The sequence below is a fragment of the Kamptonema formosum PCC 10802 genome, from assembly GCF_000332335.1.
Taxonomy (GTDB): domain Bacteria; phylum Cyanobacteriota; class Cyanobacteriia; order Cyanobacteriales; family Oscillatoriaceae; genus Oscillatoria.
On sequence record NZ_KB235948.1, the window covers coordinates 3,346,181 to 3,403,851 of the forward strand.

49 protein-coding genes, 1 tRNA gene, 1 pseudogene and 1 CRISPR repeat array are annotated in these 57,671 nt (G+C 54.4%); of the genes and pseudogenes, 20 read left to right on the forward strand and 31 right to left on the reverse strand.

Translation table 11 applies throughout. The annotated features are described in order from the left end of the window. Positions 1–69 precede the first annotated feature (69 nt). Positions 70–8,177: a CRISPR direct-repeat array (repeat unit 36 nt; unit sequence GTGCTCAACGCCTTACGGCATCAGAGGTGTGTCCAG). Positions 8,178–8,300: 123 nt separating this feature from the next. The 11 genes from OSC10802_RS49830 to OSC10802_RS0114345 all read right to left on the reverse strand — a co-directional run bounded on the left by OSC10802_RS49830 (position 8,301) and on the right by OSC10802_RS0114345 (position 18,945). Next, positions 8,301–8,444, reverse strand: coding sequence for a hypothetical protein (locus OSC10802_RS49830; RefSeq protein ID WP_155967749.1), 144 nt, complete (start codon positions 8,442–8,444; stop codon positions 8,301–8,303). Further along, the gene (cas2, locus tag OSC10802_RS0114300) at positions 8,437–8,730 is read right to left on the reverse strand and encodes a CRISPR-associated endonuclease Cas2 (protein WP_017717449.1); all 294 of its coding nucleotides are present in this window, start codon (positions 8,728–8,730) and stop codon (positions 8,437–8,439) included. Before cas2 ends, OSC10802_RS49830 begins: the two co-directional genes overlap by 8 nt. 9 nt (positions 8,731–8,739) lie before the next feature. Beyond that, positions 8,740–10,404, reverse strand: coding sequence for a type I-MYXAN CRISPR-associated endonuclease Cas4/Cas1 (locus OSC10802_RS0114305; protein WP_017717450.1), 1,665 nt, complete (start codon positions 10,402–10,404; stop codon positions 8,740–8,742). A 95-nt stretch (positions 10,405–10,499) separates the two neighbouring features. Continuing rightward, a complete protein-coding gene (locus OSC10802_RS0114310; RefSeq protein WP_017717451.1) occupies positions 10,500–11,057 on the reverse strand; it encodes a Uma2 family endonuclease in 558 nt (185 codons plus the stop codon). 241 nt (positions 11,058–11,298) lie between these two features. Next, positions 11,299–12,015, reverse strand: a complete 717-nt coding sequence (gene cas5 / locus OSC10802_RS0114315; protein ID WP_017717452.1) for a CRISPR-associated protein Cas5 — start codon at positions 12,013–12,015, stop codon at positions 11,299–11,301. Beyond that, the gene (locus OSC10802_RS0114320) at positions 12,015–12,920 is read right to left on the reverse strand and encodes a hypothetical protein (RefSeq protein ID WP_017717453.1); all 906 of its coding nucleotides are present in this window, start codon (positions 12,918–12,920) and stop codon (positions 12,015–12,017) included. Before OSC10802_RS0114320 ends, cas5 begins: the two co-directional genes overlap by 1 nt. A 30-nt stretch (positions 12,921–12,950) precedes the next feature. After that, positions 12,951–14,507 (reverse strand): type I-MYXAN CRISPR-associated protein Cmx8, encoded by a 1,557-nt coding sequence (gene cmx8, locus OSC10802_RS0114325; RefSeq protein WP_017717454.1) that lies wholly within the window; start codon positions 14,505–14,507, stop codon positions 12,951–12,953. Continuing rightward, complete coding sequence (locus tag OSC10802_RS0114330) at positions 14,500–16,860, reverse strand: CRISPR-associated helicase/endonuclease Cas3 (RefSeq protein ID WP_017717455.1); 2,361 nt, start codon at positions 16,858–16,860, stop codon at positions 14,500–14,502. Before OSC10802_RS0114330 ends, cmx8 begins: the two co-directional genes overlap by 8 nt. Further along, a complete protein-coding gene (gene cas6, locus OSC10802_RS0114335; protein ID WP_155967752.1) occupies positions 16,844–17,488 on the reverse strand; it encodes a type I-MYXAN CRISPR-associated protein Cas6/Cmx6 in 645 nt (214 codons plus the stop codon). Before cas6 ends, OSC10802_RS0114330 begins: the two co-directional genes overlap by 17 nt. Then, positions 17,485–18,474, reverse strand: coding sequence for a helix-turn-helix transcriptional regulator (locus OSC10802_RS0114340; protein WP_017717457.1), 990 nt, complete (start codon positions 18,472–18,474; stop codon positions 17,485–17,487). Before OSC10802_RS0114340 ends, cas6 begins: the two co-directional genes overlap by 4 nt. A gap of 132 nt (positions 18,475–18,606) precedes the next feature. Then, positions 18,607–18,945, reverse strand: coding sequence for a hypothetical protein (locus OSC10802_RS0114345; RefSeq protein WP_017717458.1), 339 nt, complete (start codon positions 18,943–18,945; stop codon positions 18,607–18,609). 405 nt (positions 18,946–19,350) lie between these two features. Between OSC10802_RS0114345 and OSC10802_RS49835 the strand changes: the two genes are divergently transcribed. Together OSC10802_RS49835 and OSC10802_RS0114350 are read left to right on the forward strand one after the other, a co-directional pair. Continuing rightward, positions 19,351–19,647, forward strand: a complete 297-nt coding sequence (locus tag OSC10802_RS49835; RefSeq protein WP_155967755.1) for a hypothetical protein — start codon at positions 19,351–19,353, stop codon at positions 19,645–19,647. 726 nt (positions 19,648–20,373) lie between these two features. Further along, a complete protein-coding gene (locus tag OSC10802_RS0114350; RefSeq protein WP_026098470.1) occupies positions 20,374–21,297 on the forward strand; it encodes a ribonuclease D in 924 nt (307 codons plus the stop codon). 58 nt (positions 21,298–21,355) lie between these two features. On the opposite strand, the gene OSC10802_RS0114355 is transcribed toward OSC10802_RS0114350, so the two are convergent. After that, complete coding sequence (locus tag OSC10802_RS0114355; protein WP_017717460.1) at positions 21,356–23,899, reverse strand: vWA domain-containing protein; 2,544 nt, start codon at positions 23,897–23,899, stop codon at positions 21,356–21,358. A 638-nt stretch (positions 23,900–24,537) separates the two neighbouring features. On the opposite strand from OSC10802_RS0114355, the gene OSC10802_RS0114365 reads away from it, so the two are divergent. Next, positions 24,538–25,176, forward strand: coding sequence for a hypothetical protein (locus OSC10802_RS0114365; protein WP_017717462.1), 639 nt, complete (start codon positions 24,538–24,540; stop codon positions 25,174–25,176). A gap of 254 nt (positions 25,177–25,430) precedes the next feature. On the opposite strand, the gene OSC10802_RS0114370 is transcribed toward OSC10802_RS0114365, so the two are convergent. Beyond that, entirely contained in the window at positions 25,431–26,282 is an 852-nt protein-coding gene (locus OSC10802_RS0114370) for a hypothetical protein (RefSeq protein WP_017717463.1), read from the reverse strand. Between the two features lie 379 nt (positions 26,283–26,661). On the opposite strand from OSC10802_RS0114370, the gene OSC10802_RS0114380 reads away from it, so the two are divergent. Then, positions 26,662–27,216, forward strand: coding sequence for a LeuD/DmdB family oxidoreductase small subunit (locus OSC10802_RS0114380; RefSeq protein ID WP_017717465.1), 555 nt, complete (start codon positions 26,662–26,664; stop codon positions 27,214–27,216). Positions 27,217–27,311: 95 nt separating this feature from the next. Here the strand turns inward: OSC10802_RS0114380 and OSC10802_RS0114385 are convergent, their stop codons facing one another. Further along, positions 27,312–29,240, reverse strand: coding sequence for a polysaccharide biosynthesis protein (locus OSC10802_RS0114385; RefSeq protein ID WP_017717466.1), 1,929 nt, complete (start codon positions 29,238–29,240; stop codon positions 27,312–27,314). A 64-nt stretch (positions 29,241–29,304) separates the two neighbouring features. On the opposite strand from OSC10802_RS0114385, the gene OSC10802_RS0114390 reads away from it, so the two are divergent. Beyond that, positions 29,305–29,649, forward strand: coding sequence for an NAD(P)H-quinone oxidoreductase subunit M (locus OSC10802_RS0114390; protein WP_017717467.1), 345 nt, complete (start codon positions 29,305–29,307; stop codon positions 29,647–29,649). Between the two features lie 229 nt (positions 29,650–29,878). Here OSC10802_RS0114390 and OSC10802_RS44370 read toward each other — a convergent pair whose 3' ends face one another. Next, a complete protein-coding gene (locus OSC10802_RS44370; protein WP_017717468.1) occupies positions 29,879–30,223 on the reverse strand; it encodes a hypothetical protein in 345 nt (114 codons plus the stop codon). A 765-nt stretch (positions 30,224–30,988) separates the two neighbouring features. On the opposite strand from OSC10802_RS44370, the gene OSC10802_RS40175 reads away from it, so the two are divergent. The 5 genes from OSC10802_RS40175 to OSC10802_RS0114415 all read left to right on the forward strand — a co-directional run bounded on the left by OSC10802_RS40175 (position 30,989) and on the right by OSC10802_RS0114415 (position 36,237). Further along, positions 30,989–33,529 carry a PP2C family protein-serine/threonine phosphatase gene (locus OSC10802_RS40175; RefSeq protein ID WP_017717469.1) on the forward strand — a complete coding sequence of 847 codons (2,541 nt, stop codon included), beginning with the start codon at positions 30,989–30,991 and terminating at the stop codon, positions 33,527–33,529. A gap of 147 nt (positions 33,530–33,676) precedes the next feature. Next, complete coding sequence (locus OSC10802_RS40180) at positions 33,677–34,870, forward strand: serine/threonine-protein kinase (RefSeq protein ID WP_017717470.1); 1,194 nt, start codon at positions 33,677–33,679, stop codon at positions 34,868–34,870. Next, positions 34,870–35,346: a hypothetical protein gene (locus tag OSC10802_RS0114410; RefSeq protein ID WP_017717471.1), complete on the forward strand. Its 477-nt coding sequence runs from the start codon at positions 34,870–34,872 to the stop codon at positions 35,344–35,346. Before OSC10802_RS40180 ends, OSC10802_RS0114410 begins: the two co-directional genes overlap by 1 nt. 156 nt (positions 35,347–35,502) lie before the next feature. Further along, entirely contained in the window at positions 35,503–35,673 is a 171-nt protein-coding gene (locus OSC10802_RS54435) for a hypothetical protein (protein WP_232731677.1), read from the forward strand. A gap of 108 nt (positions 35,674–35,781) precedes the next feature. Next, the gene (locus OSC10802_RS0114415) at positions 35,782–36,237 is read left to right on the forward strand and encodes a helix-turn-helix domain-containing protein (RefSeq protein ID WP_017717472.1); all 456 of its coding nucleotides are present in this window, start codon (positions 35,782–35,784) and stop codon (positions 36,235–36,237) included. Positions 36,238–36,371: 134 nt separating this feature from the next. Here OSC10802_RS0114415 and cobS read toward each other — a convergent pair whose 3' ends face one another. Further along, positions 36,372–37,178 (reverse strand): adenosylcobinamide-GDP ribazoletransferase, encoded by an 807-nt coding sequence (gene cobS, locus OSC10802_RS0114420; RefSeq protein ID WP_017717473.1) that lies wholly within the window; start codon positions 37,176–37,178, stop codon positions 36,372–36,374. Between the two features lie 185 nt (positions 37,179–37,363). Here cobS and OSC10802_RS54440 point away from each other — a divergent pair, with 185 nt between their 5' ends. After that, positions 37,364–37,582 (forward strand): MerR family DNA-binding transcriptional regulator, encoded by a 219-nt coding sequence (locus OSC10802_RS54440; protein ID WP_232731678.1) that lies wholly within the window; start codon positions 37,364–37,366, stop codon positions 37,580–37,582. Between the two features lie 90 nt (positions 37,583–37,672). On the opposite strand, the gene OSC10802_RS54445 is transcribed toward OSC10802_RS54440, so the two are convergent. Beyond that, positions 37,673–37,879, reverse strand: a complete 207-nt coding sequence (locus tag OSC10802_RS54445; protein ID WP_232731856.1) for a hypothetical protein — start codon at positions 37,877–37,879, stop codon at positions 37,673–37,675. Here OSC10802_RS54445 and OSC10802_RS54450 point away from each other — a divergent pair. Continuing rightward, a pseudogene (locus OSC10802_RS54450) lies at positions 37,860–37,973 on the forward strand (hypothetical protein); the annotation flags it as partial. The gene OSC10802_RS54445 and the pseudogene OSC10802_RS54450 sit on opposite strands and share 20 nt — an antisense overlap. 140 nt (positions 37,974–38,113) lie before the next feature. Here OSC10802_RS54450 and OSC10802_RS54455 read toward each other — a convergent pair. After that, positions 38,114–38,278: a hypothetical protein gene (locus tag OSC10802_RS54455; protein WP_017717475.1), complete on the reverse strand. Its 165-nt coding sequence runs from the start codon at positions 38,276–38,278 to the stop codon at positions 38,114–38,116. A 29-nt stretch (positions 38,279–38,307) separates the two neighbouring features. Here OSC10802_RS54455 and OSC10802_RS40185 point away from each other — a divergent pair, with 29 nt between their 5' ends. From OSC10802_RS40185 to OSC10802_RS0114445, 4 genes are all read left to right on the forward strand, one after another. After that, positions 38,308–39,078 (forward strand): zinc ribbon domain-containing protein, encoded by a 771-nt coding sequence (locus OSC10802_RS40185; RefSeq protein WP_232731857.1) that lies wholly within the window; start codon positions 38,308–38,310, stop codon positions 39,076–39,078. 49 nt (positions 39,079–39,127) lie between these two features. Next, positions 39,128–39,607: a hypothetical protein gene (locus tag OSC10802_RS0114435; protein WP_017717477.1), complete on the forward strand. Its 480-nt coding sequence runs from the start codon at positions 39,128–39,130 to the stop codon at positions 39,605–39,607. Between the two features lie 334 nt (positions 39,608–39,941). Continuing rightward, on the forward strand, positions 39,942–41,063 hold the full coding sequence (tgt, locus tag OSC10802_RS0114440; protein WP_017717478.1) for a tRNA guanosine(34) transglycosylase Tgt: 1,122 nt from the start codon (positions 39,942–39,944) through the stop codon (positions 41,061–41,063). A gap of 60 nt (positions 41,064–41,123) precedes the next feature. Continuing rightward, positions 41,124–41,261, forward strand: a complete 138-nt coding sequence (locus tag OSC10802_RS0114445; RefSeq protein WP_009768893.1) for a photosystem II reaction center protein K — start codon at positions 41,124–41,126, stop codon at positions 41,259–41,261. A gap of 192 nt (positions 41,262–41,453) precedes the next feature. On the opposite strand, the gene OSC10802_RS0114450 is transcribed toward OSC10802_RS0114445, so the two are convergent. Beyond that, entirely contained in the window at positions 41,454–42,014 is a 561-nt protein-coding gene (locus OSC10802_RS0114450; RefSeq protein ID WP_026098475.1) for a glutathione S-transferase family protein, read from the reverse strand. 832 nt (positions 42,015–42,846) lie between these two features. On the opposite strand from OSC10802_RS0114450, the gene OSC10802_RS0114455 reads away from it, so the two are divergent. Both OSC10802_RS0114455 and OSC10802_RS0114460 read left to right on the forward strand, forming a co-directional pair. After that, the gene (locus tag OSC10802_RS0114455) at positions 42,847–44,967 is read left to right on the forward strand and encodes an ATP-binding protein (RefSeq protein WP_026098476.1); all 2,121 of its coding nucleotides are present in this window, start codon (positions 42,847–42,849) and stop codon (positions 44,965–44,967) included. Positions 44,968–45,187: 220 nt separating this feature from the next. Then, positions 45,188–46,867 (forward strand): ABC1 kinase family protein, encoded by a 1,680-nt coding sequence (locus tag OSC10802_RS0114460; RefSeq protein ID WP_026098477.1) that lies wholly within the window; start codon positions 45,188–45,190, stop codon positions 46,865–46,867. Between the two features lie 154 nt (positions 46,868–47,021). Here the strand turns inward: OSC10802_RS0114460 and OSC10802_RS0114465 are convergent. The 10 genes from OSC10802_RS0114465 to OSC10802_RS46255 all read right to left on the reverse strand — a co-directional run bounded on the left by OSC10802_RS0114465 (position 47,022) and on the right by OSC10802_RS46255 (position 54,921). Further along, a tRNA-Glu gene (locus tag OSC10802_RS0114465) sits at positions 47,022–47,094 on the reverse strand. Between the two features lie 148 nt (positions 47,095–47,242). Further along, positions 47,243–48,289, reverse strand: coding sequence for a M42 family metallopeptidase (locus tag OSC10802_RS0114470; protein ID WP_017717482.1), 1,047 nt, complete (start codon positions 48,287–48,289; stop codon positions 47,243–47,245). A 177-nt stretch (positions 48,290–48,466) separates the two neighbouring features. Then, complete coding sequence (locus OSC10802_RS0114475; RefSeq protein WP_017717483.1) at positions 48,467–49,093, reverse strand: YdcF family protein; 627 nt, start codon at positions 49,091–49,093, stop codon at positions 48,467–48,469. Between the two features lie 212 nt (positions 49,094–49,305). Next, complete coding sequence (locus OSC10802_RS0114480) at positions 49,306–50,667, reverse strand: S-layer homology domain-containing protein (protein WP_017717484.1); 1,362 nt, start codon at positions 50,665–50,667, stop codon at positions 49,306–49,308. A gap of 233 nt (positions 50,668–50,900) precedes the next feature. Further along, positions 50,901–51,293, reverse strand: a complete 393-nt coding sequence (locus OSC10802_RS0114485) for a hypothetical protein (protein ID WP_017717485.1) — start codon at positions 51,291–51,293, stop codon at positions 50,901–50,903. A gap of 405 nt (positions 51,294–51,698) precedes the next feature. Beyond that, positions 51,699–53,027, reverse strand: coding sequence for a DUF7986 domain-containing protein (locus OSC10802_RS0114490; RefSeq protein ID WP_017717486.1), 1,329 nt, complete (start codon positions 53,025–53,027; stop codon positions 51,699–51,701). 505 nt (positions 53,028–53,532) lie between these two features. Further along, a complete protein-coding gene (locus OSC10802_RS56470) occupies positions 53,533–53,802 on the reverse strand; it encodes a histidine phosphatase family protein (RefSeq protein ID WP_369797075.1) in 270 nt (89 codons plus the stop codon). After that, positions 53,768–54,172 (reverse strand): histidine phosphatase family protein, encoded by a 405-nt coding sequence (locus OSC10802_RS56475; RefSeq protein WP_369797076.1) that lies wholly within the window; start codon positions 54,170–54,172, stop codon positions 53,768–53,770. Before OSC10802_RS56475 ends, OSC10802_RS56470 begins: the two co-directional genes overlap by 35 nt. A gap of 160 nt (positions 54,173–54,332) precedes the next feature. After that, entirely contained in the window at positions 54,333–54,515 is a 183-nt protein-coding gene (locus OSC10802_RS49845; RefSeq protein WP_155967761.1) for a hypothetical protein, read from the reverse strand. Positions 54,516–54,639: 124 nt separating this feature from the next. After that, positions 54,640–54,921, reverse strand: coding sequence for a hypothetical protein (locus tag OSC10802_RS46255; RefSeq protein ID WP_071593305.1), 282 nt, complete (start codon positions 54,919–54,921; stop codon positions 54,640–54,642). Between the two features lie 181 nt (positions 54,922–55,102). On the opposite strand from OSC10802_RS46255, the gene OSC10802_RS56480 reads away from it, so the two are divergent. Continuing rightward, positions 55,103–55,366, forward strand: coding sequence for a hypothetical protein (locus OSC10802_RS56480; RefSeq protein WP_155967764.1), 264 nt, complete (start codon positions 55,103–55,105; stop codon positions 55,364–55,366). Between the two features lie 95 nt (positions 55,367–55,461). Here the strand turns inward: OSC10802_RS56480 and OSC10802_RS0114510 are convergent, their stop codons facing one another. Further along, positions 55,462–55,872, reverse strand: coding sequence for an NDH complex assembly factor CRR9 (locus OSC10802_RS0114510; protein ID WP_017717489.1), 411 nt, complete (start codon positions 55,870–55,872; stop codon positions 55,462–55,464). 512 nt (positions 55,873–56,384) lie between these two features. Continuing rightward, on the reverse strand, positions 56,385–57,059 hold the full coding sequence (gene sufR / locus OSC10802_RS0114520; RefSeq protein ID WP_017717491.1) for an iron-sulfur cluster biosynthesis transcriptional regulator SufR: 675 nt from the start codon (positions 57,057–57,059) through the stop codon (positions 56,385–56,387). A gap of 153 nt (positions 57,060–57,212) precedes the next feature. Here sufR and OSC10802_RS0114525 point away from each other — a divergent pair, with 153 nt between their 5' ends. Next, positions 57,213–57,575 (forward strand): ferredoxin thioredoxin reductase catalytic beta subunit, encoded by a 363-nt coding sequence (locus OSC10802_RS0114525; protein WP_017717492.1) that lies wholly within the window; start codon positions 57,213–57,215, stop codon positions 57,573–57,575. Positions 57,576–57,671 lie beyond the last annotated feature (96 nt).

The following is a 57,671-nucleotide window of genomic DNA, read 5'->3' on the forward strand; positions in this document are numbered from 1 at the left end:
CAACGCCTTACGGCATCAAAGGTGTGTCCAGTACCCCGAGCCCTACTACTCAGGTTTCGAACAGATGTAGTGCTCAACGCCTTACGGCATCAAAGGTGTGTCCAGTTGGGCTGATTTGCAGCAGGAAAAAAGGTTGGAATCGTGCTCAACGCCTTACGGCATCAAAGGTGTGTCCAGCAATCAGCAACTTATTGGACAGCAAATATAAGACGTGCTCAACGCCTTACGGCATCAAAGGTGTGTCCAGCCTGAGCAAAAGTATCGGTTTCGTGCTAAACTAGAAGAGTGCTCAACGCCTTACGGCATCAAAGGTGTGTCCAGCGGCTTGAGGCTTTGCTGAAAGCTGTTGGAGCTGAGTGCTCAACGCCTTACGGCATCAAAGGTGTGTCCAGTATTCGCCGCCAAGAAGGTATTCCTGGAAGCCTAAGCGTGCTCAACGCCTTACGGCATCAAAGGTGTGTCCAGCTCCGACCTCCCTGACACGAGTTCCCGTTTGAAGCGTGATCAACGCCTTACGGCATCAAAGGTGTGTCCAGATACCCGATCGATGACCCAAGGACTTACTTGGAAATGTGCTCAACGCCTTACGGCATCAAAGGTGTGTCCAGACTTAGTTAAGCCAGAGGGGTAGGATCGTGACTTCGTGCTCAACGCCTTACGGCATCAAAGGTGTGTCCAGAACCATATTTATCTCCAGGGCAACACTTTAAGCATAGGTGCTCAACGCCTTACGGCATCAAAGGTGTGTCCAGATAGAAGTGTTTAAGGCCATCTAATCTATTTAATTTAGTGCTCAACGCCTTACGGCATCAAAGGTGTGTCCAGGACTGAGAGATACCAGACGCTCCCTGACCAAGAGGTGCTCAACGCCTTACGGCATCAAAGGTGTGTCCAGAGCCGCCGTTTTGGTTTCGTGCTAAACTAGAAGAGTGCTCAACGCCTTACGGCATCAAAGGTGTGTCCAGCGGCTTGAGGCTTTGCTGAAAGCTGTTGGAGCTGAGTGCTCAACGCCTTACGGCATCAAAGGTGTGTCCAGTATTCGCCGCCAAGAAGGTATTCCTGGAAGCCTAAGCGTGCTCAACGCCTTACGGCATCAAAGGTGTGTCCAGTCAGCAACTGCCAGACCTCCTTCTTCCGGGAGCCAGTGTTCAACGCCTTACGGCATCAAAGGTGTGTCCAGGTTCTTAAAGAAGTTCTGAAACAGCAGAGGGAAAAAGTGCTCAACGCCTTACGGCATCAAAGGTGTGTCCAGCAATTTCCGAGTGCCGGCGCTCTCGCACTATCCCGTGCTCAACGCCTTACGGCATCAAAGGTGTGTCCAGGAATTGCAACAGATGCCCCTGAAACAACGCTTCAGTGCTCAACGCCTTACGGCATCAAAGGTGTGTCCAGGTAAGTATCTAAGCCAAATTGCGAACCGCATAATAGTGCTCAACGCCTTACGGCATCAAAGGTGTGTCCAGATGTGGGCGGGATACCCCGCCCCATCCTTTCTGGGTGCTCAACGCCTTACGGCATCAAAGGTGTGTCCAGGGTGGGCTGGCCGGTACAGGTAGTACCGCTTCTGCCGTGCTCAACGCCTTACGGCATCAAAGGTGTGTCCAGGGGGAGAAGTCGTAAGCGAATCGGCTGTGATTGCGTGCTCAACGCCTTACGGCATCAAAGGTGTGTCCAGTTGTGGCAATGGCCACTGGCACCGAAGCGGAAGAACTGGGTGCTCAACGCCTTACGGCATCAAAGGTGTGTCCAGTCTCAGCCGCCGCCCGGGCGGTTTCAATCTCCTCGTGCTCAACGCCTTACGGCATCAAAGGTGTGTCCAGAAGCTAGAGTTTGGAATTGGACTCTCGCCGGTAATGTGCTCAACGCCTTACGGCATCAAAGGTGTGTCCAGTCTAGCACTGCCTGAGGAATTTCTTGAGGCGATTTGTGCTCAACGCCTTACGGCATCAAAGGTGTGTCCAGACATCTGGGATGAAAACGAGATGGCCTTGACAATCGTGCTCAACGCCTTACGGCATCAAAGGTGTGTCCAGGCTCGATAATTTTATAAATGCCAGTAGTTGTTCTAGTGCTCAACGCCTTACGGCATCAAAGGTGTGTCCAGCATAAAGGACTCAATTGGACGGTGCAGCAAACTAGTGCTCAACGCCTTACGGCATCAAAGGTGTGTCCAGGGAAACAGGCCGCAGGTAAAACCCCCGCCCCCTATGTGCTCAACGCCTTACGGCATCAAAGGTGTGTCCAGCTGTCAAACTGCGAGACAGGAAACACCTAGAGTCTGTGCTCAACGCCTTACGGCATCAAAGGTGTGTCCAGGAAATCTTACTTTCGACAACGCGAGTGGTTTATAAGTGTTCAACGCCTTACGGCATCAAAGGTGTGTCCAGGACTTCAGCCGATAGCAGGGCCCCTTCCTTTGAGGTGCTCAACGCCTTACGGCATCAAAGGTGTGTCCAGAATTGTTAATTGAGCGCGAATATCTGGCGAGCAGGTGTGCTCAACGCCTTACGGCATCAAAGGTGTGTCCAGTCGACTTCAATCCCCTCTTTGCGGAGGGACACGAGTGCTCAACGCCTTACGGCATCAAAGGTGTGTCCAGGACAGCTGGGCTGCAATCCAGGGTTTGAGGATGCCCTGTGCTCAACGCCTTACGGCATCAGAGGTGTGTCCAGCTACTTTTTGGGGCCCAAGTATTTTCGCTTTGAATGGTGCTCAACGCCTTACGGCATCAGAGGTGTGTCCAGCTGGGCAACAAGGTGTTGATGCCGGAGGGATGGCATGTGTTCAACGCCTTACGGCATCAGAGGTGTGTCCAGGCACGTTACCATTGGAGGCATTAAGTACGCTTGGAAGTGCTCAACGCCTTACGGCATCAGAGGTGTGTCCAGATAACAATCCCCGATATCGCCAACGGACTCGCAGTGTGCTCAACGCCTTACGGCATCAGAGGTGTGTCCAGATAGCATTGCCTGCTCCAAAGAGAGCTCCTCCTACGTGCTCAACGCCTTACGGCATCAGAGGTGTGTCCAGCGATTCTTGACCGAAACCACCAGCGGCAACGAAAGCGTGCTCAACGCCTTACGGCATCAGAGGTGTGTCCAGAGCAGTTAAAACAGAACAATACGCTGTCGGGGATAGCGTGCTCAACGCCTTACGGCATCAGAGGTGTGTCCAGGAGTCCAAACGGCCCCACACTTGCTTTTTTCGCTCCTGTGCTCAACGCCTTACGGCATCAGAGGTGTGTCCAGGATCGCACGTCAGCATTAGATCGACTCCCTCTCGCTGTGCTCAACGCCTTACGGCATCAGAGGTGTGTCCAGACCCTTTTCCGCACATACAAGCTGATGCCGTTGAATGTGCTCAACGCCTTACGGCATCAGAGGTGTGTCCAGGCTTTAGCGGCATGCAAATCTGGCTTGCCAAATTCCCGGTGCTCAACGCCTTACGGCATCAGAGGTGTGTCCAGAAGCAAAGCGCTTCGGCTTTTTTGCGATCTGTATCGTGCTCAACGCCTTACGGCATCAGAGGTGTGTCCAGGCAAGCCGGGGTGTTCCTGTACAACTTTAACTGGAAGTGCTCAACGCCTTACGGCATCAGAGGTGTGTCCAGAGCCTAGAAGACGTCTCCCTCTAGGTGAAGGTACAAAGTGCTCAACGCCTTACGGCATCAGAGGTGTGTCCAGATGAGCATGTCATACTCGCCAGACCCTTCTGCGTAGTGCTCAACGCCTTACGGCATCAGAGGTGTGTCCAGCTCCGTTGGGGTCGAACCAGTCAACTTCTTGGCTCCGTGCTCAACGCCTTACGGCATCAGAGGTGTGTCCAGGACTGATACGGATGGAAGCGCATCAGGCCGCGTTGAGTGCTCAACGCCTTACGGCATCAGAGGTGTGTCCAGGAACTGAAACGGAAGCACAAGGGAGCCAATGCCTTGTGCTCAACGCCTTACGGCATCAGAGGTGTGTCCAGCATGGTACGTTTCAGGTGGGGTCTACGGAGAGAAGGTGCTCAACGCCTTACGGCATCAGAGGTGTGTCCAGGGTATTGGTACTTCGAATCTTTAGCCCATGCGTAGAGTGCTCAACGCCTTACGGCATCAGAGGTGTGTCCAGTCTTATCTGTGCAAGTTGCAAGCACTGCAACAATGTGTTCAACGCCTTACGGCATCAGAGGTGTGTCCAGATTTCCAGGAAACTCTGTCAATCCGATACTTGGGGTGCTCAACGCCTTACGGCATCAGAGGTGTGTCCAGATTCGCCGCCAAGAAGGTATTCCTGGAAGTCTAATCGTGCTCAACGCCTTACGGCATCAGAGGTGTGTCCAGGAGCTATCGTGCAAGGAGGGCAAGAGACGTAACAAGTGCTCAACGCCTTACGGCATCAGAGGTGTGTCCAGGAACCTACGACGTAGGCTGGTGGCTCATCTATGAGTGCTCAACGCCTTACGGCATCAGAGGTGTGTCCAGCGGCCATATTTTTTTGTCCAGGTTCAGTGAATCGAGTGTTCAACGCCTTACGGCATCAGAGGTGTGTCCAGCTTCCCAGTCGGGACTCGAATCACTGGTGCTATCCGTGCTCAACGCCTTACGGCATCAGAGGTGTGTCCAGTCTACCGGCACCGAATCGCCGTCATCCTCGTAACCGTGCTCAACGCCTTACGGCATCAGAGGTGTGTCCAGTATGGGCTCAGAGTCCATCGTAACTTCTGGCGGAAGTGCTCAACGCCTTACGGCATCAGAGGTGTGTCCAGGAAAATACGACCCTTAAACAGGGTTTTTCAAAAAAGTGCTCAACGCCTTACGGCATCAGAGGTGTGTCCAGGAGTGAGGGGGCAGGGGAAAGCTCTCACTCTGGCCGTGCTCAACGCCTTACGGCATCAGAGGTGTGTCCAGAGTCGGATTCGGTGGCGGATGATGCTCCATCCTTTCTGGGTGCTCAACGCCTTACGGCATCAGAGGTGTGTCCAGACTGCGGGATAAGTCTTACCGCTGTTTTTAGTATGAGTGCTCAACGCCTTACGGCATCAGAGGTGTGTCCAGGCAGTCCTGGAGACTCGCCCCCGGCAGCGAATTCGTGCTCAACGCCTTACGGCATCAGAGGTGTGTCCAGATAAGTGGTGAAAAAAACAGGGAACTGAAACGGAAGGTGCTCAACGCCTTACGGCATCAGAGGTGTGTCCAGATTCAGAAGGGTCGGGTGAATACAATATGCTGTTAGTGCTCAACGCCTTACGGCATCAGAGGTGTGTCCAGGCCCTTCTTCTTAACCCCCCAGTTAACACCGGTATGTGCTCAACGCCTTACGGCATCAGAGGTGTGTCCAGCGCCCAAGGGCTTTTTTGTGTTGTAAGTCTCCATGGTGCTCAACGCCTTACGGCATCAGAGGTGTGTCCAGATATAATTACCAAAACCAGCCATAATAGCCATCCTCGTGCTCAACGCCTTACGGCATCAGAGGTGTGTCCAGGTTGGACGATTGCGGCCTTTTGCGGCTGCAAGTTGAGTGCTCAACGCCTTACGGCATCAGAGGTGTGTCCAGCCGGCTGGAACGCTTGCATTGGCGTCTATCGAGCGGTGCTCAACGCCTTACGGCATCAGAGGTGTGTCCAGCGTGGCAGCCGATGACGCTTCGTTTATTCTGGCCCAGTGCTCAACGCCTTACGGCATCAGAGGTGTGTCCAGTCGCACCCGCTCATTCGTCGCGATTTGAGCCCATAGTGCTCAACGCCTTACGGCATCAGAGGTGTGTCCAGTTCTCCGTCACCGGCATAAACTAGCAATTCCTTTCCGGGTGCTCAACGCCTTACGGCATCAGAGGTGTGTCCAGAGGCTGTTCTGATTGCAACTGGGCAGGCCAAGTTGAGTGCTCAACGCCTTACGGCATCAGAGGTGTGTCCAGAGCTTACCGGTAACATCTACTGCGCTCGTCAAGGGTGCTCAACGCCTTACGGCATCAGAGGTGTGTCCAGAGCTGGGTAGTGATAGTTGGACTCGGACGATCCCATTCGTGCTCAACGCCTTACGGCATCAGAGGTGTGTCCAGGTTGAGTGCCGGTGTTCCTCGGAAGGGCTCTGGGCTGTGCTCAACGCCTTACGGCATCAGAGGTGTGTCCAGTAGCTTACCGCATCCGATCTCTTGCCCCTAGAAACTGTGCTCAACGCCTTACGGCATCAGAGGTGTGTCCAGTTGGGGGAGAGCTGCCCCCACCGGCAGCAGGGAGGTGCTCAACGCCTTACGGCATCAGAGGTGTGTCCAGTTGCGTAAAAATTTGTCGCAGTGGCGGCAGCTATTGTGCTCAACGCCTTACGGCATCAGAGGTGTGTCCAGTTCCGCCACTCCTCCTGGTATTTCTAATGTTTGCCCCGTGCTCAACGCCTTACGGCATCAGAGGTGTGTCCAGATGGGCAGCACCGGACGCAGCACCGGGCCGCATCTTGTGCTCAACGCCTTACGGCATCAGAGGTGTGTCCAGGCTGCTGAATTTGCCCCAACAACCAAGGAATCAGTCGTGCTCAACGCCTTACGGCATCAGAGGTGTGTCCAGTAGCGCAATTGATTTTTTGCATCTTGGGTTTAGGGTGCTCAACGCCTTACGGCATCAGAGGTGTGTCCAGTCGGCACCTGCGAGCGCAGAGCCGGCACTCACCAGTGCTCAACGCCTTACGGCATCAGAGGTGTGTCCAGCAAGGCTGGGAGCCTTGCGACTACCTGCGCCATTTGTGCTCAACGCCTTACGGCATCAGAGGTGTGTCCAGTACATAACTGTTTATGCTATTTCAGGAGTGCCTGTGTGCTCAACGCCTTACGGCATCAGAGGTGTGTCCAGAGTGTTGAGGACATTAGCGGGCATGACTTACTAAAAGTGCTCAACGCCTTACGGCATCAGAGGTGTGTCCAGCATCGAGCCAGTCAAGAGCCTGCCTTAGCGCTTCAGGTGCTCAACGCCTTACGGCATCAGAGGTGTGTCCAGTTTCGTTCTCCCCCAGAAGTTTTACTTCCGTAATTGCGTGCTCAACGCCTTACGGCATCAGAGGTGTGTCCAGGAGAGAGTAATAGGTAGCAAGACATGGCTTGTCCTTGTGCTCAACGCCTTACGGCATCAGAGGTGTGTCCAGATTGAAGCTAAGCGCATAGCACTCCTCAAGCGTGCTCAACGCCTTACGGCATCAGAGGTGTGTCCAGGATTGCTTCCCGACGAATTTTACTGGGAATGGCAGTGCTCAACGCCTTACGGCATCAGAGGTGTGTCCAGAAGAGAAAGACTATCTCAAAAAATTGGCGGTTTTGTGCTCAACGCCTTACGGCATCAGAGGTGTGTCCAGCCACACTTTTCAGGACCGTGCGGCGCACCCACTCGTGTGCTCAACGCCTTACGGCATCAGAGGTGTGTCCAGGATAGTACCCCTTGGCTGCTGCCACCGCGCCACCGGGTGCTCAACGCCTTACGGCATCAGAGGTGTGTCCAGCCAAATGGCGACTACGATCATGAAAGCGGCCAGCTGTGCTCAACGCCTTACGGCATCAGAGGTGTGTCCAGCGTTCCAATTGTCGAGCCGTTTGCGTCGTAGGTCAGTGCTCAACGCCTTACGGCATCAGAGGTGTGTCCAGCAAAGTGTCCTACTGGGACGTAATTTCAGTTACACCAGTGCTCAACGCCTTACGGCATCAGAGGTGTGTCCAGGCGAGAGCGCTGCTGCTTATCTGGATGTGACTGTCCGTGCTCAACGCCTTACGGCATCAGAGGTGTGTCCAGCAGCACTAACATTAGTTATGCCTTCTTTTCCTATTTCGTGCTCAACGCCTTACGGCATCAGAGGTGTGTCCAGAGTAACTTTATTGTTGCGTGAGAAGTCTTATAGTTGTGCTCAACGCCTTACGGCATCAGAGGTGTGTCCAGTTTGCTATCGCCGCACTAGAAGAGCGGGGAGTCGGTGCTCAACGCCTTACGGCATCAGAGGTGTGTCCAGCTGAAGTAGATAATGCGTCAAGGTTTTTTTACTTAGTGCTCAACGCCTTACGGCATCAGAGGTGTGTCCAGGAAGCCAAGTTTGAGCTACGCCAGAAGGATACTCAGTGCTCAACGCCTTACGGCATCAGAGGTGTGTCCAGCGTTTTACCGTAGAGTAAGATTCGCCGAAAGCTTGTGCTCAACGCCTTACGGCATCAGAGGTGTGTCCAGAGCGCCGGCTGAAACCCTTGCTCCAGAACCGCCTGTACACCATTATACAACCACCTCTCCGGAAAAGCAACCGGCACAGCAAAATCCCTCCAAAACCACCGGCTCACAGCAAATCCCCTCCTCTCAAACCCTTACCCCACCTACATTATAGCAAATTGCAAGCACCCCTGACCGCTCCAAAAACCCCAAAAAGCACACCTGCTGGAAGTTTCCCGCCGGCAGTGCCGGCACAGCCACCTCACAGCCAGAGGTGCTTGCCTCAGACAATCCTGTACCCCTCTTGGGCCACCGGCCACGCCCCAGCACGGTTATAAGCGTGCAGCCCCTCCACACACTGGTTAGGCAAACGGATCAGCAGCAGACTGTCCTCCGCCGCCAAAACCCTCTCCAACTCCCAGCGCAGCTTCTCCCGATCCCGCTGGCTCAGCCAACAGCGGAAAATCGAATATTGCAGGCGCTCCCCATATCCTTGCAGCAGCTTGTAAGCCTTCTGCCAGCGCTTCGGGCACCGAATATCATAAGCCACTAAATACCAGTTTTTTGCTTCAGCCACAATACCACCTCACCGCAACACTAACTGACCGAACAAACCCCCTTCGCCACTCCACTCTTTTTCCAGCAGCCGCACCTCCAACTCAAACAGACGCCGGTAGGTCAAAGAATAGCCGGTAGCTGGGTGCTTCCAACTTTCCTCCTTGCGCTTCTCGTAAATATCAATCAACTTTTCTTTCCCCGCATCCTTCAGCCAAACCTGCTCTCCCCGCACGTCAAAATCCGCCAGAACATCCCACTGTCCCCGGTTAACAGATGCCATCACCGGCATATCCACCAGCGGAACTCGGAAAATTTCCAGCAAATCCAGCCCCAGCGGCGGTGCCTGAGTGCGCGGCTGGTGGTAAAATCCCAGTGCGGGCTCTAACCCAACCGTCAGGATCGCATTCATCACATCCTTGAGCAGCAAAGCGTAGCCAAAACTCAACAGACAATTGAACCGGTCTTTTGGCGGGCGGCGATTGCGACCGGCAAAGCGCAATTCAGGCACAACCGCCTCCGAAATCAGACACGGCAGCGCCCCAAAATACAGGGCAGCCAGATTGCCTTCCACCCCCAGCAGAGATGACAGGGAATCAGCTTTTTCCACTTGTTTCAGGACTGCTTTCATCTGAGAAATTGCCCCTTTCAGCGCCACCGGCACGCTCTTCACCCCCCGCTGCCCACGCATCAAAAACTTGCGCTGGCTCTCCCCGCGACAAGTCACTAGCTTCCGCGCCAAATCCAAGCAAATCTCAGGATTGCTCAGCGCCGCATACTGGCGGATGCGCCGGTGAATAGAACCCTGCCGGCTGTCAAAGCTGCCCAGATATCGCCCGCCGCCGGAAATAAAATGCACCCCAATCCCCTCACCGGCACAGAAGTGCAGCGCTTGCGTAGAAATCTGGGCGAAACTGTGCAGCACAATTTGCCCCACCTGTCGGGCGGAAATGGTTTCCACCGGCTGGTTGCGGCGGGAGATTTTGATTTGCTCGCCGGTGCGCCCCACAGCGGTTCCCGGTTCCAAAATGTGAAGAATTTGCCGGTCATCATCTTCCGGAAATAAACGAATAGGCTGCCACTCGCGGTTGTGCGCCAGTCGCGCTTCTTCAGGCAGACAAACCGGCGCGAGAGAGCAGCGGGCGCACAGGCGCTCATTCTCAATTACAGGAGGCCGGTGTGCCGATTCTCGCAGCGCTTTTGCTTGTTTTACCGCGTCTCGAACCGCTTCCCGCCCCGCATCATCCAGGGGCACATGCACTAAAATATTCTCAGCATGGTAGCGAATTCTCCCTTCTTTAACCCTGATTTTGAGAGCGTATTCAATCAAGCAACAGTAAGCGAGAACTTGCAGCCGATCGCTCTCCCAAGCTTGCGGCTGATTATTTTCATCCCGGAAGCAGCGACCTCGTTTGTGTTCGTAGGGAATCGTCTCCCCATCGCGCGTGCGGAGAGCGTCAACCCGACCGCGCAATCCCAACTCCTCACTTTCCAGGAAGAGTTCTTCCCACTCCTCATCTTCCTGTTTTTCAAGCTCAGCGTGCAGCCGGCGTCCGGCAAAAACAGCCGCATCCTGGGTGTGAAGTTCCTCCACTTCTTCCAGGTAGAAAAGGCGAGGGCAGTAGGCAATAGCGTGCAGTGCCGAGACGCGAATCGTTTCTTGTGCGGTTTTTTCGGTAAAGTCTAGTGTTTGCATAAAAGATGCCAGAAAAGGTATAAGTTTACAGCGCCTTTCGACATCAGAGGAATTGTAGGACAGGCGTCTCGCCTGTCCTATTATAGCCTAATAAACTAGGGAATGCCGGCTTGTTGAAAAACTTGCTGGGGAGTCAATTGCAGTCCTTCAAACAAGGAATCAGTTAAAGCCAAATCGCCTCTTTTTGTCTGAGGAGGGGCATCCGGATAGAAAATAGTGACGCTCTTAGCTCGCGGATCGACAACCCAAACCCGGGACACACCGGCATTGAGGTAATCTGTTGCTTTCTCGCTCATTTCTCCAAAGGGTTGCTCTGGAGAAATGATTTCAATCGCTAATTCAGGGGGGACAGGACAAGCTTCATCTAGAAGACGATCGAGGGGGAGACGAGTGTAAGAAATATAAAGCAAATCCGGTACAGGCACCCAGTCTCGACCGTTTCGCGTTAGGGTAATTGCCCACTCGATGCCCACTTCGCCCCGATTTTGACACCATTGTTTCAAGAGTGTGTAAAGAGCGCCGGTCAGTCTGGAGTGAAATCGCTTAGGTGACATTTTCGGTACAGCTTCTCCATCAACTAGCTCGCAGGTGATATCTCCTTCTGGCAGAGCCAGAAATTCTTGAAGTGTGAGTTTATCTTTGACTAACACCATAGGTTAAACCCTTAAAGTAATAAGTTAATCGACTTGGGGGCAATCCTGCTGCGATTGCCCCTTAGCCGGCTGTGCACCTTAGGTCAATTTTACTCGATCATTGGCGCACCGGCACACCTCAACAAGGGCATTACATGCAAGCGTTGCGGGAGAGCCGGTGTTGTCCTGCGAAACGAGAGAAATTCTCCCCCTTTCCGCGTGCCGGTGAGCGGGTTAGGGGGTGGGGTTTGGTTAGCAAGAGTTAGGCTCTTACTGTTTCAGGATCTCTAGGTGTCCAAGTCCACGCCTTCTCTGGGGGATAAATTGTTGCCTCCTTTACCGGCGCGTATAAGAGGCTAGTTGTTTTACTGCTGTCAGCGCGGTCGATGCCAACAGTTAAACAACATGAATCTCGTAGCGGGCGGACCGCATCTGATTGCACTTGGACATACCAATGTGTGGGCGGCGGCTTATCAACAATTTCAATTTCGTTAAAGAGAAAATTGTTGTCGCCGGCAAATGGAAGGCCATAGCGCTCGCCGTTGAAATCCCCCGCCAGTCCCCGCTGAATCCGGTCAGTCAGCCGGTCATCAGTATCGCGCACAGCAATTACACAGTCGAGTCCTGCCAGAATCTCTCGCCGTGCCATTTTCGCCAATGCTTTCTGTCCTTTGGTTCGCGATTCGGCTTCCTTCACAGAAGGATCGTTTGGATTCACTGGGTAAATGTGCAGTTGTTGGTAGAGGGTGCTAACCTCACCAAAGGCAACCGCTCCTACAGCAAGGTAAAGACAGGGAATGTCCTTGCGAACCGGAGTCACTACTGTTCCCACCATACTCCCGCGCATCTCGATTCCTGCCAAATTCAACAACAAACCGAGAGCTGCTGATGGAGGAATGACAGGTGCAGTACCCCGGTAGCCTCCTGTCTGAAAATATCGGTATGCGGAGAACGGCGCTTGCAAGCGCACGAAAAGCATTAGCCCCCCTCCTCTTGGTTCAAAAACGCCTCAGCAAGGTTGGACAAAAGCCGTTCCGGGCTTTCGTAGAATTTCACACCGGCATCTTGCAGGCGCTCTCGCTCTGCTGTCGGCATACTGCGAACCAATTCACCGCCAACCCAGAACTCACTTCCGGGCAAATCGTTTTCCTTGATCCGGGATAATTCGGGAAACTCGCCAGACTCCTTAAACCCGTAAGTGTCGAACCCCGCAGCCAGTCGGGGGGTGAGACGGGCGACTATACTCTTAGGAGCCATCTCAAAATAACTCCGAGCGTGATTTCCCGCCACATTGTTTAATTCTGAAATCGCCTCTAGCAGTGACCTCACCCAATCTTTGTTCTGCCGGCAGTCTGAGTAAGCAAGGGCAAAGGGAAACTGAAAGGCGGTGTGGGACACTTCCCGATGCAGTAAAGCGGAATCATTAGAATTCTTCCAAGGACTCTTACCGGCATTTTGAGGGGACTGGTGCAAAGTTGCATCATAGCGGTAAGGCGATGTGGCCAACGCCAAGTTCAGGCGAAAAACGCTGTCGCTCTTAGCCGGCTTGTCTTTCTTTTTCAACTGCTCCACATATTCCTTTTTGGCAACTAGAAACCCAAACAAGAAATCATCCGCATATTTCTGAGCGTCAGGAAGATCCTTGAACTCCACAGCAGGCTGTCCCGCATCCGGCAATCGAGTTCGGTTATGGGGCAATCCGTAGTAGGCTAGGGTTTCCCGCAGAGCATTCCGGATGGACTCAGGGCTGACCACTGCGTGTTCTTTCCCACCCTTGCCGATTCGTTGAATCACGTTGCGACTGGCCTCACCTTCCCCGCGATAGTTGGCGCTAGGGGCGGCATAAGTAAGTACGGTTGCGAACAAATTGTTGTAGCGCTTCATAAAACCTCCTAGTTCAAAAACTTGAGATCCTTAACCCCTTGCCGACAGTGCTAAGAGCGTAATGGATTTCACGCGATCCGGTTCCTTATACAGGAGTTGTGCCAAAAGCTCGAAGTTTTGCTCCTTCAACAAGTAACTTTGGTTTACAGAACCCATTGTGATAGCGAAGTAGTTAGCGAAGTCGGTGCCAGACCGGCTGCGAAAGCCATAGAAAACTTCCTTGGCCAGTTTTTCCCGCTTTTCGCTGTAATCCTCTTTTTTCGCCTCATCGTCTTTCACCTTATCCCAGACGAGTTCATATTTTTCTTTCAGTCGCTTACCGAGGTAAGAATCCACCAGCTTGTAAATCAGCGCCTCCAGCGAGAGAGGCTGATTTTGCTCAGCATTTGCACTCAAATCAATAACCTCCACTTCAAAAGATTTCCGGGCGTCTCGACAGAAATAAGACTGAGGGCCAAAAATTTGCGCAATATCTAAGGAAGCGCACAAGCGGTCAAATCCAACATACCAAAGGCGGCGTCCTAAAACATTTTTCAGCCGTTGCGCCGTGAAAACTGTATCCCAACAATTTTCCCGCACCCGCGCAAAAGCGTCAATTTGTGACTCTTCGGGAGTCAGCCGCACCAGTTCTCGGATTTCATTTTTCTGTCCGTCGTCAGACACAGAGAGCAAACAAACCTCAACAGCGAAGATCAGATCGGCCACATTTCGTTTGCCCTCTAGTTCCGCTAGGCGCTGGCGCAAGCACTTCAGAAACTCCAGCCCCGCTGCCGGGGCCAAATTTAAGATGGCCTGATTGGGGCGCGATTTAAAGTAGGGATGTTGCTTTTGCTCTCGGTTCCGAAGGGCGTCTGGAAAGTCCTCACAGAAATATTCTAAATTAGCAACGTCCGGAATTGCAATAGCATACCCCGCTGATTTCAACTTCCCTTTAAAGTTCCGGTAGACAGGCTCGTAAATCTGGATAGCGTAAGGCCAGAAGTTCAGTAAGAACTCAAATTTACCCCTGTCCTTGAAGGGGACAATCTCCGTATTTTTTTCCTGGACGCCCAGAAGATTAGTGCCGGCCAGTTTAACCGCACTCTCGCTGCCCTTTAGTTGCTCCCATGTATCTTGAGCCGTCTTCTGTCTAGACTTCTTGCCTTTGTCACTGTCTTTAAAGATTGTGCGCGATGCGGGTTGCTTTCGCAACGCCCAGAGAAAATCCCGCCAGAGCTTCAGCCACAGCTGCTCTTGACTGCGGTCCCAGTCGGCAATCTGACCGGCCTTCGGGATAAAATCTTCATAGATATAAATCTTGCCCGAATCACCTTCCTCAATTCTGATGGGGGTTTTCTTCTTGTCCTCCTTTTTGCTGGGGATTTCTACCCGTTGAGGAGCGTAAAGCTCTGCAAACAGGGCATTTAGTCCCTCACGGTCAACCTGCAGGGTCGCACCTTCCGCTGCAAGGTCGGATATGTTACAGGTGCCGGCGTGTCCTGTGTGCTTGAGCCAGTCAACCACCAGCACCAAACCGGCCAATCCCGCTCGGTGTTGAGCCGAGGGGAGTTCCGCTAGCGAGTATTTCAGGGTTAAGACTTCAGACATTTTGCACCTCCCGCTTTTCCCAGAATCCCCTTTTTTGACAATATTGTCTAGAGGGAGCCACTCCCAGCCACTTGGGAAGCCAGTGGGGACGCTCGGTGCCAAGGTCGAGGACGTAGCGCTCGCGCACGCCAAGGGTTAAGTCATCAAACGGACGGCGATCTTGGATGCGCTCTAACACTTGTGGCAAATCCCCATCGAGGACGCAGGTTTTGCGATAGTCATCAATGTCCCTGAAGTCTGCCGGCGTAGCGTAATAACCTTCCGACAGAAACCGCGTCCAACCCTCTACTGATGGTTCTTTTTGGGCGTGATGTTCCAATTTCTCTGCCAACAGCCGCTGGCTCAAGTCACCCCGCCCCAAGTCAGCCAGAAAACGCGAAGCGCTCTCAATCTCCTCCTTTGTGTAAGGGCGTGAATTTTCAGGCGGGTAAACCAACAGCTGTGCGCGAAAGTCGTTGCCTCTCGACCGCTGCCGGTTGGCGCGGCCAAAACGCTGCACTAAGCCACAGATGTCAGCTATCTCTGTCACCAGCAAGTCGGCATCAAGGTCAAGGCTCATTTCACAGACCTGAGTGGTCACAGCAATCGCCGGCACAATTTCTTTTTGCTCACCTTCTTTTTTATCAGCGGTGAAAGCCGCCACTATTGCGGCGTGGGTGTCGTTGCGGTCGCCAAGCTTAAACTGGCTGTGATAGCTGAGGACTTCCACCCCCAGCAGATATTCTAACTCTTCCGCCCGGTTTTGGCATCTCGCAACTTGATTCACAACCCAGAGAACCCGCTGACCATTTTGGTAGGCTGCAATCGCTCTCGATAAAGCATCTGGCTCCTTAACAACCTCTAGGCGGTAGCGCGGGTGGTTCTCTTGCTCCTCCAAGTATGAAGACTTCTGGCCAGCGCTTTGGCTGGTAAATTCCACAAGTCCCGTATCGAGAAGCTGTTGTTTGCGCCCTACCGGCAGAGTAGCCGTCATGCAAAGAACCGGAATGTCAAAGTTTCTCAAGAAAGCAATTAAGGACTCAAACATCTGCCGGTCATAGCTGTGAACCTCATCCAGCACAATTGCGGCATCTGCTAAAACCGGCAACAGGCACATGGCCTTATAGTTGTGTGCCAAAAAACTCATAAACTGATCTACAGTGCCGCTGAAGTACCGCCGATCCCAGCAGCCTAGGGCAAACAGCCGCGCCTCGGATTCGGAAAGCCGGAAATCCTTACCCTTTGTTGATTCGACAGGATTTTCCAAAATCCATTCCAGCTCGTACTGTGCCGTACCTGTCAAGTGTGCTGCTTTTTCTCCACCCCAAGCTGTGTACCCTAAGAAACCCTGCAGTGCTGTTGCGCGAGTCGGATAGAGAAAGATTAACTTGCCAATTTCCCGCTCTCGGCACTGCTCTTTTAGCCATTCCCACGCTCCGCGTGTCTTGCCGGAACCGCAAGCGGTCAGCAGCAGTCCGCGCCAGCCAATTCTAGCCACCTCTCCCTGGAAGTCTCGCAGCTTGAAAGGCTTGCCTTCTTTCTTAGCAGCAGCCTTAGCGAAAGGTGTGAGAATTTCTTCCTCCACTTCGGCAGGAGTTACTGGCGGTGTGTGGACAGCACTTTCAACCCACTCCTCCAGTAAAAGATTTTCCCGAAACAAAGCAGACGCGACCGCATCAGCAACAATCACCCCAGCTTTAACTGCTAGAAATAGAGATTTTTTCTTGGGATTGCGCTCCTTTCGGATGTTTCGGTTGCAATCCTTCGCCGCCTGCCGGCCTCTGGATAAAGCTTGCTGCCAAACTGATTCACGAGTCCAAGGTTCTTGCGGCAGTGCTGGCGGTTCAGGCAAACCGGCAACTTTGGCAATTCGGGCTAGAATGGCTTTCACTTCTGCGTGCTGCAAGTAGAGTGGCACACAAAGCCTGCCTTTTGGCTGACACCACTCCCAGCTTCCAGAGTCAGAGGCTTTAAGGTGGTGCGACAGGACAGCCGCTGTAATTGCGTCTAAGTCTAAATCGGAATTTCTGCCCAACCACTGCCAGATTTCTGGCAACTGCAAAATTAGGGCGCTTAGGTGTTCGTGGCGGATGCTTTGCTGGTAGAACCCCTTTTGCGAAACAGCTTTCAAGAAATCCTCATTTGCTTTCCCTAAATCGTGAAACAGCGCTGCAACGCGCAGATTCAGCAAAAACCGCTGCTGGTCAGCTTCGGCATAGATTTTGAAAAACCGGCACCAGTTGCGCCCCCAACGACCGTCCAAGCGGAAGATTCGCTCAGCCGCTTCTTCCGTCTCGTTCAGGTGTTTTTCTAGCGTGAGAATTTTACCTGAACGCTTACTCTTGGCCAATAGGTGTTCATTTAGCCCAAGCATAGTTCACCTCTCTAGTGCTGTGAAACGGGACAAAAATACCGCAACCCATTCGCCGCTTACCTCCCAGACCGCGCTCCTGTAGCTTAATAGAATCATCATCGCACAAATCTCTGACTTCTAAGCCGAAACCCACCACGGTATACCCCTTAATTTTGATGGCCTTGCGGTCGGTTTGGCCCTCGCTATTCATGGGAATTGCCACTGTCGCTTGAATCCCCAAATCCTGAAGCTGGCGCTGAGCCGCCTCCAGAAATGGCTCTGGCTCCTCAAATCCCTTAATAACCGTGATGCGCGAGCGCAACTGACCCACCGGCTTCAGCATAAAAATCTGCGGAATCCCCAGCGTGATGTGATGATTTCCAATTCCCAGCAGCTTCCCCGCCAAAGGATAAACCGCAGGCACCTCGTCACCCGGCAAACGAATCCGCAACCGAGACTTCTCCGTCAGATAAATCTTCCCTTGTCGGTCAGGAATGCCGGCAATCGTCTCGATACTGAGCCCATCTCGGTTATGCAGTTCAGGGCAGAGATGAGATATGGCTGAGTACAGCGCATACCCGTGATCCGCCGGAATATTTTCACCTGTCAGATTAAAGCATAACTCAACATAAGGCAATTCTCGCATCATTTTTCTCCTTTGGCACCCAAATTATACAGAGGCATCATACCCTCTAACTCGGTGCGTACTAATTCTACCAGTTCTGGCGGCTCCCGAACCACCGCCCCCTTGCCATATCCCAACACCCAACGCTTCAAATCGTTCAATCCCCCCACCACAAGATGCAGCGTTAGGGAGCCATCCAGGTGCTCCTCAATCTCCTGAGTGTGGTGCCAGCGCCGCTCTCTTATATAAGGTGAAGTCGGAGCATCAAACCAGATAGCCACAGGCACCGGCTTTCCTCCCACCTCGTACTGAAATATCTGATCCAGGTACTCCTTAGCATTGAAGCTTAGATCGCGGACAAACTTCTCTTCCAGTACCTGCAACTTTTGAATCCTATCCACCCGGAACGATCGCACGGCTTGGCGCTGGTGGCAATAACCAATCAGATAGGGATTCGTCCCGCGATAGATGTCTAAGTGGTAGGGATCTATAACCCGCTCGGACACATCATTCCGACTCGCAGTGTAATACTTTACCCAAACTTTCCTGGACGTGCGGAAGGCATCTACCAGCTGACTCCAAATTTCAGGGTTAAGATTAATTTCCGCACCCGGGCGAAAGATAATCCGCTCATCGGCAATTTGCTGCAAATCCACCCACGTCTGTTCTGGAAGTCGCTCACTCAACCGAGTGATCGCCGAACGCAGTTCTGAAGCATACGCTGACCCCGCGTAGACTTCCAGCATCCGCGCTCCCAATATCAGCGCAAACAATTCTCCCTTGCTCAGAGAAATACTCGGCAACCGCCAAGCCGGCTCTGTATAGTGATAGCCCTTTTTGCGACTGAACTCCAGTGGGGCATTGAACCGGTCGCGCAAAAACGCCAAGTCACTGCGAACCGTCCGCTCGCTCACTTCTACTTCTTCAGCAAGGCTGACAGCCGTTTGCCGCTGACCCGAGCGCAGCAAAGCATCAATCTGCAATAACCTTTCCAAACGGCGGGGAGACATAACTCTTTAGCAGGTGAATTAGTCTTATGCTAAGCCGGCTACCCTGCAAAAACATTTCCGCCTTGAGAAAAAGTCAGAAATTTTTTGCGCGTCAGTCCGCTCCTGCGCTCCTACCCTGCTCCAGTCCAGGACTTATGCCGCCGCCTCTCCTCTCCTCTGTGCCGAATATTCGCGCTGCAATTCATCCTCAACACAGCAGCAGTCTTCGGAGTCCCAATATACCCGCTGCCGCAGTTCAAGATTTTCATCTTCCAGAGCAGCCAAAAGGTTCTGCCTGTCTTCGAGCTTTTGAACTTGAGACTGGAGAGCTTCGACAATCTGAGCCAGCGCCTCAATTTTTTGGGTTTGAGGCTGGAAAGCTTCTACAATCTGAGCCAGCGCCTCAATTTTTTGGGTTTGGGCCAGCCAGAACTCGCTGAGGGTGGCCATCAACAGTGCTGGGTCAGGCTGATTTGCAGTTTTAGCAGTCATGGCATCTTGTACATCGAAGTCCCTACATAAATAATGTATGCGCAAAACTAAAACGAACGCAAGACCGTAAATATTAAGCTTTGTAACAATTCAGGATTTTATTCCCACAGGTGGGCTGCCAACTTCAGCTGGGACAGCCTGAGCTTTACCAGATGTCCCTCTGCTAAGCGTGAACAAGGGAGCAATTGCTCCCCTTCGTCGCGCTCTACTTGCTATGCTATGGTGCTTGCGATCAACGCCTTACGGCATCAGAGGTAAGTAAGTCATGCAATAGCACTGTGTCCGAACAGCGAAGGCCCTACTGCTCAACGCCTTCCGGCATCAGAGGTTGCTCTGCTCTGCTCTGTACTGTGTTTAACGCTTTACGGCATTAAAGCTTAAGTGTAGCATAATGTGGAATCAGTTTTGTGCTGGCCTTTCTGGCAGCTGAACTCCAAGGGGCATGGAAGCGAACGCGCCCAAATGCCAAGTCGGTGCGAAACGTGCCATCTGCCGCCGGCAGAAAAAATCCGAACCGGCATTCCCCGTATTAATACTTACCTGCGGCATGTAGGGGCCGCCCCCCGTGGCCGCCCCCAGGCCAAACAGCCACCGGCAATTCCGCCCCGACAATGGCCAGGGGCTCGCATCTGGGACAGCACAGGGGTAAGAAACCGGGTTATGAATGCTGGTAGGGGCGGGTTTACAGACATCCTCGACTAGCAGCAGACATTTTGGGTGAGCCCCGCCCCTACATATATATGACACATGGCCTGTAGGGGCGGCCCCCCGTGGCCGCCCCCTGTGTCTGGCCCCCTCACGTTTTCTCCACAAACACTCTCTCACGGCGCAGTCCTCTTATGTCCACCGGCATCCATTTTCCCTATTTGTAGAAGCGGGTTCAGCCGATATAGCAGCAGTCATATTGGGCGCGGAAGTGGCCTAGGGAAAAAGGCGTAGGACAGGCGTCTCGCCTGTCCTCTTGATCTAATCCCCTAACTTAACTGGCTACTGCTATATATCTGTGGCGAGCGCCAAAGATGGCCATCAACCCGCCCTTACTGCCAGAGACAGCCGGCGGACAGGATATCACCAGGCCAATAGCCGAATGCCGGTGGGGCTAAAGCCCAACTACAAACTTTTGGGCTAAAGCCCAACTACAAACTTTGGGCTGAAGCCCAACTACAAACTTTGGGCTGAAGCCCAACTACAAACTTTGGGCTGAAGCCCAACTACAAACTTTTGGGCTGAAGCCCAACTACAAACTTTGGGCTGAAGCCCAACTACAAACTTTGGGCTGAAGCCCAACTACAAACCTTGCCATCGCCCCCTCCCCCCAGACACCGGCACCACCGGCAGTTGGCTACAGCCCCCTCAAATGAGATAATAAAAACCTTTATGCTGGAGACGAAACCGCACCTCCCCCCACCAAACACAGGAACTCACCCAATGCCGTACCTAACAGCAGCCAGCGACATCAAATCCCTGATCGGAAAATTCGCTCAGCGCCAAACCCTCTGGGCGGACACAGAAGTCGCCGACTACAACACCAAAAAACCCAGACTCTCCCTCATTCAAGTCTCCGACGATCCCACAGACCTAACCGGCGCTCAAACCTACATCCTCGATGTCCTCGACCGGCCAGACTTAGCAGCAGCTTTCACTGACCAAATCATGGCCAACCCAGACATCGAGAAAGTCTTCCACAACGCCAGCTACGATATCAAATTTCTGGGCAAAACCAAAGCCAAGAACGTCACCTGCACCTTAGAAATGGCAAAAAGAATCCCCTACTATCTCCTGCCATTACCCAACTTAAAGCTCAAAACCCTAGCCGAAAAACTCTGCAACTTCCCCAACCCCGACAAAGAAGAGCAGGGAAGCGACTGGGGAAAGCGCCCCCTCACCGAGAAACAGCTAAAATACGCCCACATGGACACAGTTTATCTGGCTCAGGCGCACAGGCGGCTGCTAGAACTCATCAGCCGGTGCAGCCCCGACCCAGCCACCGAAAACTTAACCGCCCTAGCTCAACGATATCACGAAATCGCCGAGCAGTGGAAACTTCTTAATTCAGAAATCGAAGCCATCCAAGAGCGCATCAAAAAAGCCATGCAGGCGCAAAAAGTCACAGAAACCCCCCACTTCAAACTAGCCAGTTACGATCGGACAAGTGTCAAAACAGATTTTTCCGAACTCGCCAAGCTAGTCCTGACCACCGGCATTAAATTCGATTTTCCCGTAACCCTCACTCAAGCTCTCCAGAAAGACTTAGGAGAAGCCATCAGCCAACTCTCCGTGCAAGTCGAGAAAACACCCACTTGGCGGCTGACTGTCAAAGCCCAAGAAGCCGAAGTCGAGGAGGACTGGTGAGAGCCGGTGCAGAGATATTGGCCGTTCTAGTTCCCAGGCGGAGCCTGGGAACTAGAGATTATGCCTCTTTTTTCGTGTAATACTCATTCTTAGCGTAGACGCTAATTATACACTCACCGGCATCAAAAAACATCCCCTCTCGCTCATCCTTAGAAAACTGCAAATTCGGATACCGGTCGCCAATCCCCTCAGCCGTCATCGCCTTAGCCTCCATCTCATCCGGGAAAAGCCCCGTCGCACCGATGTAGAACACCAGAGGAGAAACCTTCTCCTGATAGATTTTTTCTGCATAGCGCTCCAGTTTCTCTTTCCCAGCAGCCAAAGCTTCCACAAACTCGTCTCGCTTCACCCCCTCACCCTTCCACTTCGCCTGCAGCACCCGCCGCAAACTGTCCGCACCCACTTTTGACAGGATACCCGCAACCGTGCCGGTTTCCCGAAGTCCGAGAAAGTCATCAAAAATCCGCCGCATCAGCTCATCAACTTTCGTGATCTTCATGCGGGATGACAAATCCTTGTGCCCGAAAATCAGGTCGCTATCCAGCGCCTGTTCAAAAGTCGGCTTTTCCACCTTCTCTCCCGTATCTTTATCGTAAGCCTCATAAAGCCGGTCGAGGAACTTGTTCGCCGAGTAAAGTTTCCCCAAGTTGAGGATGTCCTTGCTGCCGATATCAATCTTGTAGCTCACCCGCGAATCAACGGTGCCGTTATTAATAGCCTCCTCTAAATCAGTATATTCCGTTGTTGTGGGAAAGTTGACATAGAGGTTCTTCGACAGGTAGTGCTGCTTCAACTCATCCAACTGAGCAGGCGTGTAAATCTCCGACTCCTCTTTCAAGTGAGACGACACAATACTGGAGAGAATTTTAACTTCCGCCAGTTCCTCAAACACCCCTTCAAGACTGCTGTAATGCCCCACAAAAGGCACCAGTGGCAAATTGTCAAGCTTGAGATCGCACTCCCCTCGGAAGTCAAAATCGCCGGCGGGCGCACCATCCTGTTCGAGGACGCCCTTTTCCTTCAGCAACTCAAACACTTTTTTGTTGCTGATTTTGACCTTGAGGTACTTAACATTGAGTTCGCCATCACTGACGATGGTATAATTGTTGAAGCTCTCGGTGTCATTGAGCAGAACCCCCGCCACTTCCACTACCGGCGTTCCGCTATCTACCTGGACTAACTTCACTCGCCGGCGAACCAGCATGTTGACAGTCGCCGTATTTTGATTGATGGAGAACGACCCCATATGAACATAATCTCCCGTATCCAAGGCTTCTATTTTCAGCGTGGGTTCGATAAGGTTGCCATCCTTATCTCGGACGCCGGGAATTCTTTTCAGCCCTGTTCGCTGATAGGTTTCCTGCAAATGCTTCAGGTTAATAATGATGCTGTCAGAATGTTCTTCTAATATCTGGATTAGCTCCAGCAGGGAAATATTGTCACTGACTTGAACGCCATCAAAGATTTCATGCTCTTGCAAGACAGCCGGTTCAAAAATTCCCCGCTCCAAGTCTTGCGCCAGCTCAGCCACTTGCGCATTAGTAAGCGCCTTGGCGTGTTTTTCTGTGAGGGTGGCGTCGAAGGTACTCGCCAGCGCGTACTTGGCAATATTCAGATTCCCCTCAGCCAGATTTGTCTTAGCAAAAGCAAACACTGACTCATCTGTCTGCGCCACAGTCACGTCTGTTAGTTGCTTGTACTGTTCCTCCGTTAGCTGTTGATATTTGTAGAATGTCCCGTCATCATCTGCGTTTAACCCGGCAATTTTTAGCGTTCCGGACGAGCCGTTTATTTTCTTGCCACTCCTTGACACAAAAACCTGATAATCGTAATCTTTAATTAAGGGTTCCTCAATCGGTGGGGAGACTGAACTGCTCAGGAGTTTGGAGGTGCTGTAAAGGGAGTCGTAAACTTCCTTTATGGTGCCGGCTTGAATGCAATAGCCAGACAGGCTGTTGGCAATTTTGGAGAGCAGTTTAAAGTCGGCTGAGGAATAGGAGATAGTGTTGGCGAAGACATCCATGATTTTGAGTTCTTCGCAAATCTCCTCCAGCGCTGTTGCTTCTGAACGAGCGCTCGGATCGTTGGCATAGCCGTCACTGTGCAAAGTTATCGCCGTCAGCTCTCCCTTTTGGATGAGAGACTGAGCGAGTTTCATCGCTTGCGACATGCAGGTCCCCCCGGCAGCCTGTATTTTTTGAACCTCTCCGATGGAGGGAGAGTTTGGTTTCATCACTTTCCCAATAGGAACTCGCTGGAAGTGACAGGTGACATCTCTCCGGGAAGAGTAAGAGATCAGGCTAACCAGCAGCTGGCTGTTGCGATATTCATCCAGAGTCAAAAGCTTGACTATAGTGCCTTTTAATGCCAGGATGTCCTCAGACATTGACCCGGAACGGTCGAGGATGATGATGCTGTGAGCGACCGAGTTTTCTGGAAGGGCAACCGGCTTCCTTTCCAGAGGAATTCGCTCGGCGAGATAGAAGGACTTTTCCTGACCGGCAAAGTTGTATAGGGTGAATTTAGTGCGAGTGTTGGGAGCGTGTGGGCTGGTTAAATTCGGGGAGCTGGCTCGATGGGAGTGTAGGGATTTCCGTGCCATATTTATCCTCTCCAGGCTTACATATATTATTATAGCATTAGCAACTTTGAAAAGGGGGGATGGAGGGAAAAAAATAATCGCCCGACAGGCCAAGCCTGAAGTTGGCGGGGGTGCGAACCGGCAGGGTTAAAGCCCAACTACAAACCTTTGGGCTCAAGCCCAACTACAAACCTTTGGGCTCAAGTCCAACTACAAACCTTTGGGCTCAAGCCCAACTGCAAACCTTTGGGCTCAAGCCCAACTACAAACCTTTGGGCTAAAGCCCAACTGCAAACCTTTGGGCTCAAGCCCAACTGCAAACCTTTGGGCTAAAGCCCAACTGCAAACCTTTGGGCTAAAGCCCAACTACAAACCTTTGGGCTCAAGCCCAACTACAAACGGGGCAGTGGCCACCCCGCAGAGAGGGGGCAGTCCTTCGGCAAAGCCGGTGTTTGCCGGCGAAAGCCTTTGCCAATGTTTTGGAAGGCTCAATTTCAGATATGCTGGAAATTGGGTAAAGCTATGCTGGTAGCGGCAGGACTTGGGCTGTGCCAGACGCCGGCATGGCTAGCGGCACCCGTAGGAATCAAAGACTGTAAGAGGGTGCATTCCTGTAGAAGGCTAAAAACCGGCATCGCCTATTCGTAAAAGATCCACCTATGATAGCGATCAAAGCTTCTCTCGGTATAAGTTTTTTACTCAGCGGACTTTACCAAGTCCCGCTGCCTTCCGCATTGCTGTCAGAAACGCTGCGGGGGAATGAAATTTATTCTCTCTCCTCGAAGCTGATGGAGAAACCGCTGGGATATTCCCTGAGTGAACGAATTTTAACACATCAGGGCGCACGACGGTCGAGGATTCTCGACAGTGAGTGCCGCAAAGAGCCGGTCGGAGTGGGGATACCGGGATTTCAGCCGGGGACACCTAGAAGTATGGTCCGCCGCATGTTCGGCGTGCCGAGCCGAATTCTCTCAGGCTATTGGCCAAATACCAGTGCGTTAGTCTATGAGTTAATACCAAACCGGGTTAGCTTGGGCTTTTTATTTGACAAGGACTCGCAGAGGCTGCGCCAAACGGAGGCATCCTTTGCCGACTCGGTGGACTCCCGGCAGATCCTGGTGACGCTCAATAGCATGTTAGGCTGCCGGATGAACGAGGAAATCAAGCGGGGGTTGCACCAGGTTCACCAGCGAGAGTCCAGCCAGTACACCTGGACTGTGGAGTCCCTCAAGGGTGTGATTGAGCGGGACGATCGCCAGCGGATCTATATCGGTATCTGGGAGGCGGACTTGCACTGATTTCGGTTGCAAGTGCCCGTCATGTTGAGCCCCTCACCGGCTCTGAGCTACCCGCTCTTTTCCCGGTTCCCATTGAGGGCTTTATCTCAAATCCGATGGACAGATAAAGAGCGTACACCCGGATTTCATATTAGTATTGCGGGGCAGTAAGACTGACAGCGCCAGGGAATGGTGCCAAGGGATGAGGTGCTAGCCCTGGCCTTTAGGGCAAGTGGCGGGACAGGGCCGGTGGCAGCCCGTCTGTTCGCGACAAGCTACAGCCCTTTTTTCTCCGCTTGCTGTTGAGCCTTTTGACTATTTTGACGGTAGAGCTTCTGCCGGTCCTGAGCCATCTTGTGGCGGGGATGGCTGGGCGGTACTGCCACCATCAGATCTGCAGCCTGCTGCCACTTGGCAGCGATAGCCAGCCAATCAGCGCGAGATTTGGCGGTTTTGCCGGCGGTGGAAGCCTGCTGAGCCAGTCGCACCGCGTCTGCAAACTGGTCTGGCTTTGGGGAGGGCTCAGCCACAGGAGCCGGCTTTGGCGCTTCTATCGGGCTGCCGAGTTTCAGACCGAGAGTATTGGAGACAGCCAAGCCCAAAACCAGCAGTAACAAGCCCAAGCCGGCACCGCCCACCATAATGCCTCGCCAGAATTGGCGCTGCTCGCGGGCCAAATTCAAAGATGAAGTTGAAGAAGCCGACAGGGGCAGGGGTGCCTCGTCAGGTTTCGCGCTGAGGTTCTGGATATCTTCTGCCAGCCGCTGGATGATATTGGGTTTGGCCAGGGTGATTTCTTGGAACCAGAGCAGGTGTTTTTCTGGGTTGCGATTAATGTCTTCGAGCCAGAGTAACTGCTGTTCTCGGACCAGCCGGCTGTTGATCTTAACTCGACGAATATTGCGCGGTGCCAGTGACTCTAGAATCTGCCGGATGCGTTCGACCAAGGTAGATTGTTCCAGCTGTTCGGCCTTGTGAGCCTCGCACAGCAGCTGCAACACCCCATTATCCAAAACGGCTCGGGTCCTGACACCGCAGTGTGCGAGTTTTTCATTGAGGATTTGAATAATCGCCGCAACGCTTCCCTGGCGAGCCTGTCTGGCAATGTCATCGATGGAATTGGCCATGTTTGGTTCAGCAGTTGATAGATAGTTAAACCTGACTTGTTGATTTCACCGTTATATCTAGAGTATCTGGGTTTCTGCCCTCCAGTACCGGCTCAAAGATTCGGGCCCACTGCCCCCGGCACCCCGCTGTGGCCCCACTCCCCCCCCATCCCCAAAGCGGGCCCCGAGCCCCCCCAGACGCCCGCGCCCGCAGGGGACGGCAGAGGGGTTTTCCAGTTTCACTTGCGCCCGAGAGGCCAAAGCGCCCAAAGCGCTTTGCTGGAGTGCCGGTCCCGACTCGCCGTGCCGCTGCCATGCGGGTAAACTTGTTGCCCCGCAAGCAGGTTACAATGCAAACTGGTTGGTTTAAACAGCTAAAGGAAAACAGGGATATCGAAAAGTGGGCAGAGTCATTGCAGGCGCGATTTTTGTAGTGGACGACAACATTGATACCGATCAGATCATCCCAGCAGAATACCTCACCCTAGTTCCCTCCAAGCCGGACGAGTACGAAAAACTGGGAAGCTACGCCCTAGTCGGCTTGCCAGACCGCTACGGCAAGTTTATCGCTGCCGGTGAAATGAAGACCCGCTACCCCATTATTGTGGCAGGGGAAAACTTCGGCTGCGGTTCGTCGCGGGAACACGCACCGATAGCCTTGGGGGCGTCAGGCGTACAGGCTGTTGTCGCCGGGTCCTACGCCCGCATCTTTTTCCGCAACTGCGCCGCCACCGGCGAACTGTACCCCTGCGAAAGTGTGGGGCGGCTGTGCGACGAGTTCGCAACCGGTCAAGAGGTTACCATCGATCTGGAAAAAAATCAACTGATCAATCACAGCCTCGGCAAGACGTATGACCTCAAGCCCCTCGGAGAAGTGGGGCCGGTGATTGATGCCGGTGGCATTTTTGCCTACGCCCGCAGTACCGGCATGATTGCCAGCGCCAGTCCATCCTGAGCGGGTTCGTCAGGCACTCTGACGGCCATGTCACCGCTGCCAAGCCGGCCCGTCCTGTAGGGGAGCGCTCTGGTGTGGCTCCCCACAGTGTTTATCTATTGCGCGGATACCCGCCTAGCGGCACCGTTACGCACTGTCCCTGTTTTTGGCTGGTACTCGGGCACCAGATGCTGCAGCTCCGCCCGGATGCCGTCACCGTCCCCTCGGCGAGCTTGTGCGAACAGCGCCTCCAAGCGAGGCTGCAAAAATTCCCAGCGGATTTTAGACTCGTGGGCGCAGAAAATCTTGGCATGCTTGGTCGGTCGGGCCTTGGCGCTGTCAATTAGCAATTCTTCATGGATCTTTTCTCCCGGGCGCAAGCCGGTGATTTGAATCTCAACATCTTGCCCGGGTTCCAAACCGCTCAGGCAAATCATCTGCACCGCCAGATCGTAAATCCGCACCGGCTCGCCCATATCCAGTAAGAAGACGTCGCCCCCTTTGGCCATTGCTCCCGCCTGAATCACCAGGGAAGCGGCTTCCGGGATGGACATGAAATAGCGAGTCATGTCCGGATGGGTCAGTGTAATCGGTTTGCCCTCCGCAATCTGTTTGCGGAAGCGGGGGACCACCGATCCGCTGCTGTCGAGGACATTGCCAAATCGAACCATTGTGAAGCAGGTGGTGGTTTTTGGCCGCTCGGCTAGCGCCTGCAAGATCAGTTCCGCCACCCGTTTCGTCGCTCCCATAATATTGGTGGGGCGAACCGCTTTATCGGTGGAAATCAAGACAAACTTGCTCACCGCGCACTCCAGCGAGCAGCGGGCTGCGGTCAGAGTCCCTAAAATGTTATTCCAAACACCCTGAGGGGGGTTGGCTTCTACCAGGGGCACGTGCTTGTAAGCAGCAGCGTGATACACCGTATCGACTTCATAGTTGCTCAAGACGGCCATCAGCTGGGCGGCATCGGTCACAGACCCCAAACAGGCCACCCTATTCAGCGTTGGGTGGGTTTCAGACAATTCCATGTCAATGCTGTAGAGGGCAAACTCGCTGACTTCGTAAAGCACCAGGCATTTGGGCTTCAAGGACGCGATCTGCCGGCACAGCTCAGACCCTATCGAGCCGCCCGCGCCAGTCACCAGGACGCTTTTCTCCATGACATTCATCCGGAGCAATTCTAGATTCGGCGCAACTTCTTCCCGACCCAGAAGGTCTGCAATATCAATGTTGCGAATTTTACTGATGGAGACTTTGCCAGATAAAATTTCGCCAATGGTGGGTACGGTCTTCACAGCCACGGATAGGGGCTGCAAGCGCTGCAATATCTGAAGTCGGGTTTTGCCGTCTGCAGAGGGCATGGCCAGCAGGATAGTGTCAAATGGCTTTTTCACCCGGAGTTTGGCCAAATCAGCCGGCGAGTAAACCGTGAGTCCGTGAACGACTTGCTGGTGCAGAGAGGGGCTGTCATCCACAAAGGCGACCAGGCGATAGGCGGGGTTCGTCGCCAGCGATTGAGCCAGTTGAGAGCCGGTGGCTCCCGCACCGTAGATCACCACTCGCTCCGCAAAGGCACCGCGACGGGCGTAAGCCGTCACCTCGTAAACCAGCCAGCGCAGACCAACCCGCACGCCCACCACGAACAGCAGGGTCAGGATAGCGTCGATGGCCAGAACTGAGCGCGGCAGTGGCCAGGACACAAACAAATAAGCAATAATTATCAGCAGCCCCGAGCTGATCCCGACGGCTTTGAGGACAGCCGTCAGCAAAAACTCCAAGCCGGTATAGCGCAGAATGGAGCGGTAAAGCCCCATAGCGCGAAAGCAAATGAGTTTGATACCAATCAGTATGGCAATTAACCAGACATAGCGATTGTTTTGTGGGATCGGGCCGAGAGAGCCAAAGCGGAGCAGCAGGGCCCAATAGATGGCCAGCAACAGCAAGACAGCATCGATGGCCATCAGTATATAGCGCTTTTGCCGTCTCGATAGAGAGTAAGCCGCTGTCTCAAGTACAGCTTCCAGGGATTTGATTGCTAAGTTCACGGGAGCTCTGTTAGTTGCTATGATTTAAGTCGTATTTGTAAAGATTTGCATACAATCTAGTCCCATGTTGCTGAAATCCACAACTCGCCACATTCACATATTTGCCGCCGACGTTGAGAACAACGAACTCGTTCCGAACGAGCGGGTCTTAACCCTGGACGTCGATCCAGACAATGAACTGAACTGGAATCCAGACGCCCTGCAGCAGGTCTACCGCAAATTTGAGGAACTGGTGGACTCCAGCAGCGGGGCTGACTTGACAGAATATAACATCCGCCGGATTGGTTCGGATTTGGAGCATTTTGTGCGCTCCCTCCTCCAACGTGGCCAAATCAGTTACAACCTTAACAGTCGGGCACTCAACTACAGTATGGGACTCCCTCAGGTAGTTTCTCCAGACAGCCCGTAAACTTTTTAGCATCAAATCTGCATATTAGACAAGCGAGATAGCCCAGACAGCAAGCCATTGCGCCCGACAGGAGGTGAGATATATTATATCATGAGATGTTGTTTTTGGCAACCGGCAGGCGAAATGAACCTGGAGGGCAGGCGGCAGCGAAATAAGCAAATTAAATGAATAGAATCTCAGTGCGGCCCTTCAGTGCGAAGGGCCCGAAGGGAGGGTGGCTGGCACAGCCTCAGTGGCTGCTGCTGCCGGTCGTCTCGCCCTCGGCCAAGCCCTGACCGGTGCCGCCGGCGTGAGGGCTGTCGCTTGGGGCACCGGCGGGCTTGTGACGCTTTTGCATTCGCTGCAAAAACTGTTTGTGGGCGATTTGGCGATTGGCCATGAAGCGACTCCAAAAACCAGGGACAAACCGGTCCATCGTCTCAGAGAGCACCCAAGCGTTAAGACTCATCATCTTATAATTCATCTCCTGAGACTGCTTGAGCGCTGCGATCCACTGCTCAATCTCCAGGCTGTCGGGCCATTCTGGCTCTAATCTCGGTGGGTTGGGGAATGAGTCGAATTTATCTGCGGGCATGGCGATTGCTGACCTCGGTAGGTGCTGGGCTGTCGGTGGCAGGCCGGTGAGAGTGCTTTGGCTGTCAGGAACTCCGAAGATTTTTCCCAACAGCCTCACAGGCCCGGGGTCCCTGGGCGCTCCCTGCCCTACCCAGAAGGGGATCGGAGAAATGTGTGCTGCTGTTCTGAGATGCCCCCTGAGCTTTTCCAGATAGGGACTCTTTCAACTCATCTTTGAGTCGCACGGGGAAGACCCACAGTCGCGGTTGACGGGCGGACTGTTGAGGGAAATTTCCAGCCACTTTAACATCAAATCTAAAATCTGGCGCGCCGCTCCTCCCAGGGGGAGGTCCCCTAGCGGGCTGCCAGTTCTTAGCGGGACACAGGCGTTCAGTCCCAGCCCCTCTCGGAGCGACCCCGTTTGCCAGCCTCTCCCCCTGTGGCGATCAGCGGCTCTCACGGGCTTTGGGAGAATAGCGCCAAAGCGAACAAACTGTCCCGGTTTCAGCGGCTAGCCCCCGGCGCGACAGTTCTGGACAGTAGCTCGGGCAGCGCCGGGCGCGGCGTGAAAGTCTGCGGGCTGCTGCGCCACAATAAAAGTAACTCTAACAGTGCGGGCACGCCAGTCAAATGTCAAAACTCAATCCGCGCTCTTTGTCAGGCACTACAATCGGAATCGGCACTCCTATTAAAGAATTTGAGCGTCGCACCCTACCGCTGCCCTCTCTTGGCGTCGGCTAACTAGAGCTAAAGCAACTCAGGCTGATAGGCGCGAGGAATCCCCATGCAACACAATGTGGCAAAGATCAACTGCTCTAACCCTACCTGTCAGGCTCCCAATCCCGAGAGCAACAGGTTTTGCGAGAAATGCCGGACACCCCTGCCGGTTCGCTACCTGTGGGCAATCGGCGCAGGTGCCGCCGCCTGTAAGCCTGGGGAAATATTAGCCGACCGCTACTGGGTCAAGCGTGACCGCATTCTGCTCGACACCAAACCCGGACTCGCACCAGCGATGCCCGAGGAAATTCCGCCGGAACTCGCACCCTATCTCAGACTTTTCCCCTACAGGCTGCACGTCCCCCAAGTGTACGGGCACCTGCCCCGCCCCGTACGCCAGACAAAAGACATCTGGCTGCTGGAGGGGGCTCCCATCGCTGCAGAAAGTTCCCCAAAAGCCGCAGCCACCAACCCCAACGCGCCGGTCGCCGCCCAACTGCGGCCCCAACTGGACAGCGCCTGGAAAGAGGCTACCGCCATGCGCCAGCTGAATTGGCTGTGGCAGATCGCTCAACTCTGGCAGCCGTGCCACACCGAAGGCGTCGCCTCCAGCCTGCTGAACCCAAAACTGCTGCATGCCGAAGGGCAAATCGTCCGGCTGCTGGAACTTGAACCCGACCGGCAGCCCCGAAGCCTGTCGGAACTCGGTCATCTTTGGTCGAAATGGGTTCCCCAGGCTAAACCCCAGATTCTTCCCTTTCTAGAAAAACTTTGCCAGCTGCTGGTTGAGGGACGCCTGCACCCCGAAAAACTGGTGGACCTGTTGGATGAAGCTCTGGCTGTTTGCGGGCAAACCCAAGAACGCACCTGCCAGATTGCTACCCTCAGCGACACCGGCCCGATGCGCCGGCGCAACGAGGACGCCTGCTACCCGGACAGCGGCGCATTCCTGACATTGAAATCCACTTCCGAAGTTCTCACTATTGTTTGCGATGGCATTGGCGGACATGAAGGCGGCAATGTCGCCTCGGCAACAGCGATTGAAACCATCCAGAATCGTGTGGGAAATCTCCAGTCTCGCCAAGCCGGTTTAACCCCTCAAACCCTAATCGAAGAATTAGAACAATCAGCCCGCGCTGCCAATGATTCCATCAGCGATCGCAATAATGAGGAACAGCGCCAGGGTCGCCAGCGCATGGGCACAACCCTGGTGATGGCTGTCGCCCGCGCTCACGAAATCTACATCACCCATGTCGGCGACAGTCGCGCCTACTGGATCTCACGCCCTGGCTGCTATCAGGTGACGCTCGACGATGATGTCGCCTCTCGGGAGGTGCGCCTCGGATACGCCCTCTACCGCGATGCCGTGCAGCAGCCGGCAGCCGGCTCCCTGGTTCAAGCTTTGGGAATGGGTGCCTCCAACATGCTCCACCCCACCGCTCAGCGCTTTGTTGTGGACGAAGACTGCATTTTCCTGCTCTGCTCCGATGGCCTGAGCGACAACGACCGAGTTGAGCAATCCTGGGAAAGCGAAATTCTGCCGGTGCTAGGAGACACTCGCGATCTCCACACCTGCGCCAAGAAACTTGTAGACATCGGCAACAGCGAAAATGGCCACGACAATGTGACTGTCGCTCTCCTCTACTGTCAGGTCAGGGAGAACAGCAGCGCCGAAGTTTCATTTCAATCTTTGCTCGCTGAGCTAGACGCCGTTCCTCCCCCCGCACCAGGCTCCGATCCCACTGCTCAGACCGCCCCCACCCTGATTCAGCCTCCCCATCCCGGTTCGTCACGCGGACGCACCTTGATGGTGTCCCGCCCTCTCACCGGCGCGAGCCCACTCCCTATCCTGCTGTTAATTGCTTTACTCCTGGGAGTGGGGGTTCCGGCACTTGCCTACTTTTTCATTCCTGAGTTTAAGGAGAAGATTGTTCCCGATCTCAAGGAGAAGATTAGTTCCCTAATCAGCCGCACTGGCAATTCCAGTTCTGAGCAAGGTTCCACCGGCACGCCGGCACCCGCCACCCCATCTGCCAGTGCTTCCCCCGCATCTCTGGCTTCCGGTTCGCTGATACGAATCGCCAATCCTCCCGCAGAAAACGCTCAGGTCAAGAGCGATCCAGTCGTGCTGTTCAGCAAAGCCGAAGAGCAAGAAGTAGTCGGGACTGTTCCCGCCGGCAGTGTTTTGCAAGTCCTCAGGAAACACGAGACGCTCAAGTGGGTAAAGCTGAAGGTCTGCTGGACGCCTGACGGTGCCGGCAGGCCGGCATCAGCGCCAGAAGAAAACAATCCTGTATCTCCCAAGAAAAACAGTCCGGACAAACCGGCACAGGCACCTGTCGGCAAACCCACAACCCCAACCCCGCGCACAGCGCCACCCCTTGGCAGATCGGCTACCGCAACCCTGGAAACACCGGCATCTCAATCCCCGGCACCGCCGCCGGTGCGACCCGGGGACACCGGATGGGTGCTCGAAGAGAAGCTTCTCCCTGTGGCTGTCGAGATACCCGACCGGGAACTTGTGCCGGAGGGTGCGTGTTCTGACCCCGCTCAAGATGGCGGAGCACCGGCAACAACTCAGCCGGCACCGGCGGAATCGCCCCAGTGAGCCCCTGCAGCTCAGTTAAGAGTTATTCTGTTTAATTGCACTGCTATATTTTATCTGGCGCAGCAGCCGCTGCGGGGCATTTGGATTGAGTGGCGGCAATTTCTGTGCGAGATTTACCACAGTCTCAATCTGCCGCTTCCTCGATCTATGAGCCACTGCATTAACCCCAAGTTCCCAAACCCCCAAAATCGCGACACCCAGATGTTCTGCTCTAGCTGTGGCTCGGAACTGCTCTTGGAAGCACGCTATCGGGTCATGCGTCTTCTCGGACAAGGTGGCTGTGGCAAAACTTTTGAGGTGAGCGACCGCGACGGCACCCCCAAAGTCCTCAAAATCCTGATTAACAATCATCCCAAATATCTAGAGCTATTCCAGCGAGAAGCCCTAGTCCTAAGCCAGCTGAATCATCCTGGCATTCCCAGAGTTGAACCAGATGCCTATTTCACCTTCTCCCCCAAAAACAGCACCGAGCCATTGCACTGTCTGGTAATGGAAAAAATAGAGGGGCTGGATTTGTCTGAGTACCAACAGCTGCGGCCAAATCGCCCCATCAGCCAGAAAGTGGCAATCGAATGGCTGACTCAGCTGGCTGCAGTTCTGCAAGAAGTGCACAGCCAGAACTTTTTTCATCGGGATATCAAGCCGTCTAATATTATGCTGAGGGCTGATGGAAATCTGGTGCTGATTGATTTTGGCACGGTGCGGGCAGTTACAGGAACTTATGTGGCGAAACAAGCTGCCGGGCAAGTGACGGGAGTGGTTTCTGCCGGGTACACCCCACCAGAGCAAATTAACGGTCAGGCTGTGCCGCAATCGGATTTCTTTGCCTTGGGGCGGACTTTTGTTTATTTACTCACAGGTAAAGAGCCTGGAGAATTTTATGACGCTACGACTGACGAGTTGCGCTGGCGGAACAGTGCGGCAGGCATCTCGCCTGTATTTGCAGATTTGATCGACAGTCTTATGGTGCGTTTAGCCAGTCAGCGCCCTCAAACAGCCAAGGAGATTTTGCAAAAGCTGGCAGAGATTAACCGCGCTTTGTATCCGCCTAAGCCACCTGTTCCAGTTTCCCCATCTCCTAATTCCGCTCCTGCTAATGCACCGGCACTGCTGCCTTTGCGCCCGCTTCTCGCAGCAATTCCGCCGCCGGTGTTATTGCCCCACCCTCTCCCCGCCGTGAGCCCACTCCCTATCCTGCTGTTAATTGCTTTACTCCTGGGAGTCGGGGTTCCCGCACTTGCCTACTTTTTCATTCCTGAGTTCAAGGACAAGATTATTCCTGAACTCAAGTACAAGATTAATTCCCTAATCGTAATCGACCGCACTGGCAAGAGCCGGTAGTGCTGTTTCGCAACCCGGAACTGCAAGAAGTTATCGGGACTGTTCCCGCCGGCAGTGTTTTGCAAGTCCTCAGGACAGACGAGACGTTTAAATCGGTAAGGCTGAAGGTCTGCTGGACGCCTGCCGGTGCCGGCAGGCCGGCATCAGGGCCAGATGAAAACAATCCTGTGTCTCCCAAGAAAAACAGTCCGGACAAACCGGCACCTGCCGGCAAACCCACAACCCCAACCCCGCGCACAGCGCCCCCCCTTGGCAAATCCGCTACCGCAACCCTGGAAACACCGGCATCTCAATCCCCGGCACCGCTGCCGGTGCGACCCGGGGACACCGGATGGGTGCTCGAAGAGAAGCTTCTCCCTGTGGCTGTCGAGATGCCCGACCCGACACTTGTGCCGCTGGGTGAGTGTCCTGACCCCGCTCAAGATGGCGGAGCACCGGCAACAACTCAGCCGGTACCGGCGGAATCGTCCCAGTGAGCTAAGGCAACTCAGTTAAGCTTTTAGACTTTTAATCTGCTTGTACATTGAAAGGGGCAGAGCCTCAATACCGCCGTATACAAGCCCTGCCTGGGAATGATCGGATAGGTATGTATCGCAAATAAAATGTATTAAGATTTTAAGGATTCCATTTCATTGCATGACTGTATAAACCGTTACGCTTTTAACCGGCGTGTTCAGCGGAACACCAAACTGCACACCGGCATCCCCCTCACCCGGCGGCTGGTGAGGCTTGTGGGAATCCGACCGGTGCGCGGATATCTCGATTCCCGACGCCACACTTGCAGACCAGTCGCGTCTGTGTGAGGAGAGTGACCCCACACCGGAGCTTGTGTCCGGTAAACCAACCCACCAATGACCGCAGAACAAATCGTTTATGATTGAGCAGACAATTTCCGACTATAGAATTGTCTAATGCCCAAACGACTGTCAATCGAACCCCACTTGAGCCTGAAAGAGCTAGAGACTAGGTATCGCAAAGCCAAAGATCCGGTGGCCCGCAGCCACTGGCAGATTGTCTGGCTCCTCGCCCAAGGCAAACCGACTCGCGCCGTGGTGGAGGCAACCGGCTACTCTGCCACCTGGGTGCGGAAAATTGCCGGTCGCTACAACCAGTACGGCCCGGATGGGCTTGGAGATAGGCGGCACGAAAATCCAGGGGGTGAGCCGCTGCTGTCCGAACAGCAGCAGGAGGAACTCTTGCAAGCCCTGCAAGGGCCCGCGCCCGATGGCGGGCCCTGGAATAGCCGCAAGGTGGCGGAGTGGATGGCGGACAAGCTCGGGCGTCAGGTGCCGGATCAGCGAGGCTGGGACTACCTGCAGCGCCTGGGTGTTAGCGTCGCCCGCCCGCGCCGCCTTAAAGCGCGTTGAATAGTTTTGGGGTGCTTTGAAATCTGAAAAACCGGGTATGGGGGCAGCGGGTGATGGGGCATGGGGTGCAATGCCCAATGCCCAATGCCCAATGCCCAATGCCCAATGCCCAATTCCCAACTTCCCCCAATGATTTAAAGCCAATTGCCAAGACCGGTGAGCAGGCAGAGCAACAGCGCCTCAGTCCACTCCACCACCGCCCCGTAGGTGTCGCCGGTGTGGCCCCCTAATTTGCGGTTAAACCAGGCACCGGCGAGGACAGCAATCGCACCGCCGCCAGTGGCCATGCCGGCAGCCAGCCGCCAGCGGTTGGGAGCGAGGGCAATTTGCACCGCACTGAGTCCCAGCAGCAACAGCAGTCCGGGAAGCAAATCCAGGGGGGAGCGGGCGGAGGCTTTGTGAATCGCACCTTTGCCGGTGGCTTTCAGGTAGGGATAGCGAGCGATGGCCACCAGCTGGCCCCACCGGCCCCAGCCCGCTGCGGCCATAATGGCTAGCGGGCGGCACGCTTCTAAATCGTGGAGGGCGGCGGTTTTCAGCAGCATCAGGGCCACTGCCGCCATCGCTCCAAAAGCGCCGGTGCGGCTGTCGGCCATCACTTCCAGACGCCGGTTGGGGTCCAACACTGCTAGCCCGTCGGCGGTATCCATCGCGCCGTCAAGGTGAAGTCCGCCGGTGAGGGCAATCCAAGCCACCACCACCAAAGCGGACCGGGTTAATACCGGCATGCCGAGCAGCTGCAAGCCGGCATCCAAAAGCCCCAAAAGTCCGCCAATCATCACCCCAATGGCCGGTGCGAGACGGGCAACGCCCCGAAAATCCTTTGTCCAAGCCTGTGGGACCGGCAAACAGGTGTAGAACGCCACCGCCGCCGCCAGGGCTGTTCCAGAGGAGCGCAAAAACTCAAAACCCCTGTCGGTGAACCGCTGATACTCCGCCATATCAATTCTTATTTTTTTCTGTGCTTTGGGAGTGCTTGCCCCCAATACCTGTGCCTGAATTGTAGCGATAACATCCGTCCCCCTCCCCACGGCACCCACTGGATGCTGCTGATTGTGCCGTCAGGGAAGGTTGACAGCAGCAGACGATTTGCTATCATTAGATAGAGTTGTGCTAGACTTTTTTCATGGCTTGCGTCCTATTGCGCAAAGCAGTTGAATTTTTTGGACTGCACCCAAAGACTCTCAGGAAGTACGCCGATGAAGGCCAAATCAAAAGCATCCGCACGCCTAATGGGCAGCGCCTCTTTGACGTTGGGGGGATGGGAGGGGATTCAGCTTCAACTGCGACTATTTGCTACTGCCGAGTCAGTTCAGCAAAGCAAGGAGACGACCTTACCCGTTAAATCGAATTCATGCCAGAGCGCTACCCCGGGGCCGAAATCATCCAAGACATCGGCTCAGGACTTAACTTCAGGCGAAAAGGGCTGCGCGCCTTACTGCTCAGGCTTATGCGCGGCGATAAGCTCACAATTGTGGTTGCCTGCCGTGACAGGCTGTGCTGATTTGGATTCGAGCTGTTTGACTTCATGGTGCAGCAAAACGGTGGAAAACTCCTGGTTCTCAGCCAACCCCCTCACTGCCCGGAATCCGAAATCAGAGAGGATCTTCTCGCCATCCTCCATGTCTGCCGCTTCGCTCAAGCAAGCTACAGCTGCCGTATGCACGGGCGATTGCGATATCGCAAGGAAATCTCGGAAGCTCCGGATATTCCCAAGTCCTAGCCAGCGCTCGCTCCTAAGGCAATGGTTTGGCGTGTCCCGATATACTTACAATTCGACTTTTAAGCACCTTCAAGAGCCAGGGACAAAGGCAAATTGGATGGCTGTTGCGCCCATCATTATGGGAGCTATGCCTGAATGGGCAAAGCCCGTGCCTTACCAAATCAAAAAGATTGCCGTGAAGGACGCTTGCACCGCAGTCCGAGAAGCCAAATGCGGATTTGCCAAAGACGGCCAATTTCGTAAATGCAAGTTCCGCAGCCGCAGGGACAGGCGGCAAACAATTTTCATTCCCAAGTCGGCAATCAGTGAGCGTGGCATTTATTACACGCTCTTGGGAGAGATGCGCTTTGCCGTTAGCGCAGCGGCTCCGTCAGGAGCTATCCCTCCCACCAGATTTCAGCGATGGCCGTTTAACGATGGCTTACAGGGAGTATTCCCTGATTTGCTCCCAAGAAGTGCAGCCGCTCCAGTCCGAGAACCAAGGGCGGGTGGTTGCCTTAGCTCCCGGTGTCCGCACGTTCATAACCTTCTTCTCTGAATCGTCTTGTGTGCCGATTGGCAATGACGCCAACCTGCAAATCCAGAAGCTCTGCTTTAAGCTTGACCGCCTTGTCTCAAAAATTAGCCAAGCCTTGTCAGCCCAGAAGTGGCGCTTAAGAAAAGCTGCTGGCCGCATTCGCTGCAAAGTGCAGTACCTGGTCAAAGAGCTGCACTACAAGACTGCCAAATTCCTCGTCGAACACTTTGACGTAATTCTCCTGCCCAGTTTTGAGTCATCCCAGATGGTGAGCAAGTCCCGGCGCAAAATCAAGTCCAAGACCGTGCGCCAGATGCTGGCCCTATCTCACGATACGTTCAAGAAGCACTTGGAGTGGAAAGCTTGGGAGACAGGCAAAATCCTCCTGTCCGACATCAATGAAGCCTACACCTCCAAAACTGTCTCCCCGACTGGTGAGATTGTCAAAATCGGTGGAGCGAGAGTTATTAAGTCCAAAATCGACGGTCGGGTCATGGACAGGGATCTAAATGGTGCTCGCGGGATTTTCCTGCGGGCATTGGTTGATACGCTTTGGCTGAGAGCTAGACTCCCAGCTTATGTATTTGGTAGCAACTCTTAGGAATTGCTAGCAAAAATGTATCGGATAAAACTCCAGAGGCTTGTTTCCTATGAATTCCGATAGCGAAGCGGGACGCGACAGTGTGTTTCGACCGAATGCAAGGGTGCCTGCTCCCTGCATCATCGACACTGGTACCGTCGTCAACAAGCGAGATATGCTGCGGCTGCTGGCCGATCTGGGCCGGGTTCGCTACAGCCACACGGTAGATGGCCAACTGCAAAGTCAGGGTGAGGGATACGTGCTGGAGGTTTTTGCCGACCCCATGCGGTCAACCCTCGTGGCTAACCGCGCCCTCTATCTCAATGTCTGCAGTTTTGACTGTTTAGAACTCCAACAGTCTGACGGGCAAGAGGCTTGTTTCGACCTGATTCAGGAAGGTCGCCAACTGCGGCTGATCGCGCTGTCTGACCCCGTGCGAGAGCGAGACAGTGGCCAGTTCAGTGCGGCTTCTTTGGAAGCCCTGCTCACTCAAGTGCTCTGCGCCAAGTTGGATGCGGAAATCGACGATTTTGGCTCTTTGCCATTCTGAGGGGTGAGTTGAGAAACTTTACAGTTCCTCGCTGACAATAGGAGTGCCTGGCATGGGGGCAGGCATGGGGCATGGGGCATGGGATTTTCATGGCTTTTCTCGCTTGTAGCGATTTGTTCCCTTGGGTAGCCAATTTTTCAACGACCGCAAAGCTCCGGCGTCTCTCGATAGTGTTTGTAAACAACAGTGAAAAAGCCAGAAACCCGGTTCTTTGGTGGGACCTTACATATCAGTTGCCCCAGCACAAGACCGCCGGTCTCTCACCCCCTGCTGGCCTGAACAATTGCTTTATAAGCAGTTTCTCACTTGACAATTTACCTACTTTCTGTTAATTTTGCTTGACAATTTTAGTTTTCAGTGCGTAAGCTGCTGCAGCCAAACGCAGGCGCGAGCCGGCGTGTTTATGACTCCCCACGGGCCGGTGGAAACGCCCTGTTTCATGCCGGTGGGAACTGTGGCAACTGTCAAAACTCTCACGCCCGAGCAGTTGCGAGCCACCGGCGCAACGATGGTGCTGGGAAATACCTATCACCTGCACTTGCAGCCTGGGGAGGGGATTGTGGCGGCTGCCGGTGGGCTGCACCGGTTTATGGGGTGGGATGGCCCGCTGCTCACGGATTCCGGGGGCTTTCAAGTCTTTAGCTTGAGCCAGCTGCGCCGCATCACCGATGACGGCGTAACGTTTCGCTCGGCCAGAGATGGCCAGATGATCCACCTCACCCCGGAGCGATCGGTTCAGATTCAAAATCAGCTGGGGGCGGATGTGATTATGGCCTTTGATGAGTGTCCGCCTTACCCAGCTGCCCGGTCAGAGGTGGAGGTGGCCACGAAGCGGACTTACCAGTGGCTGCTGCGCTGTATTGAGGCCCACCGGCGTCCTGACCAGGCTTTGTTTGGGATTGTTCAGGGCGGAGCCTATCTCGATTTGCGCGCCGCTGCGGCGAAAGCTCTCAGTGAGCTGGACTTGCCCGGTTACGCGATCGGGGGGGTCAGTGTGGGGGAGCCAGCAGACCAGATCTCGCACACAGTCGGGCAAACAGCGCCGCTGCTGCCAAAGGAAAAACCCCGCTACCTGATGGGAGTGGGCACTTACCGGGAAATGGTCAGGGCTGTGGCTGCCGGTGTGGACATGTTTGACTGCGTGATTCCCACTCGCTGGGCCCGTCACGGGACCGTGATGGTGCGCGGGGAGCGCTGGAATATTAAGAACGCTCAGTTCCGGGAGGATTTCGCGCCCCTGGACGAGTCCTGCCCCTGCTACACTTGCCGGCACTTCAGCCGCGCTTATCTGTGCCATCTGGTGCGCGTGCGGGAAGTTCTGGCCTACACGCTGCTGTCCATTCACAACGTCACGGAACTGATTCGCTTCAACCGCCGGATTCGGGACGCTATTGTGGCCGACCGGTTTGCGGAGGAATTTGCCGGCTGGCTCGGTCGCGAGCCGGCTCATTTATGAGCGGCTCGTGTTAAGATACTTCTCAATTCTTAAAGCTGTGTTGAAGAGGTAGATTTAGTGATGGAAGCGGCTCTGCTGTTGGCAAAACTGCCGGAAGCTTACTCAATTTTTGACCCCCTGGTGGACGTTCTGCCGATTATCCCCGTGTTTTTCCTGCTGCTGGCTTTCGTGTGGCAGGCAGCGGTGGGTTTCCGATAAATCCCGCGCAGGCATTGGCTGGGGGGTGGGGGCGGTCGATTGGGCCAGGCAAGCTGGGGGAGGGCAGAAGAAACAGCTTTTCTGTTGCCATCCCGAACCCTGCGGTGGCTTTTCGATCTCACAGAGGCGATCTCTCGCGTCTGTGCAAGAGTCAGCCTCTCCCCCGCTCCCATCCCATCTCCCCCCGGACCGCTATTTGGCGCGGGAGCCAATCGCTTTCTGGAATGCCGGTCGCTCTGACAGGCGTTTGATGCAGTCCAAAACAGCTGGGTAAGCGCTCAGGTCCAGTTTGAGCATCATGGGGATGTAGGCTAGAATTGACCCCACTGCCACATCTGCTACTGTAAACTCCTCGCCGGTCAGGAAGGGCTGGCGCTCGAAAATTTCATTGAGCGGCGTCAGCAAGCGGGGCGTTTCCCGCTCTCGGCTGGCTTCGATAAAGATCCCTGGCCCTAGGGTGGCATTGGCAAATAGCACCCACTGGGTTATTTCAGCTTGCTTCTCCACAGAAGCGGGCATTTTGCCATATTTGCTGGCTAAATAAAGCAGAATTGCGCCAGACTCCCAGAGTTTCAAGTCGCCATCGACGATGGCGGGGACTTTCCCCATGGGGTTGATGGCGAGGAATTCTGGTTCTCGGTTGGCACCGGCTTGCAGGTCGAGCAAGACAAATTCGTAAGGAACTTGAAGTTCTTCCAAGTACCACTGGACAATCGAGGCGCGGCTGCGAGCACCGCCATACAGTTTCAGCACGGCTATATTTTTCACCTGTAACTACCCATTCAGATGTTAAGCCAATTGCGGCGCTCCTGGCGGCAGGGGCTGTCGCTACCGGGTCGGGCCGGGAACTGCTGCGCGTCTCTTTGACTTTTGGGCTTTTTGATGAGTGTACAGCAGTATTCCTTTAAATAAAAGAGGGATGTTTATAGGAATTAATATTACAGCAGCGCCAGCGGAGCTGCTGTAACGAAATGTAAAAACCAGTAAGATTGTTTAATTAGTTTTTATAACATTGAGCGCTGGCAGCTCGGGGGAGTTGCAGGGGGTTTGGTCAGCAGCCGAACTCGAACCGCTTGTGACTGACAGGCAGTGGCCGCACAAGTCTCTCCTCTTGACAATTGCAAATTAAGAACAAAGAATGAAAAAAAGATTAACAGCCGGTCGCGGGCGCGTCAGTGAGAGGGGGGAACTGAAAAGGAGCGCGAAATCACGGATGCTGTCTGGGTTGGGTGCGGTGTAATCTGGATCAGACACAGTTAGCAGGGAGCGAGGGAGTTTGATGGGTCTAATTGTTTTGTTAATTTAGAACGCCATCGATCTAGAGATTAGCGCGAGTGAAATGGGAACTCTGTTTGTAGGTTCGGGCGATGTGCTATGTGCCGAGGATGGCACCTGGGGCGATCTAATGCCGGATAAATTCGCAGAAAACAACTCAGGTCGGCAGAGAACTGGCCAAGAGCCGCCGGAAGAGCCAGTATATTCACGGAGAACCGGTGAAAATGCTGGAAAGGGTCTGGCGGAAGGGAGCGGGCTGGCCCCAAAGGCTGAGCTGGACGGTTCTGGATCGAAAAGGGGAAGGAAACCCGTGTCTCAGCACAATATTAAAACAAGCGGAATAGCGCCAGTGATGGCAGAACCTTTCAGGGCACAGTGTGCCGGCGCTGCTGAACTGGTTCCCGCACAGACCCACTGGGCCCAACTCACGCAGTCTCGATCGGATGCCGCTGATTTAGAGCGACAAATTGCCCAGATAATCCGCACCGCCGCCTGTGCGGAAACCTTGCTCAGCGGGGTGGCAACCGCCGTGGGGCAAGCGTTTCAGGCAGACGGCTGTTTGGTTGCGGTTCAGCAGAGCCTAAACTCAGCCACGACTCAAACGCTGCACGCATATCCTTGCCGCCTGCAAGCGGTGCTGTCCGAGGTGGCGATCCCTCGCGCCGGTGCCCCCCTGTCCGCTCTCGGGCGGGCTGAGGGCGAACTCTTGGCCATTGGTGACCTGGAGGCCACTTCGGAGCAGGGCTGCAGGCTTGATGTGTGGCAAGCGCTGCAAGTCAGGGCGGTTTTGGGCATCAGAACGCAGTTTCAGGGTCAGGTGAATGGGGAGATTATTGTGATGCGAGCGCAGCCATACTGCTGGACAGATCCAGAAAGGGAATTACTCAAATCAGTGTCAGACTCTGTGGCGATAGCCATCTCTCAAGTGGTGCACAACAGGGAGATCGGGTCTTTACAGGGGCAGGTGAGTGCCTTCGCTCAACACCGCACCCTGATCAACCAGTTAACTGTGGCTATCCATAACGCCCTCGACCTGAACCAGATTTTTCAAATGGCCATAGATGGGATTGCCCAAACCCTCCGGGTGGCAAGAGGTGCGATCCTGATGCTGAAATATGCAGACCCCCTGTTCGCCACCCGTCAGCCGGCGGCGCAGGCAAAACGCATTCCCAAGGCTAAGGCGACGATAGTTTGCCAGGTGTTGGGTGCCGGTGAGGGGCCAGAGCGGGCCAATCCCCAGCCTCAACCGGCAGGCGCGATATCAAACCAGTCCTTCTGGCTGTCGGAGTGCGCTCTGTTCCAGCAAGCCTTCACAGAGGCTCCCAGACCACTGGCGATCCCCAACTTTGGCGAGGCCATCGGCGCGGACTCACAGCTCAGTGTGGCCTCGATCTTCACTCCAGAGGTGATGCCGGCCCTGCTTTTAGTCCCCTTGGTGGGGGGCACCAGCAAAGGGCCGGCTGCCGCCACCGTTCTGGGCTTCTTGCTGCTGCAACACTCCCAGCCCCGTCTGTGGGCCGCAGAGGAATTGGAACTGGTAGAATTAGTCGGGGCCCAACTGAGCACCGCTATTATCCAGAGCCAGACCATCCAGCACGTGCAAGCCCTCGTTGAGGAGCGCACCTCTCAGCTGCAGCGCAGTCTGGAAGTTCAAGCGAAACTCTACGAAAAAACCCGCCAGCAAATCGACCAGCTGCGCCGGCTCAACCAGCTCAAGGACGAATTCCTCTCGACCATGAGTCACGAGCTGCGGACTCCCCTGACCAGCATGACCCTGGCCATCCGCATGCTGCGCCAGCCCGGCCTGCCGGCAGAGAAGCGCGACAGGTATTTGGATATTTTGGAGCAGCAGTGCAACCAGGAAACCAATCTGATTAATGACTTGCTGGCGCTGCAGAAGCTGGAGTCGCAAAAAGTGCCGGTGCATGTGGAAAAAATTGACATCAAAGATTTAATCGCTGAGTTAGTCCAGTCTTTTGAGGAGAGCTGGGCCGATAAGGGATTGAAGCTGGCGGTGGATTTGCCCAAGCTATCGCTGAAACTCCAGACGGACAGGGACAGCTTGCAGCGCATCCTGCAAGAGCTGCTGACGAATGCCGGCAAATACTCCGCACCGGGAACGACTGCGGTTTTGCGCGGCTACCACCAATCCTATCAAAATATCCCTCAAATTGTCCTCAGCCTCTCTAACACCGGCCCGGGGATCTCCCCAGAAGAGTTACCCTATATCTTTGATAAGTTCCGCCGGGGACAGGGGGTGACCGACCAGGCAATTGCCGGCACCGGCTTGGGTCTGGCTCTGGTCAAGTGCCTGGTCGGGCACGTCAATGGTGCGATTGAGGTTTCCAGCAGCCCCCTGGAGGGCTCGACCTCTTGGGAAACCTGCTTCACCCTGACTTTACCCCAGATCCTGGACACCACAAAGGTCTGAAGCTCTGGAAACCCCCTCCCCGCACACCGGAGGGGGATTTTTGCAGCGGAGTTCACCCCACTGTAGCGATTCGGATTTGTGAGAGTTATTTTTTAAATAAACCGCCGCCGTCAAGGAACGCCAAGGAAAGAGAAGAGGGAGAATTTTACAAATCATTGAAAAGTGTTATAATGTGCGGCGGGAAAATAATGCCGGTGGGCCAACTCTAAGAATAAACCGTATGCTCGTAAAAGCAGCGCCTAAGCCTCTTCGCTGGCAAAGGCCCAGATATTCTCCGCTGGCGCGTCAGAGAGACGTTTTTGCTGCGGCAGGGAAGTTCATGTTCTACTTGTGGTGGGATGGGATAACTGGAAACAGTTCCCCCACTCAGAGAAAGCGTCGGGCGGAGTGGTTAGTTCGCACTCTGCTCCATTTAGGGCCGACTTTTATTAAAATTGGTCAGGCGCTGTCTACCCGCGCGGATATTCTTCCTTTAGAATATGTGGAGGAGTTGGCGAAGTTACAGGATAGCGTGCCGCCATTTAGTGCTGAAGAAGCTATCGCTATCATTGAATCTGAACTGGGCAGCTCTATCAACGCTCTGTATCGGGATTTTGACCGGTTTCCCATTGCTGCAGCTAGCTTGGGTCAGGTGCACAAGGCGCGGCTGCACACGGGGGAAGATGTGGTCGTGAAAGTGCAGCGTCCCGGATTGAAAAAGTTATTTGATGTGGACGTGAAAGCTGTGCGCAAAGTCATGCGCTTCTGCCAGCGGCATTTTAAAGAGATAAGAAAGTATGACTTGGAGGCTATTTATGATGAGTTCTTTTATATCCTCTATCAGGAAATAGACTACATCCAAGAAGGGAAGAATGCCGACCGCTTTCGAGCGAACTTCAGCGGCTACTCCCGGATTGTTGTGCCCAAAGTCTTCTGGCGGCACACGACTTCAAAGGTGCTGACGATAGAATATCTGCCGGGAATTAAGGTGGATGACCGGCAAACTCTGGAAGCCTGTGGCGTAGATGTTAAGAAGCTCAACCAGCTAGGAATTTGCTGCTATTTGAAGCAGCTGTTGCAGGATGGCTTCTTCCAAGCTGACCCCCATCCGGGAAATCTGGCTGTGACTCCTGATGGCAGTCTGGTTTTTTATGACTTTGGGATGATGGCAGAGGTGAAGGCGCTGGCAAAAGAACAGATGATTAAAACGTTCTTTGCTGTGCTGCGAAAGGATACGGATACTGTGGTGGATACGCTGATTCGCATGGGGCTGATTGAGCCGGTTTCGGATATGATGCCGGTGCGCCGCCTGATTTCCTTCCTGCTGGAAAAGTTTACAGAAAAGCCTGTAGATTTTCAGGCTTTTAATGAAATCAAGAGCGAACTGTACGTGATGTTCGAGCAGCAGCCTTTTCGCTTGCCGGCACAGATGACCTTTATTTTGAAGTCACTGACGACTCTCGACGGCATCGCTCGCTCGCTAGATCCGGAATACAGCATTGTCGCCGCCGCTCAGCCTTTTGTGAAAAGTGTCACGGTGGCTCAAGGACAGGGAAAGGCGCTAGGAGAACTGGCAAGACAAGCGCGGGAGTTCATCAGATATCGGTTGCAGCAGCCCAGTACGGCGGAAGTTTTAATGCGGCGCTTGGAAGAGCGCATTGAGCGGGGCGAGTTGGTGGTGCGCGTGCGAGCGCTGGAGACTGAACGCACTCTCAAACGCATTAATATAGCCCTGAAAAGTTTGATTTATGCCTGTTTGACTGGATTTACTTTGCTCTCTGGTGCGGTGCTGGTTGTCGGGGGTTTCAAAGCCGGCGCTTTTGCGGCTTTTTCCCTCTCTGGAGCGGGTTTTTTGGCTTTGCTTCGCTCTTTAATCGATTTGGCGGTTAAGGAAAAACTGGACAAGCTGGCTGAGAAATAAATTTTGGCGCATGGGGCATTGGGCATAGAGCATAGGGCATTGACTCAGCGGCGTCTGTCAGGTTTTAGGGCAAAGCCAATGCCAAATGCCCAATACCCACCAATGCAAAATGGCCATTGGCAAATTGTCAATAGCCATTTTGCAAATTTTTAAATACCCCCAGGGGAATTCGAATCCCCGTCGCCTCCGTGAAAGGGAGGTGTCCTAGGCCTCTAGACGATGGGGGCGCGTCGCTGACTCCCTGTTGGGAGGGCGCTTGTCTCGCACCTTTTATACCTTAACCAATCTCACCGGCTCTGTCAATACTTTTTCTGAGAATTTTTCAAAAAATTTTTTCGGGCCTTCTGCGAGCTGGCCGACCGGCCATTGGCCACGTTACAGCGGGCCTTGGCAGTAGGCTTGCAGGATGCGGATGCAGTTGGAGATTGCCCCCAAATGGGCTATCTCGTAGCCGTGGGTGTTTTGGGTGGGGAACCCCAGGCAAGCGCCACGGGCGATATGGCCAAATTTCATGGCGATGGAGGCGTCGCTGCCAAAACCGGCAATCGCCGCCAGCTGCACCGGCACCCCCGCCCGACCGGCGGCTTGCCGCAACTGGCCATTCAAGTCTTCATCATAGATGCCATAGCCATCCGCAGACAGCAGCACCGGCACTTCCCCATCTTTAATCGGATACTCCTCCGCCAGGGGACAAATTTCCAGAGCAATCAGCGCCCCCACCGGCTGCCGGTTGGCAAAGTAGAGCGCCCCAATCGCCCCCACCTCTTCCTTGGCGGAAGCCACCAGATAGATATCTACCGGCGGCTGTCTCACGAGCTGGGCCAGGGCCAGCAAAATGGCCACGGACGCCTTGTTGTCCAGGGTGTAGCTGCCAATATAATCCTTCAGGCGCACCGGCTTCTTGCGGTGAAGGCCCACCACGACGCGGGTTCCCGGTCGAATGCCGGCAGCTTCCAGCTCCTCAGGTGTGCGTTTTGTTTCTATCCAGGCATTCTCCCACTTCAAAGCCACTTCCTCTTGCAGGACTTTTTGGGGGGATTCGTGGGAGACGTGGCGCGAGCCAAAACTGAGGATGCCGCTGATCGTTTCGGCATCTCCCAGCAAATCCACCACCCCTTCGCCATACACCCACGGAAACGCGCCGCCCAACTTGCGAACTCCCACCCGCCCTCCGTCGCCAACCGTCTTAACCATTGCGCCAATTTCGTCTTTGTGGGCGGTGATGGCGATGGCTCGCCCGCTATTGGCACCGGCGATTTTAGCGATAGCATTGCCGGCGGGATCGATCCACGCTTCCACGCCCGACTCGGCAAATCGCTTCATTAACAGCCGGTCAATTTCTCCCTCCACACCGCTCGGTGAGTGGTGCAGCACTAACTCTTCTATGGTGGCAAACAGCCGGTCGTAATCTGGGAAAGACATGTTCAATGCAGTGAATTAACTTAATATAGCACGCCTAAATCATTTGCGCAACCGCTGCGGAACCAGAAACCCGGTTTCTTTAAGAAACCGGGTTTCTCAGTACTATAATACGGTTGGCAGTCAAGCTATCGCCTCAACTCACCGGCTTTCAGCGGTAAAGCCCAGACTGCAAACAGCCTAATTCAGATTGCCCGAATTTCCCGAGTTGAGGCGCGGGTTGAAGCGAGCGCCGGTGCGCCCAGTCGCTATCCAAAGCACAGAGCGAACGCAGTCGCGGGCAATTCGCAACAGGGAGTCCGGTGGCTGTCCCTGTGAGGGCACAGAAAGCGGCGTCACAGCAATCCCGCGACTTCCCAGCACAAAAGTGGCGATAGCTCGCGCTCGCGCCATGTGATAGTCCGAGGTGATCAAATAGAGATGCCTTATCTCCCGCTGCGCAAAATTTTGAACGGTACAGGTAAAGTTCGTTACCGTATCCGTCGCACAGATATCGTAGTGGATTTGCCGTTCCGGAATCCCTGCTTTCTGGAACAATCTTTTGAGATAGTTTATATTTTGGGGTTCGTCTGACACCCAAATCTCTAAATTGGGGTGCGAGCGCCAGAATTTAGCCGCGAACATCATTCGTGTGACATCGCCCCCCAGCACCAAGATGGCTTGAGGCACCGGCACTTGGTGGAGGGTCATTGCCAGCCGCACCGGAATACAGCCGGTGAGTGCAATCAGTGCTGTTGAGAGCAGCAGCATCCAGAATTTTGTTAAGTTTAAGCGCGGGAGAAATCCTTTTTTTTGCCTTACAGCCATTGCAGACTTTAATAATGAACTATTGGCGGTTCATTAATAAGTCTAAATTGACACTATAGCAAGAGACAGTCAGTTTAGGACGCGCTCTATCGGAGGGAACCCCTGTCCTACGAGGTAGGCGTAGGGCAGGCGTTCCCTCCGTGCCCTCAAGGTCTAATGTCCGTTCCCTAAGTTGCTACTGCTATAATGCCGGCGCTCACCCGCCCCTGCCACTACTGCTGCAGGGCGTCTTTGGCGGAGATGCCTTCGCCTTGAAAGCCGAAGTACCAGAGGGCGGATGCCGCTTCGGCGCGAGTCACCGGCTTTTTGGGCTGGAAGATGGCTGTGTAGCCAAACGACCGGCGGATATTGGCCAAATCCCCATTCTGGTAGTCGGCGAGCACCGCGCGCAATGCTTTGGGGTCAATTTTTGCGGCATCCTGAAAGCCCCACGTTTGCTGCACCGCATCCGTGGAGGCTGCGGGTAAAGATTTGCGGGTGTCGAGGGGCACTTTCCAGAGTGCCAGCGTCTCCCGCGTCAGGGGCGCATCGGGGCGGAATTGAACGGTGGTGCTGTCTCCAGACAGGGGGCTTATGATGATGCCGGCTTCGGCTAAGCCCTGAATGATGGCAAAATCCGGGTCTTTTACCGGCACGTCTGTGAATGCCGGCTGGGCGGTTTCCAATCCGGCGCGGATTTGTCGCGCCGGCTGGCTGGCGTAGAGTTTATTGTTGGCGTCAAACAGCCAGCGGGCAAATTGGCGGCGGGTGATGGTCCTGTTTGGCTCAAACTGTGTGCCGGCGGCGGGTTCTTTGCTCTTGGGGGCGGCAGAGGGCGTCAGCACCCCGAGCTTGGCCAAATCTTCCAGGTACTGCCGCAATTGCGCCGGCGCTTTGTTTAAATCTGTGAGGCTTGCCGCAGCGGCGGATGCGGGCGGCGTTTCGGTGCCGGTTGCGGGTGCCGGTGCCGGTGAGATGCTGGCTGCCGGTTCGGGTGCCGGTGCCGGTGAGATGCTGGCTGCCGGTTCGGGTGCCGGTTCGGCGCTGGCGGCGGGCGACGGGGCGGGTTGCGGCTGCGCTGCCTCCCCCGTTTCGCGCAAGTATTTAATCGTAAATGCTGTTACGCCGGCTGCCGCATTGGGCTCAACGGACACTTTGACGCGCAAATTCTCGCGGCGAACCTCTAAGGTGCCGGTGCCGTCGCCCGCCGGCTGGCTTACCGTCTCCCAGTTGCTCTCTTTAAATTGCTTTTGGTAAAACTCCCGCACGGCTGTTCCGGAGTCAGGACTGGCCCACCGAGTTTGACCGGCAGATCCCTCGGGTTCGCCGGTCAGGGGCTTGACTTCTTGCAGCTTGGCGTTGGGATAGCGGGGAATCTCTGCGGGGAAGTCTGCCGGTAGCTGCGCCGCCTCCTGTACTGGGGGGCTGTTTTTCGGGCCACCGAAGGTCACGGGATTGTCTTGGAGGCTGGGATCTGCAGCCAAAGACTGCTCCAGCGCCTTCCCGGTGGGGGTGTTGGCGCAGGCGGTCAGCGTTATCACCAGGCAAGCAGCTAGCGAACGCGCGAATGCAGCAGAGCGTTGATACAGCAGCACAGAAAATCAGAAAATTTGTCTCAATCCCACACTAGCGCAGATTGGATGGCAGCATCCCCGTTGTGCAAACAAGCCCAAATGAATGCCACAATGATTTCAGCAGGGGGTAGGAGGAGAATATCTTTGGCCAGCTGAATCCCGGAAACGGGATTGAAAATCCGCTGCTAGCCCCGCTGCTTTCTGGGGAGTGCTTTTTCACAGCAGGGTGCGCGCTCTGGCGCACTCTGCCGCTCTCAAAACCTTACTGGCCATACCACCCCAAGTCCGTCGGCAGAATTGTTAGCCGCATAGACCGGGTTTTGAGGGCTGTAGCTGGGAACGCACGGGTCCGAGCACGCCGGCTTTATCAGCCTGGGCTCGCCCGCCTGTGACGTTTGGGAGGACGGCGTTCTCAACCCCCTGCCCTCCAGCGCTGTATTGGCGCGCTCAATCGCCACCTTGAAAGGCTCTGGCTGAACAGCCGCTACCAGCGCTCTGGGCTGCTGCACTCGGTCAACTCTCAAGTCTGCGGCAAGGCTGGAATTGCCTTGACTGACTTCGCGCAGTCTTTCTGCCTGGGCGAGGGCTGAGGTGCCGGCGAGCAGAATCCAACCAAAAGAAAGCAGGACGGTAACAAGTTTTTTCACGGTGATGCTCCCTCCTTTGCATGCCTGACTGTTGCCTGTGAGGGTGCAGGAGAGGGGAGCGATTTGTCACAAGCGCACATCGAGCTGGGGAAAATCCACACGGCAGCCGCAGGCAAAAAGCGCCGGTTCTCCCCACAGACTAGCGCCGCTCCCTTACTTTTCCTGCCCTCTCTATTTTTATTAAACCATAAAACATTGCGATCGGGTAACGGGGAAAGAGAAAAATTATGTTAAGAACTCTCGCGATCTTTGCGAGTGAGGGCAAATATAGCGGTTCTCAGCTGGATGAGCGTGTTTGCCCAGAAACCCGGTTTCTTTAAGGAACCGGGTTTCTCAGTACCTCAGGTGGGACGCCTGTCCTGCGGGGTTTGGGGCTGGGGTTAAAGCTCGCCAAAGCGAGCCGGCTCAAGCGCGTTGAAAGCCTTTTCCTGGTTTCTTTTTCCCTTTAGGTTTAGACGGAGATTTATTCACCTCGGCGAAAGCTTCTAGAAACAGCTCGTGCAGGTGCACCGGCACGCTGGCGATTTCCGGCAGCTCTGGCTCGACAGGTTTGTTAAATTCCTTGAGGAGTTCTTGTAAATCCCTCTCAAGACAGAAATCCGGACGCCCCAACACCTCTCGCAACACTTTTTCTAATTGGGTTGGGTACTGCCGGGCGAGCCGGTGCCAGATGAAAGGATTAATTTCGCGGTCTTCCAAATAGGAGCGCACCAGTTTTTGCTTCTCCGGAGTTTGCCCGTCTTCCGCTTCCAGCAAAGCCTTGAACCGGCTGTACGTCGGCAGGAACACCTGCCCCCAGCGGGGATGGGCGAGCGCTGTCACCTGTTCCGCTTTCTTTAGGGAAGCCGGCAGCTCAACCTTCGGCATCACCATTTTGGTGCTGTCCTTGCTGTCCAACAGCCAGTCTGCCGCTTTTGAGTCCGCACCGGCAGCCACTGCCGCTTCTTTAAGTTCTGCTGAGCCAACCCCAGCGTCTTCCGCCAGATCCGCCAGCGATTTAGATTCATCTATGCCGGCAGCATCCAGGCGCTTCTGCGTTACTTCTTCCTGAAACTCAGCAATTTTTTTGTTGAGCTGGTATCCGGGCATCGTCACTTCATCGCTGCCAAAAAAGTCAATAAATTCGCGGTGATATTTCTCTACGGACTTCCAGGCTTCCTCTAGCAAGTCTGGGGCGTCGCTGTAAAGGTGGTTCTTGTACTGGGCTTTAAAATTACCAATTGCCACAGCCAGTTTCGGTTTGCCCAAATTCCCCAGAGGGGAATACGCTCCAGAAAACATCCAGTAGGTGTCGCTCACCGGCACAATCCGCGCCAGTAAAATATCCCCCTGCTTGAGCTTCCCGAGTTCCTCCGGGCTGAGAGCGGGATTCGGCTTGACAGTGTAGGGCTTGGCGGTTAGCCAGTTCATCAGCTCAAAGCCATCCGGCAGAATTTGGCTGACGGCAAACAAGCCGGTGAAGCTGCGCTGCCAGCTGAGCAGTAAATTGCGGTCGGTTTCTGACAGAGAGGGCCGGTTTTCTACATACAGCTCCAGGGGCGTCTTCTCCCCGACTTTCGCCTCAGTCAGAAAGCTGTCAGTCACCATATCTCTCTGCGTCATGTCAGAGCGGTCTTTGCTGCTCTGCCCGGCGACATACGCCTCCAGGGCAACCGCCAGATCTCCCTCCGCCTCCAGCACAAACTCAATTAAATCTTGCTTTAGTTCCCAGGCTCGCGATCTTATGTCATCCACAAGTATTTCTCCAGGTTCAACTCTTCTAGGTTAAAGGTTTATCTCGGCTTTTGGCAGCAGCCGGCACAAAAAAGCCGCCGGCACCCGCTCTCACACCCCCCACTCCCCTCACCCCCTCTAAGTGGATAGCAGGGGAGCAAGGGAGCCGGGCAGCCGGGGAGATTGGCCCAAAGAACCTTGAGTCCCAATTTCAGACGTAGGACCGGCATCTTGCCTGTCCCAATTTCAGACGTAGGACCGGCATCTTGCCTGTCCCAATGTCCCTGAGGGCAGGCGAGAGGTCCACGGTTCGAGTTCAGAGGTCTATCGGAGGAGTGGCAAACAGGTAACGATCAGAGGCTATGCTTTTAATTTGCTTATTCCGCCAAGGGGACAGAGCTTCTATTACTTCCTTTTCAGGAAGATCATGGGAGCGAGAAATAACGAGGTATAATGCAAAACAGCTTATCTGGCCACAGATATCTCTGAACTCCACCGGCATGTACGAACGCCTTTTGTCCCAGTTCTAAGTGCCGGGTAATGTCCGCAAGCGCTCATTGAGATGGGTGCGGTCAGCCAAAACCAGCAAGAATGGCCCTTGAGTGCCAAATTCCACAACGCTCAGCGATCCTACTGGACAGGCGAGGCGATAGCGGAAGCGCCCCACGTCAATTCCCAGCAGGCTGCACAGAATAATGCGGATCGTGGCTTTGTGGGAAACGGCCAAAACATTGCCGGTGGGAAATCGCTGCTTGATTTCTTCAATGACTTGCAAAGCGCGATAGGCAATGGCCACAGCGGGTTCGCCGCCGGTGGGCGGATACCAAGCCGGATCGGCACAAAGAGCGCAGATAGTCGTCGTGATAGTCTCGGCTGACGGTTTCTGCGGATAAACCCTCCCACTGGCCATAGTTGATTTCTTTCAATCCGTTTCGGAGTTCCATTTGCACCCCCACTGCGTCGCAGAGGGCTTGAGCCGTCGCCTGGGTTCGCCCCATTGGACTGCTATAGATAGCGCTCCAGGGTGTGGGGCGGTAGGTGGCGGCAAACGCCTGGGCCATCTCCAGCCCCTCAGGGGTGAGTTCGGGATCGCTCGCACCGCAGAAGACATTCTGCCGGCTGCAGCCGGTCTGTCCGTGACGCAATAAATAAAGCTTTAAGCTCAAAGTGATATCCCTCCTGAGGGTGGTTTTGCGTGCTGTGATTGCGCCTTATTATAATTATGTCTTATTGCGCTCAGAATGGGAAAAGATGAATAAAGTGCTGGCTGGCAGTAAGCGCTTTACTCTACAGATAGGGCTAGAGCCCGGTGGGAGAACTGATAGGCTATTTTGCCTTTAATTTTGTCCGCCTGCGGATTTCGGGCGAATTCAGCTGCCGGTGGGGACGGAAAAGGCTCTTGAATTCTTTTAAGGGGGGAAAAGGGGAGATGCCGGCAAAAACATAAGGTTGTGCGCGGAAGGGGGAAAGGAGTAAGATTATAAAAAGGTCGATTATAGCAGCAGTCATATTGGTTAGAACAATAGAAGCTTCGGGAGCTCTGGAGCAAGGGAGGCCGGAATGTAGGTTTCCTCAATGCTTACTGCTCTATAGACGTAGGGCAGGCGTCCGCCGAGCCTGAAAATCTAATCTTCTAACCTAAGTGCATACTGCTATAATAGAATAACTTGTTCTTCAATGTCCGCAGTTCTCCCGGATAGCGACTGAACACAGCGCAGTAAGGAACTCCCAGATTTTGTTCGTAAACTGACCCTTTAGTGGGTGGGTTTCCAGGTTGGCTTCCCGTCTCGCCCAAAGCGTCGGAGTCGCTTCTGGGAGAGAGCAATTCAACCACAACAAACGGGCTGACTTGCTTGTGCCTTATCGCATAGCTCAAACGCATGTCGCGCCCGTCATAAAGTCCTGAGACTCCCACGACAGCGAACCAATCAGGGCGCTTGTATAGCAGCAGTCATATTGGTTAGGACACGCTATGGCCCAATATGACTGCTGCGATATCAGAGGGTAGGGGCGGGTTTATCGGTGTTGTAGCTGTGTGGCGCAGGTTGTGGGTGAACCCGCCCCTAGATCATGTTAAACCCCTTGTCCTAATCTAAGTGCCTACTGCTATACCAGTTGGGATGCCTGGAATCGTAATAAAGGTTCAGGTTACTGCCGGTGAGCACCCGCTCTGGGGGATAGTTGTGGGGGCGGAAAGTGAGACGCTGCAGTTCGGGTTGAAGGTCGTGAAATTCATCTGGCAATCCTTCTGCGGGGTTTTCGCTGGGCAAATCGTACATTGCCGGCAGGGTTTGCCGGGGGGGAAGGGGCGGCTCGGACTGTGCCGGCAAGCGAGTGGGGATATTTATAGAGAATTTTAGGAGTGGATTAATGATTTGAGAAACCCGGTTTTTTTAAGAAACCGGGTTTCTGGGGCGCAGTTTCTGGGGCCTACTTTAACGGGCTCTTACGGCGTTCAGGGAGCGGCACCGGCTTCCCGCTCTCGCCGGTGCTTGGCATCTTTTTCAAACCAGGCGACCACTTGCTTGACGGTGAGGGCTTCAACCGGCGCACCGGCTTCTTGGGAAATTTGCTTTAAGGGCTTTAAGGAGGACAGCACCAGTTGAGTGAAAAAGCTGTCAAAGCCGGTGTCAATATCGCTGTCTCGCTTGACGCTCCGATCGTTTTCTATCCAAGCTCTCACCTGTGCCGGTGTCACCTCTTCTAGAGCGCAACCTGTATTCCCAGCAATCTCCTTAAGCGACCTCAAGGCGTAAATTGCCAGCCGAGTGGAAAATTTCTCGCGGGAAGACATGAGGGCTTTGTCCACCTCAGCGGCTTCTTCTAGGGTTAAAAATTGCGGGGCGGGTTGCGGCTGTTCAGTCATGATATAATTAGGTTAATTAGGTTAATTCTATAGCGTTTTTCATATTAGTGAGGGACTGAGAAACCCGGTTTCTTGAAGAAACCGGGTTTCTGGGCCTAACGTTCATCCAACTGAGAAACGCTATATTTGGCAAATGCCGGTGCGGGGCAGGGCTCTGTTGCAGGCACGAGGGTCTGTCCCGTCTAGCCGGCGCGTCTGGCGGCAAGGCGGGAAGGCGGTTTCAGGGAGACAGGAAACCGGGGTTGTTAAAGAAACCCGGTTTCTGGACAGGTTTGCCCCCAGTCAGGCTTAACCATTACTTTATCAACACTCTCTAGGAACTATAGCAGTATGCACTTAGGTTAGAACATTAGACCTTCAGGGGGGCGGGACGCCTCCCCTACGTCTATAGAGCAGTAAGCATTTAGGAAACCTACATTCCGGCCTCCCTTGCTCCAGAGCTCCCGAAGCTTGTATTGTTCTAACCAATATGACTGCTGCTATAACACCTAAAACCTAACACCTGACAGCTGTCACGCAGATTTTTCCCCTGCGCGAGGCTCAATCAAATAGCCGCAGCGGTGTTCGCCGTTAATAATCCAGTGCGTCCGCTCGACGGTGCAGTCTTGCAGCGCCGCCGCAAACATTTCCAGCTCGTGATCGCAGACTCTGGGGAAAGACTCGGCAATCTGGGAGATGACGCAGTTGTGCTCAGCGACCATAAACCGAGGGCCGGTTTGGCCACCGGCAGCTTCAGGCTCCAGGGAATACCATTCCGCCATATAGCCCTCAGCTCGGCGCAGCTCTACCAACTTGGCCACGCGCTCTGGCAAAGGCCCATTTCCCAAGCGCTGGCGGTATTCCATCGCCTTGCGCTCCCACTGCTTGCGCAGGATGGAACTCATTTGGTCGCGCCCTACGGTTTCCGTCAGGGTGTCCAGCAGAGAGACGGCAAACTCGTGATAGCGATTGGGGAAGCGCTCCCGCCCCTCAGTGGTGAGTTCGTAGACGTGCTGGGGGCGTCCCATGCCGGCCTGAACCGTTTGATAGCGGATCAGCTCCTCCGCCTCCAAGTCTTTGAGGTGGCGGCGAATCGCCTGCGGGCTGATGTCGAGGGATTCCGCTAGGTCCTGGGCGGTTGCTTGACCCTGCTTGAGCAGGTGCTGCAGGATGTCTTGTTTGGTGGAAGGTTGCTGAGTGGTGGCCATCGTCTTCCCGGAGTGAGCCAAAAAGCGCAAAAAATTTATTTCGGACTTTGACAACGTGCTTGTTGCTAAAGTACCCTAAAATGGAAGTAAGGCAACAAGCCTGTTGTTTTACTTATTATAGACGCAATTTAGCTGGCTCTCCCATCCTGCCCAATGACTGCATCTTACCGCCCCACACAGGCCACAGACAAGAACCTCGAAGCCATGCGGCACTTCGCGGAAACCTACGCGAAGCGCACCGGCACCTACTTCTGCGCGGATCTGAGCATCACAGCGGTTGTGATTGAGGGGCTGGCCCGACACAAGGACGAGTACGGTTCGCCCCTGTGTCCGTGCCGGCACTACGAAGACAAACAGGCGGAAGTGGCGGCGGCCTTCTGGAATTGTCCGTGCGTGCCCATGCGGGAGCGCAAGGAGTGCCACTGCATGCTGTTCCTGACGCCAGAGAGCGAATTTGCCGGCGACAGGCGGGAAATCTCGTTTGAGCAAATACGAGCCACCACCCGCCAATACTGAGGGGCGCGGGCGAAACGCCCGCCCTCCGGGGGCGCAACCCAACCCGCCAATATCTCTGCGCCGGCGCACTGGCTTGCAACATTCAGGCTATTGTTG

Coding starts and splice junctions, on each gene's coding strand:
- OSC10802_RS0114305 (WP_017717450.1), bottom strand. CDS start 10,404: ATGCAAACACTAGACTTTACCGAAAAAACCGCACAAGAAACGATTCGC.
- OSC10802_RS0114310 (WP_017717451.1), bottom strand. CDS start 11,057: ATGGTGTTAGTCAAAGATAAACTCACACTTCAAGAATTTCTGGCTCTG.
- cas5 (WP_017717452.1), bottom strand. CDS start 12,015: ATGCTTTTCGTGCGCTTGCAAGCGCCGTTCTCCGCATACCGATATTTT.
- OSC10802_RS0114320 (WP_017717453.1), bottom strand. CDS start 12,920: ATGAAGCGCTACAACAATTTGTTCGCAACCGTACTTACTTATGCCGCC.
- cmx8 (WP_017717454.1), bottom strand. CDS start 14,507: ATGTCTGAAGTCTTAACCCTGAAATACTCGCTAGCGGAACTCCCCTCG.
- OSC10802_RS0114330 (WP_017717455.1), bottom strand. CDS start 16,860: ATGCTTGGGCTAAATGAACACCTATTGGCCAAGAGTAAGCGTTCAGGT.
- cas6 (WP_155967752.1), bottom strand. CDS start 17,488: ATGATGCGAGAATTGCCTTATGTTGAGTTATGCTTTAATCTGACAGGT.
- OSC10802_RS0114340 (WP_017717457.1), bottom strand. CDS start 18,474: ATGTCTCCCCGCCGTTTGGAAAGGTTATTGCAGATTGATGCTTTGCTG.
- OSC10802_RS0114345 (WP_017717458.1), bottom strand. CDS start 18,945: ATGACTGCTAAAACTGCAAATCAGCCTGACCCAGCACTGTTGATGGCC.
- OSC10802_RS0114350 (WP_026098470.1), top strand. CDS start 20,374: ATGCCGTACCTAACAGCAGCCAGCGACATCAAATCCCTGATCGGAAAA.
- OSC10802_RS0114355 (WP_017717460.1), bottom strand. CDS start 23,899: ATGGCACGGAAATCCCTACACTCCCATCGAGCCAGCTCCCCGAATTTA.
- OSC10802_RS0114365 (WP_017717462.1), top strand. CDS start 24,538: ATGATAGCGATCAAAGCTTCTCTCGGTATAAGTTTTTTACTCAGCGGA.
- OSC10802_RS0114370 (WP_017717463.1), bottom strand. CDS start 26,282: ATGGCCAATTCCATCGATGACATTGCCAGACAGGCTCGCCAGGGAAGC.
- OSC10802_RS0114390 (WP_017717467.1), top strand. CDS start 29,305: ATGTTGCTGAAATCCACAACTCGCCACATTCACATATTTGCCGCCGAC.
- OSC10802_RS44370 (WP_017717468.1), bottom strand. CDS start 30,223: ATGCCCGCAGATAAATTCGACTCATTCCCCAACCCACCGAGATTAGAG.
- OSC10802_RS40175 (WP_017717469.1), top strand. CDS start 30,989: ATGCAACACAATGTGGCAAAGATCAACTGCTCTAACCCTACCTGTCAG.
- OSC10802_RS40180 (WP_017717470.1), top strand. CDS start 33,677: ATGAGCCACTGCATTAACCCCAAGTTCCCAAACCCCCAAAATCGCGAC.
- OSC10802_RS0114415 (WP_017717472.1), top strand. CDS start 35,782: ATGCCCAAACGACTGTCAATCGAACCCCACTTGAGCCTGAAAGAGCTA.
- cobS (WP_017717473.1), bottom strand. CDS start 37,178: ATGGCGGAGTATCAGCGGTTCACCGACAGGGGTTTTGAGTTTTTGCGC.
- OSC10802_RS54440 (WP_232731678.1), top strand. CDS start 37,364: ATGGCTTGCGTCCTATTGCGCAAAGCAGTTGAATTTTTTGGACTGCAC.
- OSC10802_RS54455 (WP_017717475.1), bottom strand. CDS start 38,278: ATGCCACGCTCACTGATTGCCGACTTGGGAATGAAAATTGTTTGCCGC.
- OSC10802_RS0114435 (WP_017717477.1), top strand. CDS start 39,128: ATGAATTCCGATAGCGAAGCGGGACGCGACAGTGTGTTTCGACCGAAT.
- OSC10802_RS0114445 (WP_009768893.1), top strand. CDS start 41,124: ATGGAAGCGGCTCTGCTGTTGGCAAAACTGCCGGAAGCTTACTCAATT.
- OSC10802_RS0114460 (WP_026098477.1), top strand. CDS start 45,188: ATGCTCGTAAAAGCAGCGCCTAAGCCTCTTCGCTGGCAAAGGCCCAGA.
- OSC10802_RS0114470 (WP_017717482.1), bottom strand. CDS start 48,289: ATGTCTTTCCCAGATTACGACCGGCTGTTTGCCACCATAGAAGAGTTA.
- OSC10802_RS0114475 (WP_017717483.1), bottom strand. CDS start 49,093: ATGGCTGTAAGGCAAAAAAAAGGATTTCTCCCGCGCTTAAACTTAACA.
- OSC10802_RS49845 (WP_155967761.1), bottom strand. CDS start 54,515: ATGACTGCTGCTATAATCGACCTTTTTATAATCTTACTCCTTTCCCCC.
- OSC10802_RS0114510 (WP_017717489.1), bottom strand. CDS start 55,872: ATGACTGAACAGCCGCAACCCGCCCCGCAATTTTTAACCCTAGAAGAA.
- sufR (WP_017717491.1), bottom strand. CDS start 57,059: ATGGCCACCACTCAGCAACCTTCCACCAAACAAGACATCCTGCAGCAC.
- OSC10802_RS0114525 (WP_017717492.1), top strand. CDS start 57,213: ATGACTGCATCTTACCGCCCCACACAGGCCACAGACAAGAACCTCGAA.